Source organism: Mesorhizobium sp. M0618, assembly GCF_040320765.1.
GTDB lineage: Bacteria > Pseudomonadota > Alphaproteobacteria > Rhizobiales > Rhizobiaceae > Mesorhizobium.
On sequence record NZ_JAMYQH010000024.1, the window covers coordinates 1 to 54,489 of the forward strand.

The 54,489-nt window shown below is 63.7% G+C and carries 58 protein-coding genes; 26 read left to right on the forward strand and 32 right to left on the reverse strand.

Going from position 1 to position 54,489, the window contains the following annotated elements; genetic code table 11:
* The first annotated feature begins 359 nt into the window (after positions 1–359).
* From NKJ04_RS23175 to NKJ04_RS23190, 4 genes are all read left to right on the forward strand, one after another.
* Entirely contained in the window at positions 360–743 is a 384-nt protein-coding gene (locus NKJ04_RS23175; RefSeq protein WP_023810902.1) for a RidA family protein, read from the forward strand.
* An 11-nt stretch (positions 744–754) separates the two neighbouring features.
* Entirely contained in the window at positions 755–1,105 is a 351-nt protein-coding gene (locus NKJ04_RS23180) for a VOC family protein (RefSeq protein ID WP_023810903.1), read from the forward strand.
* Between the two features lie 332 nt (positions 1,106–1,437).
* Positions 1,438–2,541, forward strand: coding sequence for a 3-isopropylmalate dehydrogenase (gene leuB, locus NKJ04_RS23185; protein ID WP_352677481.1), 1,104 nt, complete (start codon positions 1,438–1,440; stop codon positions 2,539–2,541).
* 4 nt (positions 2,542–2,545) lie between these two features.
* Positions 2,546–3,028 carry a GNAT family N-acetyltransferase gene (locus tag NKJ04_RS23190; RefSeq protein WP_352677482.1) on the forward strand — a complete coding sequence of 161 codons (483 nt, stop codon included), beginning with the start codon at positions 2,546–2,548 and terminating at the stop codon, positions 3,026–3,028.
* Here the strand turns inward: NKJ04_RS23190 and NKJ04_RS23195 are convergent.
* A complete protein-coding gene (locus tag NKJ04_RS23195; protein WP_352677483.1) occupies positions 3,018–3,731 on the reverse strand; it encodes a DUF805 domain-containing protein in 714 nt (237 codons plus the stop codon). The genes NKJ04_RS23190 and NKJ04_RS23195 overlap by 11 nt on opposite strands.
* Before the next feature lie 181 nt (positions 3,732–3,912).
* Here NKJ04_RS23195 and NKJ04_RS23200 point away from each other — a divergent pair, with 181 nt between their 5' ends.
* Positions 3,913–5,283, forward strand: a complete 1,371-nt coding sequence (locus NKJ04_RS23200) for a glycosyltransferase (protein ID WP_352677484.1) — start codon at positions 3,913–3,915, stop codon at positions 5,281–5,283.
* A gap of 98 nt (positions 5,284–5,381) precedes the next feature.
* Here the strand turns inward: NKJ04_RS23200 and NKJ04_RS23205 are convergent, their stop codons facing one another.
* Positions 5,382–7,256, reverse strand: coding sequence for a DEAD/DEAH box helicase (locus NKJ04_RS23205; protein WP_352677485.1), 1,875 nt, complete (start codon positions 7,254–7,256; stop codon positions 5,382–5,384).
* Positions 7,257–7,713: 457 nt separating this feature from the next.
* On the opposite strand from NKJ04_RS23205, the gene NKJ04_RS23210 reads away from it, so the two are divergent.
* The gene (locus tag NKJ04_RS23210) at positions 7,714–8,748 is read left to right on the forward strand and encodes an aspartate-semialdehyde dehydrogenase (RefSeq protein ID WP_352677486.1); all 1,035 of its coding nucleotides are present in this window, start codon (positions 7,714–7,716) and stop codon (positions 8,746–8,748) included.
* Between the two features lie 174 nt (positions 8,749–8,922).
* Here the strand turns inward: NKJ04_RS23210 and NKJ04_RS23215 are convergent, their stop codons facing one another.
* Positions 8,923–9,330 (reverse strand): ACT domain-containing protein, encoded by a 408-nt coding sequence (locus NKJ04_RS23215; RefSeq protein ID WP_352677487.1) that lies wholly within the window; start codon positions 9,328–9,330, stop codon positions 8,923–8,925.
* Positions 9,331–9,487: 157 nt separating this feature from the next.
* Here NKJ04_RS23215 and NKJ04_RS23220 point away from each other — a divergent pair, with 157 nt between their 5' ends.
* The 3 genes from NKJ04_RS23220 to NKJ04_RS23230 all read left to right on the forward strand — a co-directional run bounded on the left by NKJ04_RS23220 (position 9,488) and on the right by NKJ04_RS23230 (position 11,335).
* Positions 9,488–10,417 carry a bestrophin family protein gene (locus tag NKJ04_RS23220; protein WP_245273215.1) on the forward strand — a complete coding sequence of 310 codons (930 nt, stop codon included), beginning with the start codon at positions 9,488–9,490 and terminating at the stop codon, positions 10,415–10,417.
* A 109-nt stretch (positions 10,418–10,526) separates the two neighbouring features.
* Positions 10,527–10,937: a DoxX family protein gene (locus NKJ04_RS23225; protein WP_352555599.1), complete on the forward strand. Its 411-nt coding sequence runs from the start codon at positions 10,527–10,529 to the stop codon at positions 10,935–10,937.
* 134 nt (positions 10,938–11,071) lie between these two features.
* Positions 11,072–11,335, forward strand: a complete 264-nt coding sequence (locus NKJ04_RS23230; protein ID WP_023811331.1) for a YMGG-like glycine zipper-containing protein — start codon at positions 11,072–11,074, stop codon at positions 11,333–11,335.
* Between the two features lie 81 nt (positions 11,336–11,416).
* Here NKJ04_RS23230 and rpsP read toward each other — a convergent pair whose 3' ends face one another.
* The 7 genes from rpsP to NKJ04_RS23265 all read right to left on the reverse strand — a co-directional run bounded on the left by rpsP (position 11,417) and on the right by NKJ04_RS23265 (position 18,390).
* Positions 11,417–11,818: a 30S ribosomal protein S16 gene (rpsP, locus tag NKJ04_RS23235; protein WP_023811330.1), complete on the reverse strand. Its 402-nt coding sequence runs from the start codon at positions 11,816–11,818 to the stop codon at positions 11,417–11,419.
* 51 nt (positions 11,819–11,869) lie between these two features.
* Entirely contained in the window at positions 11,870–12,196 is a 327-nt protein-coding gene (locus tag NKJ04_RS23240) for a chorismate mutase (RefSeq protein ID WP_023811329.1), read from the reverse strand.
* A gap of 7 nt (positions 12,197–12,203) precedes the next feature.
* Complete coding sequence (gene ffh, locus NKJ04_RS23245; protein WP_352677488.1) at positions 12,204–13,823, reverse strand: signal recognition particle protein; 1,620 nt, start codon at positions 13,821–13,823, stop codon at positions 12,204–12,206.
* Between the two features lie 354 nt (positions 13,824–14,177).
* Entirely contained in the window at positions 14,178–15,041 is an 864-nt protein-coding gene (locus tag NKJ04_RS23250) for a CPBP family intramembrane glutamic endopeptidase (protein WP_352677489.1), read from the reverse strand.
* A 160-nt stretch (positions 15,042–15,201) separates the two neighbouring features.
* On the reverse strand, positions 15,202–15,801 hold the full coding sequence (locus NKJ04_RS23255) for a DUF1236 domain-containing protein (RefSeq protein ID WP_023811326.1): 600 nt from the start codon (positions 15,799–15,801) through the stop codon (positions 15,202–15,204).
* Between the two features lie 63 nt (positions 15,802–15,864).
* Positions 15,865–16,962, reverse strand: a complete 1,098-nt coding sequence (locus NKJ04_RS23260) for a zinc-binding metallopeptidase family protein (protein WP_352677490.1) — start codon at positions 16,960–16,962, stop codon at positions 15,865–15,867.
* 177 nt (positions 16,963–17,139) lie between these two features.
* Positions 17,140–18,390 (reverse strand): flavin monoamine oxidase family protein, encoded by a 1,251-nt coding sequence (locus NKJ04_RS23265; protein ID WP_352677491.1) that lies wholly within the window; start codon positions 18,388–18,390, stop codon positions 17,140–17,142.
* A gap of 141 nt (positions 18,391–18,531) precedes the next feature.
* On the opposite strand from NKJ04_RS23265, the gene NKJ04_RS23270 reads away from it, so the two are divergent.
* Positions 18,532–19,329, forward strand: coding sequence for a lytic murein transglycosylase (locus NKJ04_RS23270; RefSeq protein WP_128304286.1), 798 nt, complete (start codon positions 18,532–18,534; stop codon positions 19,327–19,329).
* Positions 19,330–19,495: 166 nt separating this feature from the next.
* Here the strand turns inward: NKJ04_RS23270 and NKJ04_RS23275 are convergent, their stop codons facing one another.
* A complete protein-coding gene (locus NKJ04_RS23275; protein WP_352677492.1) occupies positions 19,496–19,921 on the reverse strand; it encodes a hypothetical protein in 426 nt (141 codons plus the stop codon).
* 5 nt (positions 19,922–19,926) lie between these two features.
* Positions 19,927–21,150, reverse strand: coding sequence for an argininosuccinate synthase (locus NKJ04_RS23280; RefSeq protein ID WP_352677493.1), 1,224 nt, complete (start codon positions 21,148–21,150; stop codon positions 19,927–19,929).
* A 287-nt stretch (positions 21,151–21,437) separates the two neighbouring features.
* On the opposite strand from NKJ04_RS23280, the gene NKJ04_RS23285 reads away from it, so the two are divergent.
* Both NKJ04_RS23285 and NKJ04_RS23290 read left to right on the forward strand, forming a co-directional pair.
* Entirely contained in the window at positions 21,438–23,513 is a 2,076-nt protein-coding gene (locus tag NKJ04_RS23285) for a putative bifunctional diguanylate cyclase/phosphodiesterase (RefSeq protein WP_352677494.1), read from the forward strand.
* Between the two features lie 126 nt (positions 23,514–23,639).
* On the forward strand, positions 23,640–24,281 hold the full coding sequence (locus tag NKJ04_RS23290) for a LysE family translocator (RefSeq protein WP_352677495.1): 642 nt from the start codon (positions 23,640–23,642) through the stop codon (positions 24,279–24,281).
* A gap of 6 nt (positions 24,282–24,287) precedes the next feature.
* Here the strand turns inward: NKJ04_RS23290 and NKJ04_RS23295 are convergent, their stop codons facing one another.
* The 6 genes from NKJ04_RS23295 to NKJ04_RS23320 form a co-directional block, all read right to left on the reverse strand.
* The gene (locus NKJ04_RS23295; RefSeq protein ID WP_352677496.1) at positions 24,288–24,767 is read right to left on the reverse strand and encodes a hypothetical protein; all 480 of its coding nucleotides are present in this window, start codon (positions 24,765–24,767) and stop codon (positions 24,288–24,290) included.
* Complete coding sequence (locus NKJ04_RS23300) at positions 24,767–25,216, reverse strand: hypothetical protein (RefSeq protein ID WP_023811318.1); 450 nt, start codon at positions 25,214–25,216, stop codon at positions 24,767–24,769. The genes NKJ04_RS23295 and NKJ04_RS23300 overlap by 1 nt, the downstream gene beginning before the upstream one ends.
* Entirely contained in the window at positions 25,213–26,448 is a 1,236-nt protein-coding gene (gene rlmN / locus NKJ04_RS23305; protein WP_352677497.1) for a dual-specificity RNA methyltransferase RlmN, read from the reverse strand. The genes NKJ04_RS23300 and rlmN overlap by 4 nt, the downstream gene beginning before the upstream one ends.
* 193 nt (positions 26,449–26,641) lie before the next feature.
* Positions 26,642–27,145 (reverse strand): invasion associated locus B family protein, encoded by a 504-nt coding sequence (locus NKJ04_RS23310; protein WP_127296348.1) that lies wholly within the window; start codon positions 27,143–27,145, stop codon positions 26,642–26,644.
* 270 nt (positions 27,146–27,415) lie between these two features.
* Positions 27,416–27,778, reverse strand: a complete 363-nt coding sequence (locus tag NKJ04_RS23315) for a YkvA family protein (RefSeq protein WP_352677498.1) — start codon at positions 27,776–27,778, stop codon at positions 27,416–27,418.
* 123 nt (positions 27,779–27,901) lie between these two features.
* Entirely contained in the window at positions 27,902–28,198 is a 297-nt protein-coding gene (locus NKJ04_RS23320) for a 4a-hydroxytetrahydrobiopterin dehydratase (protein WP_023811314.1), read from the reverse strand.
* 50 nt (positions 28,199–28,248) lie between these two features.
* On the opposite strand from NKJ04_RS23320, the gene NKJ04_RS23325 reads away from it, so the two are divergent.
* The gene (locus tag NKJ04_RS23325; RefSeq protein WP_352677499.1) at positions 28,249–28,767 is read left to right on the forward strand and encodes a low molecular weight protein-tyrosine-phosphatase; all 519 of its coding nucleotides are present in this window, start codon (positions 28,249–28,251) and stop codon (positions 28,765–28,767) included.
* Here the strand turns inward: NKJ04_RS23325 and thpR are convergent.
* Positions 28,671–29,267: an RNA 2',3'-cyclic phosphodiesterase gene (gene thpR / locus NKJ04_RS23330; RefSeq protein ID WP_352677500.1), complete on the reverse strand. Its 597-nt coding sequence runs from the start codon at positions 29,265–29,267 to the stop codon at positions 28,671–28,673. The two genes, NKJ04_RS23325 and thpR, sit on opposite strands and share 97 nt — an antisense overlap.
* Before the next feature lie 125 nt (positions 29,268–29,392).
* A complete protein-coding gene (locus NKJ04_RS23335; protein WP_128304279.1) occupies positions 29,393–30,037 on the reverse strand; it encodes an arylesterase in 645 nt (214 codons plus the stop codon).
* Between the two features lie 84 nt (positions 30,038–30,121).
* Between NKJ04_RS23335 and NKJ04_RS23340 the strand changes: the two genes are divergently transcribed.
* From NKJ04_RS23340 to NKJ04_RS23355, 4 genes are all read left to right on the forward strand, one after another.
* Positions 30,122–30,817, forward strand: coding sequence for an ABC transporter ATP-binding protein (locus tag NKJ04_RS23340; RefSeq protein WP_352677501.1), 696 nt, complete (start codon positions 30,122–30,124; stop codon positions 30,815–30,817).
* Positions 30,817–33,366 (forward strand): ABC transporter permease, encoded by a 2,550-nt coding sequence (locus NKJ04_RS23345; protein WP_023811309.1) that lies wholly within the window; start codon positions 30,817–30,819, stop codon positions 33,364–33,366. Before NKJ04_RS23340 ends, NKJ04_RS23345 begins: the two co-directional genes overlap by 1 nt.
* Before the next feature lie 227 nt (positions 33,367–33,593).
* Complete coding sequence (locus NKJ04_RS23350; protein WP_352677502.1) at positions 33,594–34,373, forward strand: Bax inhibitor-1/YccA family protein; 780 nt, start codon at positions 33,594–33,596, stop codon at positions 34,371–34,373.
* A gap of 110 nt (positions 34,374–34,483) precedes the next feature.
* Complete coding sequence (locus tag NKJ04_RS23355; RefSeq protein WP_352677503.1) at positions 34,484–35,056, forward strand: GNAT family N-acetyltransferase; 573 nt, start codon at positions 34,484–34,486, stop codon at positions 35,054–35,056.
* Between the two features lie 82 nt (positions 35,057–35,138).
* Here the strand turns inward: NKJ04_RS23355 and NKJ04_RS23360 are convergent, their stop codons facing one another.
* Entirely contained in the window at positions 35,139–35,525 is a 387-nt protein-coding gene (locus NKJ04_RS23360) for a DUF2794 domain-containing protein (RefSeq protein ID WP_023811306.1), read from the reverse strand.
* Positions 35,526–36,127: 602 nt separating this feature from the next.
* Complete coding sequence (locus NKJ04_RS23365; RefSeq protein WP_352442578.1) at positions 36,128–36,928, reverse strand: DUF1223 domain-containing protein; 801 nt, start codon at positions 36,926–36,928, stop codon at positions 36,128–36,130.
* A gap of 172 nt (positions 36,929–37,100) precedes the next feature.
* Here NKJ04_RS23365 and NKJ04_RS23370 point away from each other — a divergent pair, with 172 nt between their 5' ends.
* Positions 37,101–37,772, forward strand: a complete 672-nt coding sequence (locus NKJ04_RS23370) for a ceramidase domain-containing protein (RefSeq protein ID WP_128304276.1) — start codon at positions 37,101–37,103, stop codon at positions 37,770–37,772.
* A 79-nt stretch (positions 37,773–37,851) separates the two neighbouring features.
* Here NKJ04_RS23370 and acnA read toward each other — a convergent pair whose 3' ends face one another.
* Positions 37,852–40,542 carry an aconitate hydratase AcnA gene (gene acnA, locus NKJ04_RS23375; RefSeq protein WP_127273510.1) on the reverse strand — a complete coding sequence of 897 codons (2,691 nt, stop codon included), beginning with the start codon at positions 40,540–40,542 and terminating at the stop codon, positions 37,852–37,854.
* Positions 40,543–40,822: 280 nt separating this feature from the next.
* Here acnA and ccmA point away from each other — a divergent pair, with 280 nt between their 5' ends.
* The 4 genes from ccmA to NKJ04_RS23395 all read left to right on the forward strand — a co-directional run bounded on the left by ccmA (position 40,823) and on the right by NKJ04_RS23395 (position 42,988).
* Positions 40,823–41,428, forward strand: coding sequence for a heme ABC exporter ATP-binding protein CcmA (ccmA, locus tag NKJ04_RS23380; protein ID WP_352555580.1), 606 nt, complete (start codon positions 40,823–40,825; stop codon positions 41,426–41,428).
* Between the two features lie 25 nt (positions 41,429–41,453).
* Positions 41,454–42,119 (forward strand): heme exporter protein CcmB, encoded by a 666-nt coding sequence (gene ccmB, locus NKJ04_RS23385; RefSeq protein WP_352442575.1) that lies wholly within the window; start codon positions 41,454–41,456, stop codon positions 42,117–42,119.
* 123 nt (positions 42,120–42,242) lie between these two features.
* Entirely contained in the window at positions 42,243–42,410 is a 168-nt protein-coding gene (ccmD, locus tag NKJ04_RS23390) for a heme exporter protein CcmD (RefSeq protein ID WP_352555578.1), read from the forward strand.
* On the forward strand, positions 42,407–42,988 hold the full coding sequence (locus tag NKJ04_RS23395) for a DsbE family thiol:disulfide interchange protein (RefSeq protein ID WP_023811300.1): 582 nt from the start codon (positions 42,407–42,409) through the stop codon (positions 42,986–42,988). Before ccmD ends, NKJ04_RS23395 begins: the two co-directional genes overlap by 4 nt.
* A 103-nt stretch (positions 42,989–43,091) precedes the next feature.
* Here NKJ04_RS23395 and NKJ04_RS23400 read toward each other — a convergent pair whose 3' ends face one another.
* A complete protein-coding gene (locus tag NKJ04_RS23400; protein WP_013528833.1) occupies positions 43,092–43,259 on the reverse strand; it encodes a hypothetical protein in 168 nt (55 codons plus the stop codon).
* Between the two features lie 261 nt (positions 43,260–43,520).
* Between NKJ04_RS23400 and NKJ04_RS23405 the strand changes: the two genes are divergently transcribed.
* Positions 43,521–44,441, forward strand: coding sequence for an SMP-30/gluconolactonase/LRE family protein (locus NKJ04_RS23405; RefSeq protein WP_352677504.1), 921 nt, complete (start codon positions 43,521–43,523; stop codon positions 44,439–44,441).
* Between the two features lie 73 nt (positions 44,442–44,514).
* Positions 44,515–44,721 (forward strand): tautomerase family protein, encoded by a 207-nt coding sequence (locus NKJ04_RS23410; RefSeq protein WP_352677505.1) that lies wholly within the window; start codon positions 44,515–44,517, stop codon positions 44,719–44,721.
* A 276-nt stretch (positions 44,722–44,997) separates the two neighbouring features.
* Here NKJ04_RS23410 and NKJ04_RS23415 read toward each other — a convergent pair whose 3' ends face one another.
* The 8 genes from NKJ04_RS23415 to NKJ04_RS23450 all read right to left on the reverse strand — a co-directional run bounded on the left by NKJ04_RS23415 (position 44,998) and on the right by NKJ04_RS23450 (position 52,398).
* A complete protein-coding gene (locus NKJ04_RS23415) occupies positions 44,998–45,528 on the reverse strand; it encodes an NADPH-dependent FMN reductase (protein WP_352677506.1) in 531 nt (176 codons plus the stop codon).
* Positions 45,529–45,564: 36 nt separating this feature from the next.
* On the reverse strand, positions 45,565–46,185 hold the full coding sequence (locus NKJ04_RS23420; RefSeq protein ID WP_023811295.1) for a pyridoxamine 5'-phosphate oxidase family protein: 621 nt from the start codon (positions 46,183–46,185) through the stop codon (positions 45,565–45,567).
* A gap of 95 nt (positions 46,186–46,280) precedes the next feature.
* Entirely contained in the window at positions 46,281–46,955 is a 675-nt protein-coding gene (locus NKJ04_RS23425; RefSeq protein ID WP_027037447.1) for a septation protein A, read from the reverse strand.
* Between the two features lie 61 nt (positions 46,956–47,016).
* Positions 47,017–48,828, reverse strand: a complete 1,812-nt coding sequence (gene ftsY, locus NKJ04_RS23430; RefSeq protein WP_023811293.1) for a signal recognition particle-docking protein FtsY — start codon at positions 48,826–48,828, stop codon at positions 47,017–47,019.
* Between the two features lie 12 nt (positions 48,829–48,840).
* Positions 48,841–50,154, reverse strand: a complete 1,314-nt coding sequence (mtaB, locus tag NKJ04_RS23435) for a tRNA (N(6)-L-threonylcarbamoyladenosine(37)-C(2))-methylthiotransferase MtaB (protein WP_352677507.1) — start codon at positions 50,152–50,154, stop codon at positions 48,841–48,843.
* Positions 50,154–51,038 (reverse strand): diaminopimelate epimerase, encoded by an 885-nt coding sequence (gene dapF, locus NKJ04_RS23440; protein ID WP_352677508.1) that lies wholly within the window; start codon positions 51,036–51,038, stop codon positions 50,154–50,156. The genes mtaB and dapF overlap by 1 nt, the downstream gene beginning before the upstream one ends.
* 95 nt (positions 51,039–51,133) lie before the next feature.
* Positions 51,134–51,295 (reverse strand): DUF1328 family protein, encoded by a 162-nt coding sequence (locus NKJ04_RS23445; protein ID WP_013528842.1) that lies wholly within the window; start codon positions 51,293–51,295, stop codon positions 51,134–51,136.
* Between the two features lie 83 nt (positions 51,296–51,378).
* Positions 51,379–52,398, reverse strand: a complete 1,020-nt coding sequence (locus tag NKJ04_RS23450) for an MBL fold metallo-hydrolase (RefSeq protein ID WP_352677509.1) — start codon at positions 52,396–52,398, stop codon at positions 51,379–51,381.
* A gap of 260 nt (positions 52,399–52,658) precedes the next feature.
* Between NKJ04_RS23450 and NKJ04_RS23455 the strand changes: the two genes are divergently transcribed.
* On the forward strand, positions 52,659–53,198 hold the full coding sequence (locus NKJ04_RS23455; RefSeq protein WP_352677510.1) for a protease inhibitor Inh/omp19 family protein: 540 nt from the start codon (positions 52,659–52,661) through the stop codon (positions 53,196–53,198).
* 53 nt (positions 53,199–53,251) lie between these two features.
* Positions 53,252–54,451, forward strand: a complete 1,200-nt coding sequence (gene zapE, locus NKJ04_RS23460; protein WP_352677511.1) for a cell division protein ZapE — start codon at positions 53,252–53,254, stop codon at positions 54,449–54,451.
* Positions 54,452–54,489 lie beyond the last annotated feature (38 nt).

Sequence of the window (54,489 nt, forward strand, 5' to 3'; positions counted from 1 at the left end):
ACAAACTCCAACTTCCCATCCATCACGCTGGTGTTCCCAAATGGCATCGCGAACCTCCCGGCGCAAAGCACGCCAAACTGTTCGCGATGTCCTCGCACACCTGTTCGCGATGTCTCCGGTCCAAACAGGGGGGAGATCGGCAGCTTGGCCGCTCTGCCTATCTCTGCACCGTTTGTAACTGGCGAAAGCATTGGAGACATCCGATCTCCCTCCTTGCGGGGGAGATGGCCGGCAGGCCAGAGGGGGGTGCTGTCCCGCCGACATAAAAATGCCTTTGCAGCGCCAGTCGCTCTGCGTTGACCCATGGTCAGATCTGCCCTTTCCCTGCAAAATGGCCCACCACAACTCACGAGAACCCCATGCGACAACTGATCTCCACCGGTTCGCCCTTCGAAAAGACCGCCGGCTATTCGCGCGCGGTGGTGCAGGGCGATTGGTGTTTCGTGTCGGGAACGACCGGCTACGATTATGCGACGATGACGATGCCCGATACGGTCGAGGCACAGACGCGCAATTGCCTGGCGACGATCGGCAAGGCGCTTCGTGACGGCGGCTTCGAGATGACCGATGTGGTGCGGGCGCATTACTACATCACCGACCAGGCCTTCGTGGACATCGTCTTCCCGATCCTCGGCGAGACGTTCGGCGACATCAGGCCGGCGGCGACGATGATCGTCTGCCAGCTCAACAGACCGGAAATGAAGATCGAGATCGAAGTGACGGCGCTGCGGCGCACGGCATGAAAGGCAGGCCGATGAAAGTCCGGCGTATCGTTGCCAACATCGAGACATCTAATATCGCGGCGGCGAAGCGCTTCTATCAGGACGTGCTCGGCCTCGACGTGCTGATGGACCTTGGCTGGATCGCGACCTACGGTTCCGATCAAGAGATGCAGGTGCAGGTCAGCTTCATGGCGCAAGGCGGCTCCGGTACGCCGGTGCCGGATCTGTCGATCGAGGTCGACGATGTCGATGCGGCGCTCGACGCCATGAAGGCCGCCGGCTTCGCCATCGAATACGGACCGGCCGACGAGCCCTGGAGCGTGCGGCGCTTCTATGTGCGCGATCCGTTCGGCCGGCTGGTCAACATTCTCTCGCACAGGTGATGGTTTAGCTCGGGTTCCTCGCCCCCACGTGAGTGGGGGAGAGGTGGCTCGGCGAAGCCGAGACGGAGAGGGGGACTGGCGCTACGGTAGCCAGACCAGCGATTGCCGCGGGCTAAGCCAGCGCCCTACGAAAGCCCCCTCTCCGGCCGCTTCGCGGCCACCTCTCCCCCGCCTTCGGCGGGGGCGAGGAACCCAGGTTCTGAGAAGCCTGGCGCGGCGGCATGCGGCATAGCTGCGCCTGTTCTGCGCCGCAGTGTTTTTCCTCCCCTTGCATGCAACTCACTTGGCGTTTAGCAAAGCGCCGGTTCAAATTCTTTCTGGGACGGTTCTCCATGGCAACGAAGCATCTTTTCCTGCTCCCCGGTGACGGCATCGGTCCCGAGGCCATGGCCGAGGTCAAGAAACTGATCGCGGTCATGAACGACAAGCTCGGCAGCGGTTTTGCCACCGATGAGGGGCTGGTCGGCGGCTGCGCCTATGACGCGCATGGCGCGGCGATCTCCGATGCCGACATGGAAAAGGCGATGGCGGCCGACGCGGTGCTGTTCGGCGCCGTCGGCGGTCCGAAATGGGATGCGGTGCCCTACGAGGTGCGCCCTGAGGCCGGCCTGCTGCGGCTGCGCAAGGACATGGAGCTGTTTGCCAACCTGCGCCCGGCCATCTGCTACCCGGCGCTGGCGGCGTCCTCCTCGCTCAAGCAGGAGGTGGTCGAAGGCCTCGACATATTGATCGTGCGCGAGCTGACCGGCGGCGTCTATTTCGGCGAGCCGAAGCAGATCATCGATCTCGGCAACGGCCAGAAGCGCGGCATCGACACGCAGGTCTACGACACGTTCGAGATCGAGCGCATTTCGGGCGTCGCTTTCGAACTGGCACGCACGCGCAAGAACCACGTCACCTCGATGGAAAAGCGCAATGTGATGAAGTCGGGCGTGTTGTGGAACGAGGTCGTCACCCAGACCCACAAGGCACGCTATTCCGACGTCAAGCTCGACCACATGCTGGCCGATGCCGGCGGCATGCAGCTGGTGCGCTGGCCAAAACAGTTCGACGTCATTGTCACCGACAATCTGTTCGGCGACATGCTGTCCGACATCGCCGCCATGCTGACCGGCTCGATCGGCATGCTGCCGTCGGCCTCGCTCGGCGCGCCTGATGTGAAGACCAAGAAGCGCAAGGCGCTCTACGAACCGGTGCACGGCTCGGCGCCCGACATTGCCGGCAAGGGCATCGCCAACCCGATCGCCATGATCGCTTCCTTCGCCATGTGCCTGCGCTATTCCTTCGGCATGGTCGATGAAGCCGACCGCGTCGAAGGCGCGATCGCCGCCGTGCTCGACGCGGGCCTGCGGACGAAAGACATCATGTCCGATGGCATGACCGAGGTCGGTACGGTTCAGATGGGCGACGCGATCATCGCCAAATTCCTGGGCTGATATCGTGACGGTCGACGTCCGCTGGCCGACGATCGAGGACGCGACGGCGCTCGCGGCCATATTGTGCGAGATGGCGGTTCACTACCGGCAGCCACCTCTCAATGCCGGCCGGGCCGTGTCTACCGCACGAAAATGGCTTGGCGAGGAAAGCCCGGCCTATCCGCATTTCGCGCTCGCCTTCGTCGAGGGCGAGGTCAGCGGCCTGGCGTCGGTGGCGATCGCGCATCCCGGCATCGATCTTGAGCGGCTGCTGTTCCTCAAGGATTTGTTCGTGCGCGACAAAGCCCGCAACGCCGGCGTCGGCCGAGCAATGATCGGCTTTCTCGCCGATCATTGCCTGCGCGAAGGCATCGGCCGCGTCGACCTGACCACCGAGGACTGGAACGAAGGCGCGCTGCGCTTCTACGACCGGCTTGGCGCCGAACGCCACGGCCAGAAGGTCTTTCTCAGACTTTCGGGCGATGCGCTGAAGGCGGCTAGACCCTGACACCCGCCGGCACCGGCCCCCACTGGTTTTCCCGGGCCTGCGTCGGGATCAGTGCGAAGACCAGGATGATCAGGCTGCCGATCGTCGGGATCAGCACCACCAGATAAAGCCAGCCCGACAGGCCGATGTCATGAATGCGGCGAACGGTCATGCCGAGGCTGGGCAGCAATGTCGCCAGAACGAAGGTGCCGCAAAGGCCAACAGTTACCGCCGCCGATACGCTGCTGTCGAAATTGCCCATTTCGTTGTCGGCGAAAAGGCCGATGCCGCCGATGACAAGCAGCGAGACCATCCAGAACAGGAAAAAACCCCAATATTCCTTGCGACGGGCGCGACCGGCGAAATTGAAATAGTTCTGCGTCAAGCCACGCCAGAAATAGCCCCAGAGATCACTGGGCTCGGCTATCTCGGAAGACCGACCGAAATGCTGCGCAGGAGACGGCGCCGCTGCAGGCGGAACGCTGGCCTGGGCCGGTGCGGCCTTGATGCTGGGGTCTGCGGCCGCCGGAGGGGCGGTCGGAGCAGCGATCGAAAAGACGTCGCGCGCCTGGCCGCCACCCGGCTGGAACTCGACGGCCGTGCCGTTGGGCATGGCGGTCTGCCGGCGCAGGTTCTCGCGGGTGAAGGTGTAACGGTTGCCGTCGGCCCCGGATATGAAGCCAAAGCCCTGGTCCTCGTCGTAGTGAAGAACTTCGCCCCGCATTTGCCACCCCCCGCTCGCCACGTCCCAGCCGAAGGTGGCACAGGCCTGCGCCGATGGGCAAGCCAGCATGGCTACCCTCTTCGCGGCAAATGAAGCATAAGGCATCGAGTGCAACCGCCTTCGACAGAAGCAGAACATGACAGTCGAGAGTCCTGACAGTAAAACCGTGATTGAAGATGGAGTGGAAAGAAGACCTCCCAGGCTGGCCATCGACGCCACCGGCCTGACGTTCTGGCCGTCCGGCCAGGGACTTGTCGGCATCCCGCGGGTGGAAAGCTTTCTCGTCAGCGCGGCCCTGGCCGATCCCGACCCTTGCGTGGAGGTGGTGGCGTTCCGACCGTGGGAAGGCCGGTTTCGCCCCCTCGCTCCTTTCGAGCAGGACCATGTCGCGACGGGCGAGATTTCACCCTGGCGCCTCAAACGATGGCCTGGGAGACGCACGGCGATGTCGCAGGCCCTCGAAGCGGTGAGGCAGCAGCCATGGGGCAAGCGCGACGCCGACCGCCATCTTGCAAAGACGGTGACCCATGGCCGCAAAGGGATTGCCTATCAGGCGACCAGGCTGCTGATCCGGGCCTATCGGCTGTACCAGCGGGCGCGGACCCGGTCGGCCCCGCGTCAGGTTCCAAGCCAACCGGACGAGACTGAACGCGGCTTTGTCCTGATCAGCCATCACATTCTGACCGGGGACGACCGAGCCGCCGTCTCCGGGCGCGCCGGTGGCCTTGCGTTTCTTTGCCACGACCTCATCCCGACACTGCGCCCCGACATGGTTGGTATGAGCCCTGGCGAGGCTCGCTACGGGTCATATCTCGAGCACCTCGTGCGTTCCGGCGCGCCGGCATTTTGTGCCTCCGACGAAGTTGGTGCGACGCTGACCGATCATATGCAACAGGCAGGCGTCACGCAGCCGGTGGTATATCGGTTTCCGATGCCGTCCATCCTGTACGAAACGGCTTCGCGCATGGGCGAGACTTCGCGCATCGAGGCCGACGAGCCGTTCGTGCTCTATTGCTCGACCATCGAAGTGCGCAAGAACCACATCCTGCTGGCACGGATATGGCAGCAGGCGCTCGACGAGGGCGTCACGCTGCCGCGGCTCGTCTGCGCCGGGCGCTGGGGCTGGATGATCGATCCGCTGCGCGCCTATCTCAAGGCCCATCCGAGATTGCTTGAGCGGGTTACGTTCACCGGAGCGATCAGCGATGAGGAGCTCATCCGATATTATCGCAGCGCTTCCTTTGGCGTCTTTCCCTCGCATATCGAGGGCTGGGGCTACGGCGCCTCGGAATGTCTCGATTTCGGCGTTCCCGTCATCGTCTCGACAGCGCCGGCGTTGATCGAGGCGAGCGGCGGGCTGATGCCGGTGGTCGATTCCAATGACCAGGCCGGCTGGTACGCTGCAATCCGCAGGATGGCGGAAGACCCGGACTGGCGCTCGTCGCTGACGGAACGCATCGCAAAGCAGCATCGCCCGACGGCGGCATCGGCCAGCTGGGCTGCCATCAAGGCTGGCCTGCAGGCAAGCGCGTCGCTCCGGCCGAAGTCCTAGAGCAATTCTAGGAAAAGTGTGAAGCGGTTTTCCGTCTAGAATTGCGTCAAAACAAAGAGTTAGAGCAGATCGCCGTTTCCGTGAAACGGTGAAATGCTCTAGGTGGGCCGCTTCTTCGCCTTCTTGTGCTTGGGCGCGCCGGTGGTGTCGAATTTCGGCTTGCCCGGCTTCTTCGCCCATGGCTTTGCCTCATGCGCGGTGGCCGGGCGCTGATCGACTGCTGCTGGTGCACGTTTTTCGAATTTGCGCTTCGGCGCGTTGGGGTCGAACGGCGCCTTGCCGCGATGCGGCTTCTTGTCGGGGCTTGGCGGCTGGTAGCCGGCGCGCGACAGATCGGGCGTGCCCTCGAGCCGCTTCACCAGGATGTTGCCTTGCAGCTTGCGATCGGGACCGATCGCGGCCAGGAAGCGGTCGGCCCAGTCGGCTGATATCTGCACGTAGGTCTCTTCCGGCTGCATCTTGATGGCGCCGATCTCGCGCTTCGAGATGCTGCCGGTGCGGCACAGCATCGGGATGAGCCAGCGCGGCTCGGCATTTTGCCGGCGCCCGATCGACAGCGAGAACCAGACGCTGTCACCGAAATCGTCGCGGCGGCTGGGCGCCTCGTCGCGGCGCGCGAAACCTTCGCCTGCCGGTCTTTCACGCGACGGCGTGAAGGGCGCGATCTCCATGAGGTCCTCGGGCGCCGAGCGGCTGGCGCGGCACTGGCGCACGAAGGCGGCAGCCACTTGCTCGGCGCCATGTCTTGCGAGCAGCGCGTCGATGAAACCGCGCTCGTCTTCCTTCACCGGCTCGTCGAAAACCGGATCGGCCAGGATGCGCTCGTCGTCGCGCCGCATCACGTCGTCGGCGGAGGGCGGGCTCGCCCATGTCGCCTTGAGGCCGGCGTTCTGCAGCAGCCGCTCGGTGCGCTTGCGGGCGCTGTTGGGCACGATCAGCGCGCTGACGCCCTTGCGCCCGGCGCGGCCGGTGCGGCCGCTGCGGTGCAGCAGCGTTTCGGGGTTGGTCGGCAAATCGGCATGGATGACCAGTTCGAGATTGGGCAGGTCGATGCCGCGCGCCGCGACATCGGTGGCGATGCAGACTTTTGCGCGGCCGTCGCGCATTGCCTGCAGCGCATGGCTGCGCTCGTTCTGGCTGAGCTCGCCGGAGAGGGCGACGACGGAGAAGTTGCGGTTGTTGAAGCGCGCGGTCAGATGATTAACGGCGGCACGCGTGTTGCAGAACACCAGCGCGTTCTTGGCTTCGTAATAGCGCAGAACGTTGATGATGGCATTTTCCCGGTCGGGCTGGGCGACGCTCAGCGCCCGGTATTCGATGTCGAGATGCTGCTTCTCCTCGCCGGCGGCCGAGATGCGCACCGCATCGCGCTGATAGCCCTGCGCGAGCGTGGCGATCGAGCGCGGCACCGTGGCCGAGAACATCAGCGTCCGGCGTTCGGCAGGAGCGGCGTCGAGGATGAATTCGAGGTCTTCGCGAAAGCCCAGATCGAGCATCTCGTCGGCCTCGTCGAGCACCACCGCCTTCAGCGCCGACATGTCGAGCGAGCGCCGGGTGATGTGGTCGCGCAGCCGGCCGGGCGTGCCGACGACGATATGGGCGCCGCGCTCCAGCACACGCCGCTCCGAGCGCATGTCCATGCCGCCGACGCAGGACGCTACCGTGGCGCCGGTCAGCTCATAGAGCCATTCCAGCTCGCGCGTCACCTGCAGCGCCAGTTCGCGCGTTGGCGCCACCGCCAGCGCCAGCGGTGCCGCGGCGTGGCCAAAGCGCTCCGCGCCGTCGAGCAGGGTCGGCGCCAAAGCGAGGCCGAAGGCCACCGTCTTGCCGGAGCCGGTCTGCGCCGAAACCAGCGCATCGGCCTCGCCGAGTTCCGGCGCCACAACCGCCTTCTGGACGGGCGTCAGCTCGGAATAGCCGCGTTTTTCCAGCGCCCTTGCCAGCGCGGGAACGAGTGCATCGAAGTTGGACATCTTACTCTTTCGGAATTCGGATTCTTATATGCCCAGCAATGGGCCTGTCTTCGGCGGGCGTCGGGACGCTCCATGAGCCGGATGGTCATGCCGTTCGTACTTCGTGCCGCCGCGATTGTACAGGGCAACAGGACGCTCATCGCAATTGACTCTTGACGCAAACCGCGTAAAAGCCCGCTTTGAACGGGATCGTTTTTTCGATGCGCGGCCTTTTGATGGCTCTTCTTGCATTCGATGCCCCCAGCCTCAATGCACATCATTGGGCCGGGCGCGTCGGCGCGTCCCCTCGTTCCAGCAAAACCCCATTCTTGGCCAAAAAAACTACCAAAACCACCACCAAAACGGTGTGATTCCCTTGGCCTAACCACCCTCTCCCGGGTTCGGCCCGGGGGACGGAACCCGCACCGGCCAGCGGGTTTCTCCAAAAACCAAGCGGAGAGGGACAGGAGATTTTTCGATGAGTTTCAAGGTAGCGATCGTCGGTGCCACGGGCAATGTGGGCCGGGAAATGCTCAACATACTGGAAGAGCGCGGCTTTCCGGTAAGCGAAGTCGTGGCGCTGGCGTCGCGGCGCAGCCAGGGCACGGAAGTGTCGTTCGGCGACCGCACGCTGAAGGTGAAGACGCTCGACCAGTATGATTTTTCCGACACCGACATCTGCATCATGTCGGCTGGCGGCAGCGTCTCCAAGGAATGGTCGCCGAAGATCGGCAAGCAGGGCTGCGTCGTCATCGATAATTCGTCGGCCTTCCGCTACGATCAGGACGTGCCGTTGATCGTGCCGGAAGTGAACCCGGACGCGATCTCGCTGTTCACGCGCAAGAACATCATCGCCAATCCGAATTGCTCGACGGCGCAGCTGGTAGTGGCATTGAAGCCACTGCATGACTTCGCCACCATCAAGCGTGTCGTCGTCGCCACGTACCAGTCGGTGTCGGGCGCCGGCAAGGAAGGTATGGACGAACTCTTTACCCAGACCCGCGCGGTCTTCGTCGCCGATGGCGTCGAGGTCAAGAAGTTCACCAAGCGCATCGCCTTCAACGTCATCCCGCACATCGACGTCTTCCTTGATGACGGCTCCACCAAGGAAGAGTGGAAGATGGTCGCCGAGACCAAGAAGATGCTCGACCCCAGGATCAAGCTGACGGCGACCTGCGTGCGCGTGCCGGTGTTCATCGGCCATTCGGAAGCGGTCAACATCGAGTTCGAAAAGCCGATCACCGCCGACGAGGCGCGCGATATCCTGCGCGAGGCGCCGGGCTGCCAGGTCTTGGACAAGCGCGAGGACGGCGGCTACATCACGCCGCTGGAATCGGCCGGCGAAGACGCCACCTTCATCTCGCGCATCCGCGAGGATTCGACCATCGACAACGGCCTGTCGATGTGGATCGTCTCTGACAATCTGCGCAAGGGCGCGGCGCTCAACGCAGTGCAGATCGCCGAGCTGCTGGTCGAGCGCGGCCTGATCCAGCCGAAGAAGAAGGCGGCTTAGTTTTCGCTCACGGGCCGTATCGCCGCTGCCGCGGCGGGCCCTCCGCGGGGGCGCCGGACGACCGGCGGCCCGCAGTCGCGGGCTCGGCCTTCGGCCGGGTGCTGAAGGTTAGCGAAGGCATTGATGGATGCCGATCTCCCCACGAGGGGGAGATCGGCAGCTCTGGCCGATGCGCTACGCTCTGTTCTCCCTGGCCAGCTGGTTCAACAGCCCCAGCGCCTCCTCCGCCCGGTCGACCGGCACGAACAGATGGTCGTGGTAGAAGGCCGAAACCGGGTTCACGCCCATGCCGGCGGCGGCGAGGCGCGTGGTGATGGCGGCGAGAAAGCCGACGGCTTCCAGCGACGAATGGATGTTGAGCGTGACCATCCGGCAGCGGAATGACGCGGTCAGTGCCGCAGCGATGGCCTTCTCCTCGTCTACGATCAGCGTCATGCCCCCGCGCTCACGAAACACCATCACCGGCTCGAGGCCTTCCGGCTGAACGACGCCAGGCGCCAGCGTGGCGAAGATATAGGTGCATGCCAGCAGCTCCGGCGTCATCGATGCCAGCAGTGTCTTCAGATCGGTCTCGCCGGTCATTTTTCTCTTCTCTCGACTGAAGTGGTGGGCCGCAGCCCGCAACTCCTCAATATCCACGCCCGTCGGGTGCCGATAGCCTGCAAGGACGACATGGCGGTGTCGCTGGCGGCTGGGCTTGCAGAGCTGTCGCATCGCACAATAAAGGAGGTGAGGGCCGATGGCGGTCCGTGAAAGGCCTTCGATGATCGTTCGCCCGCGCCCCACATTCCTGCAGCTGTTCTTCATCATGCGCGGTTCGGTCGTGCCACGCATCCTGCCGCAGATATTGGGCTTCGCGCTTTATTCCGCGATCATCCTGGCCGTGGCGCGCCGGTTCCAGCTTGATTTCAGCGTCTTCAACATCACGCCTTTCGGCCTGGTCGGCGTGACATTGTCGATCTATCTCTCGTTCCGCAACAACGCCGCCTACGACCGTTGGTGGGAGGCGCGCAAGCTGTGGGGCGCGCTGGTCTTCGAAATGCGCAACCTGGCACGCGCCACCACCAGCCTCATCCCGGACCAGACCGAACAGCGCGCCTTGCTGATGGAAGCGCTCGCCTTCTGTCATTTCCTGCGCGGGCAGTTGCGCAAGATCGACAGCATGAAGGATGCCCGCGCCTTCATCGACGCCGAGGCGGACAAGGCAGCAGCCTTTTCCAATCCGGCGGATGAGATGGTCAGGCGCATGGGCCGGCGTGCCAATGCGCAGCGCCGGGCGGGCGACGTCGACTCGATCGGCTTTCGTATCCTCGATGAGAGGCTCGCGTCGATCGCGGCCATCCAGGCCGGCTGCGAGCGGATCGCCGGTACGCCGTTACCTTTCGCCTACACGCTGCTGGTGCATCGCACGGCCTATATCGTCTGCCTGCTGCTGCCGATCGGCCTGATCTCGACCACCGGTTGGGCGACGCCGCTGTTCACGGCGCTGATCGCCTACACCTTCTTCGGCCTCGACGCGCTTTCGGAAGAGCTCGAGGATCCGTTCGGCACCGAGGCCAACGACCTCGCCCTCGACGGTCTCTGCCGCGTCTGCGAGATCTCGGTATTCGAGGCGCTGGGCGAAACGCCGCCGAAGATGATCCCGGCGGAAAAGTTCTATTTTTCGTAGGCGAAGGCGCGCGGGTTTAAAAGAATCCGCCCCGCTGTCGGATCGCGGCCCCATGCCACGTCCTTGGGTCGACCCCTGCGAAAGGGCTCGACCATCAGGAGGGACCACCATGAGCATTTCCGAAACCGCGCCCGTCTCGCCGGGCGCTTTGTGGACCGGCCGCGTGCTCAGCGGCGTCATCGTGCTGTTCATGATCTTCGACGGCGTCATCAAGCTGCCGCCGCTCGATGTCGTCACCCAGACGATGGTGCCGCTCGGCTGGCCGGCCGATGCCAATGTCGCGCGCATGCTTGGCGTCATCGGCCTGATCTCGACCGCGCTCTACGCCTTGCCGCGCACCGCGGTGCTCGGCGCCATCCTGCTCACCGCCTATATGGGCGGCGCCATCGCCACCAATGTCCGCGTCGACAACCCGCTGTTCTCGCACATTCTGTTCGGCGTCTATCTCGGCATTATTCTGTGGGGTGGCCTGTATCTGCGCGATGCCAGGGTCCGCGCGCTGATCCCGTTCAGCCGATAGATCCGCTCGAAGCATCGCTTTCAACTCGAAGCCTGGAACCCTTTGCCGGGCAATGTCTTAGGGATCGAATCGCCGAGTTGCGAGTTAGAGATTCGCTTGGCGGCGGAGGCGGCTCCTATCGGAGAGGAACGACGATGAAGAAAACGATGCTTTTGATGGCGCTTCTGGTGCCGCTCGCCGCTTGTTCGCAAACGGAAAAAGGCGCGGCCGTTGGCGGCCTCGGTGGCGCTGCCGTCGGTGCGGCGGTCGCTGGCGATCCGGTTGAAGGCGCCGTCGTCGGTGGTGCTGTCGGCGCCGTTGCCGGTGCGCTGATCGGCCGGGCAAGCGAGAGCGGCGAATGCCGCTATCGCGATCGGCGGGGCCGCGTCTACATCGACCGCTGCCCGAGCGGTTATTGATCGGCAGCTCTTACAGACAGAACCGAACAGCAAAACGGCGGGCCTTGGCCCGCCGTTTTCCTGGATGCGATAGGGCAATACTTATTCGGCGGTGGCGGCTTCCGCCTCGGCCGGTGCTGCTGCGGCGGCCGCAGCCGCGGCAGCAGCGTCTTCCTGCGCCTTCTTCAAGAGCGAAGCACGTTCCTGCGCCTTCTTGCCCGGCTCGGCCTTCTTCGGGTTGGAACGGGCGTCGCGCTTGACGAGGCCGGCCTCGTCGAGGAAACGCAGCACGCGGTCGGTCGGCTGGGCGCCATGCGCCAGCCAATGCTTGACGCGGTCGGCGTCGACCTTGACGCGTTCGCCGTCCTTGGGCAGCAGCGGGTTCCACGAGCCGATCGACTCGATGAACCGGCCGTCACGCGGCGAACGGGCGTCGGCAATGACGACGTGGTAGTAAGGACGCTTCTTCGAGCCCGCACGGGCCAGTCGGATCTTCAAGGGCATTTATTTTCTCCTAAAAAGGCTGATTTGGTTGATCGGTTGGTGGCTGGTTTCTCAGCCGGCTTTCATCACGCCGTTGGAAGCGGCGATCTGTTCGTGGTGGCGGATCACTTCGCGGACGACGAAGTTGAGGAATTTTTCCGCGAAATCCGGGTCGAGATGGGCATCCTTCGCCAGCTGGCGAAGCCGGGCGATCTGCTGCTGCTCGCGTGCCGGGTCGGCCGGGGGCAGGCCATGCGTCGCCTTCAGCACACCGACCGCCTTGGTGCAGCGGAAGCGCTCGGCCAGCATGTGGATGAGGGCCGCGTCGATGTTGTCGATCGAGGCGCGGTAATCGGCCAGGAGAGCGCGAGCGTCGGCCATGTCCTTCTCTTCGTTCATGGCGTCCTCACTTCTTCTTGCCAAGGCCGGGCAGGCCGCCGCCCATTCCGGGCAGGCCGGGGAGCTTCATGCCGCCGGGCAGTCCGGGTAGGCCGCCGCCGGGAAGGCCTTTCATGCCGCCGCCGAGGCCGGCTGCTTGCGCCTGCTTCTGCAAGGCTTCGAGCTGCTTGGGATCCATCTTCGACAGGTCCGGCATGCCGCCGCCCATCATGCCGCCACCCATCATGCCGCCACCCATGCCCCCGGGGCCGCCCGGCATCATGCCGCCGAGGCCCATCTTGGACGCGAGGCCGCCCATCATGCCGCGCATCAGGCCGCCGCCTTTGCCCTTGCCGCCCATCGCCTTCATCATGTCGGCCATGCCGCGATGCATCTTGAGCAGCTTGTTGATTTCGGCCGCGTCGGTGCCGGAACCGGCGGCGATGCGCTTCTTGCGCGAATGCTTGAGCAAATCGGGATTGGCGCGCTCGGCCTTGGTCATCGACGAGATGATGGCGAGCTGGCGGCCGAACATCTTGTCGTCGAGACCGGCGGCGGCCATCTGGTCCTTCATCTTGCCCATGCCGGGCATCATGCCCATGATGCCGCCCATGCCGCCCATCTTCGACATCTGCTGAAGCTGGCCGGCGAGATCGTTCAGGTCGAACTTGCCCGACTGCATCTTCTTGGCCATCGCCGCCGCCTGCTCGGCGTCGATGTTCTCGGCGGCCTTTTCGACGAGCGAGACAATGTCGCCCATGCCGAGGATGCGGTCGGCGATGCGCTTGGGGTGGAATTCCTCCAGCCCGTCCATCTTTTCGCCAGTGCCGATCAGCTTGATCGGCTTGCCGGTGACGGCGCGCATGGAGAGTGCAGCACCACCGCGGCCGTCGCCGTCCATGCGGGTCAGGACGAGGCCGGTGATGCCGACGCGCTCGTCGAAGCTCTTGGCCAGGTTGACGGCGTCCTGGCCGGTCAGCGAATCGGCGACCAGCAGGATTTCGTGCGGGCTCGACACCTTCTTGATGTCGGCCATCTCGACCATCAGCGGCTCGTCGATATGGGTGCGGCCGGCGGTGTCGAGGATGACGATGTCGTGGCCGCCGAGCTTGGCCGCCTGCACGGCGCGGCGGGCGATGTCGACCGGGGACTGGCCGTCGATGATCGGCAGCGTGGCGACCTTGACCTGTTCGCCGAGCTGACGAAGCTGCTCCTGCGCGGCGGGGCGCCGCGTGTCGAGCGAGGCCATCAGGACCTTCTTGTTCTGACGCTCGGAAAGACGCTTGGCGATCTTGGCCGAAGTGGTCGTCTTGCCCGAACCCTGCAGGCCGACCATCATGATGACGACCGGCGCCGGGGCATTGAGATCGATGGCGACGCCCTCGGCGCCGAGCATCTCGACCAGTTCGTCATGGACGATCTTGACGACCATCTGGCCGGGCTTGATCGATTTGACCACGGCAGCGCCGACGGCCTTCTCGCGCACCTTGTCGGTGAAGGAGCGCACCACTTCCAGCGCCACGTCTGCTTCGAGCAGCGCCCGGCGCACCTCGCGCAGCGCCGCCGAGACATCAGCCTCCGACAGGGCTCCGCGGCCGGTGAGGCCGTTCAGGATCGAACCAAGACGTTCCTGTAGCGATTCAAACATTCGTTTTCCTTTTCCCCGGCATCCGGATGATGCCCGAGAGGTAATGCGTTCGCGCCCAGTGTCCAACCAAAAGCCAAAACCAAAAAGCACCCGGGGGCGCTCAGCGCTGCCGGGTGTTGGCCTCCAGGATCGATTTACAGCACTTCACCTCAAAGAGGCTTCGGCGTCCTGGTCGGCTTGCTCGGAGGGATACTCGTCGCGGAATTCGGGGCGTGTAGACAGGAAATCGGCCGCGGAGTCAAGACAAAGACCGGATTGCGTCGTTCCCGGCCTGCAATCAGGCCGTGCTCGCCCGGTCCGGAAGCTCGGCGGCAACCCTGAGCGGCGAACGCGGATGTAGAAGCAGCACGATGGTCAGCAGGCTGCAGGCGATGCGATGAGAACCGCATCCGACGTCGCCCAGCCCGGTCCTTCGAGCGGCCTGGCATTGAACAGGGCGAAGGAATTGTAGCTTTCCTGATGCGAGATCAAGAGAAACCCGGTCAGGTTGTTGCCGAGATGAGCACCCAAGGCGGCGCCGAGATTGCCGGTTGCGTAGACGACAAGTGTCAGCAGCAGCGCGAAAGCGGCGATCGACGCCAGCACGCAAGCATTGATGGCTGGTGACGAACTCGCACTCCAATGCAGCGAGGTGAACAGCAGGGCCGGCAGCAGGGCCCAGACGAACGGGCTCGTGAACCGGCTGGCGAGACCGCGCAGCAGGTAGCCGCGAAACAGCAGCTCTTCCGAAGAGGTCTGCACCAAGGTAAGCGCGGCGATCGGGATCGCAAACAGCAGCCAGGATGACAGGCTGATCGGGCCACGCGTGATCTGCGGCTGCAGCAGATAGAGCAGGATTTCGGATATGAACGACGTGATCAGCACCGCGATCAACCCTTTGAGGAAGCCGGGCCATGAAACTCGTCGGCTGTTGCCGAGCAGCGCCGACAGCTTCTCGCCATGCACCCAGCGCATCGCGACCCACAGGCCGATCCAGATGCCGGCAAACGAGACGAGCGCGGTGAGGATGCCGAGGGGCGAAGCGAGGAAGCCCTGAATGCCGGATGATGGGGTCGCCTGCCAGGCGATGAAGGCATAGGTGCCGCCGACCAGCACGGCCACGGTGGTTGCTGCCCAAAAAAGGACCACGATCCCCGTTCCGAGCAACAGGCGCGGTAAGGTCGTCCTGGCGTTCGGCGAATGCCTGTAACGCTCGAAGGCGGCCGGATCGATGGTCACGCGGGCTCCTTTGCCAAAGTCATCGCCTATTGACTAACCGATGGCCTGGAAAATCGGAATGGTTTTCCGCAAAGGACTAAGCCAGAGCAAAAGTCGGCGCAGGAGAGCGCCGCCTGCTGGCGGCCGCTGCTGTCGCAGCGGCCGCTTGCGCCGATTGTCGTCAGCGAACGACGTACATGATGCGCCGGGTCTGCGGATCGATCAGCGCCCGCTGGCCGTTCACATAGACATAGCGGTAATTGTAGTCCGGAATCTCGCGTAGCTCGACGGTGTCGGGCAGGGTCGCGCCGGTCACCACTTCGCCTTCGAGATAGATGGGATCGAGGCGATGCGTGTCGACATAGGTGCGGACTTCAGCCGGGGGCGAAGGGAAGTCATCTACGACCGGATCGCTGGCGATGATCGCGCCGGTATAATCGGTCGAGTAGTTGCCGATGTCCTCCGGCGGCGAGACGACAGCAACGCTGGAGCGCCGTTCCGTCAGCACCACCCGGCTGCCGCCTATATCGGCCGTCACATAGTCGGAATAGACCCAGCCCTGGCCGCCGGCCTCGGCTATGGTGCACCATTTGCTGTTTTCGATGCAGCCATTGAGCGTTGCCGACTGACCGGCGGCGAGCACGCCGATCACAGGGTATTGCGGGCCGGGCCCGGCGCGCACGTTAAGATCGGTGACGGCTGAGACGGCGGTATCGGCAAACGCGGCGCCCGACATCACGGTCAGCATTCCGGCTACCGCAGGAAACAATAGGGATTTCATGGTTTCTCTCCGTTTTCATGGTCCCTCGCCAGCGAAAACGGGGCAGCAGCTCATGCGTTCCCGCTAAAGCGCCTGCGCCAACTCACGATTTGTTCCGTGTTCTTTCGGCAAATCGGTCAGAAGTTCGTGAACGAATTCCAATTTCCGCGCCGTGACGTCCGAAATGACGAAGGGGTAGAGGTCGGGCAGGCCCATGCAGCGGTTGATCGAATTGGAGGCCTCCGACAGCACCAGCCAGCGGGCAAGGATCTTTTCGAAAGGCTCCGGCGCGGTCGCCGGCTCCGAGGGTGCTGCCTGCAATTCGCCGCCGGTGTCGCCGCGCGGCAAGTCGTTGGCCTCCACCGTCTCCAGCCGGCCGAGCGGAAAGTTCAGTGCGTGCACCATTTCCAGCGTGTCGGTGATGTGCAGGTGATGAGCCCAGGTCTCGGCCCAGTCCTCCCAAGGATGCGAGGTCGCATAGGCCGAGATGTGGCCCTGCTGCCAGTCGGGCGGCGCACCATCGGCATAATAGGCCTTCAGCGCCTGTTCGTAATCGGCGCGGTCGTCGCCGAACAGTGCGCGGAAAGCTTCGAGCCTGTGCGGATCGTCGCGGATGAGGCGGTCCCAGTAATAGTGCCCGAGCTCATGGCGGAAATGGCCGAGCAAGGTGCGGTAGTTCTCGCCCATCTCGACGCGCCGCTTCTCGCGCTCGGCCGAATCCGCCTCGGCGACATTGAGCGTGATCAAACCATTGTCGTGGCCGGTGAGGATCCGCTCGCCACCAGGGCCGCCGCCGATCGGATCGGCGAGGAAGTCGAAGGCCAGGCCGACCTCGTGGGCAGGAGTCTGCTTGGGGACTACCGGCAGCCCGAAGGCCAGCAGCGAGTAGATGGCGCGCTTCTTCGCCGCTTCGACACGGATCCAGCGGCGGCGGTTGCCGTCGACGGAGAGATCCGGGATCAGCTGGTTCAGCACGCAGGCGCGGCAAAAAGCGTGACCCGGTTCCGCCATCCAGTTGCAGGCGCATTCGTCGGCGTTGGTGCACTGGAAGACGCCGTCGACGCCCGCCAGCGCAAAGCGCGCGTGCTCGGGATCGTAGAGCACCGGGTTCCCGCAGTTCAGGCACTTGGCGTTCTCGAAATAGATGCGATGGCCGCAATGGGGGCAGTCGAAGAGTTTCATGTCGGTCTCAATTCACCGGAGGTGACATAGATGTTCACGGCGGCCCGTGCCCAACGCGAACAGCCGCGCGGCGTTCCGCATTTTGTCGAACTTGTTGGAACATAATCTCTGCAGAACGAGGTTTCGCAAAGCGAAGACCAGGTTCCACCTGTCGTTGGTTCCGTCCTTCGGTTCGGATCATGTCCTCGCCGCAAGCTGGGTGACAACCTGTCTTGCCACCGCTTCGCCTGACAGCCGTGCGCCGCCACAGGTCTGCATCAGCGGACCGGCCAGATGCTCGCCGGCGAAGAAGATCTTGTCGGCCACCGGCTGCATGAGTGCGGCGCGCGCCAGTGAACGGCCGGGGCGAGCGGCGGCATAGGCACCGCGCACGAAGCGCTCGCCGCCCCAATTGGTCATCATGGCGCGTCCGACATGCTTGCGCGTATCGCCGCCGAAGATGCCGCACAGCCGGTCGACGACGAAGTCGATGCCGGCCGCCTCGCCGGCCGCCGACATTTCCCAGGCGAAATCGCCGCCGACGAAGCCGACCATCAGGTCGAGGTCGAACGGGAAGCACAGGAAATAGATGTCGTGCCTGGCCATCCGTTCGATCAGCAGGTCGTCGAAGGGCTGCAGCCCGAGCCTGGTGCCCGATATTTCGACCGGCAATTTGGTCAGCATGCCCATCGGCAGGTCGAAGAAGGCGCCGAAATGCGTGTCGGGCAAGGCCGGCGAGAACGCGATCTCCTCGAAGGCGAGCACCGCCGGCGAAGCGGTGACGATCACCGCCTTGGCGCGGACGGTGCCGCGATCGGTGACGCAGGCGACGCCCGGCACGTCCCACAGGATCTCGCGCACCGGCGTCGAAAGTTCGACCGGCACGCCGGCGCCGAAACGCGCCACCAGCGCGCCAAGGCCCTCCTTGCTGAAGTAGTTCGGGTCGAGATCGGCAGCGGCCTGGAAGTCGAGGATCGAGATTTCGTCCTCGTCGGCACCGAAATCCATCGGCCCGGCGAAGGTGGCGGCGGCGCGCGGTGCATGGCCTTTTGCCAACAGCGCCGAAAGACGATCGTCATCTCCGTCCTTCACTTCATGCTTGGCCAGCAGTTCGAACAGCTTTGCGTCGGCGGCCTTCATGTCGGCTTCTTCCGCTTCGCTCGCCTTGCGCTCGCGGTAGTAGAGATGATCGACGTTCATGTCGTGATGATGCAACGTCCAGCCTGCCGCCTGGGCTTCGGGAAAATAGGGATTGCGGTCGGCCGCATGCAGCCAGGCGCAGCCGATGTCGAAAGGCACGCCGAAATGCTGGTCGCTGGTCCAGGCTCGCCCGCCGATTCGGTCTATCGCTTCGAGCAGCGTGAAGGAAAGCGCCGCCGCCTGCAAGCTCCTGGCGGCGGCAAGACCCGCCGAGCCGGCACCGATGATGACGACATCAACGTCTTGCATGCAGCCCCCCTGCCACAATAATCACTTGATCCTAGGCAAATTCCACGGCATTCGCCAGCATTGCAGCGGTGACAGTGACAAGTGCGCGTTTCGCTGGCAAGTTCGCAATTGGGACGTGATTCAGGCAACCAGGAGATCAACATGGCAATTCTTGCCAAGGGAAAGATGTTTGCAGCGGCCGTGGTGGCGGTGCTTGCGCTGGCGACGGGCGCACAGGCGGCAGCCAGCTGCGGCAAGACCGGCGCCGGCTTCGACGCCTGGAAGCAGGACTTTGCCGCGCAGGCCAGGTCGGAAGGTGTAGGCGCCAAGGGGCTGGCCGCTCTGGCCGGGGCAAACTACGCGACAAAGACGATCTCAGTCGACCGCGGCATTCACAAGGCCTTCAGCGGCTCGGTGGACGATTTCATGCGGCGTCGTGGTGGCGCAGCGATTATTTCCAAGGGCCGGTCGCTGAAAAAGTCGAATGCGGCGCTGTTCTCCAAGATCGAAGCGAATTACGGCGTGTCGCCGGGCGTGTTGCTCGCCATCTGGGGTATGGAAACCGGCTTCGGTTCGGCCATGGGCAACCAGAACACCGTCTCTGCCATTTTGACGCTTGCCTATGATTGCCGCCGGCCGGGGTTCTTCTACCCGCATGCCATCGCAGCCCTGAAGCTGGTTGATCGCGGGGCGTTGACAGCCTCGTCGGTCGGGGCCGCGCATGGCGAGATCGGACACACGCAGTTCCTGCCCGGAAACGTCCTGAAATATGGCGTCGGTGGCGGAAACCTGCGCGACAAGAGCACGGCGCTGGCTTCCACCGCCAACTTCCTCAAGGGGCATGGCTGGCGGGCGGGCGCGAGCGCGAGTGCGAATATGGGCGCGATTGCCGGCTGGAATTCCGCGAGCGTCTATCAGCAGGCCATCGCCCGCATTGCCACGGCGATCGACGGCGATTGACGGATCATGCTCCGGGCAGAAGGCCCCGGCTATTTTTGACTTGATCGGAAACCCGGCGCGAATGTCGGGTTTCATTTGATTTCGAGCGTGTAGGAGCAACCGGCCAGGGTCTTGCCGGGGTGGGACTCGACGGTCGAGACGTTGAGCTTGACGTCCGTGGAGAAGGTCAATCCTTCCGACTCTTCGGTGCTTTGGACAACGACCTTCTCGCCAAGGAATTTTTGCGGCGTGGAAAAACGGCCATGACGTTGAGTTCTTCGGCAAGCTCCGGCGCGGCAACGCCGTCGAGCACGGCCATCGGCCCCGCTGCGGTAAACACGATCGATCCCGTCTCGCGGTTGAACACGCGGATTTTGGCCGGCAGTTCGTATTGGCTGAGAAACGGATTGCCCGAGGCAACCTCCTTCCAGCCAAGCGTTTCAACGGCACCCGATGCGCTGGACAGCCACAGGGCAAAGTCGTTGTAGGCCGGAACGTCCGCCCTGCACTCGATCAGCGCGGGAAGGTCGAGAGAAGCGGGGTCGAACTCCTGGCCGGCGGCCGGCGTCGCCAGAACAACCAGCGGCGCCAGGCAGCGACCGAACCCGCGCATCCGCGCTACTTGGTGCGGTTGCGCGCGGCCAGCGTCCTGAGCCGCAGCGCATTGAGACGGATGAAGCCGGCGGCGTCCTTCTGGTCGTAGGCGCCGCGGTCGTCCTCGAAGGTGACCAGCGCATCCGAATAGAGCGTCTTCTTCGACTTGCGGCCGGTGACCATGACATTGCCCTTGTAGAGCTTGAGGCGCACCGTGCCTTCGACGTCTTCCTGGCTCTTGTCGATCATCGCCTGCAGCATCAGCCGTTCGGGCGCGAACCAGAAGCCGTTGTAGATCAGCTCGGCATAGCGCGGCATGAACTCGTCCTTGAGGTGGGCGGCACCTCGGTCGAGCGTGATCGATTCGATGGCGCGATGGGCTGATATCAGGATGGTGCCGCCTGGTGTTTCGTAGACGCCGCGCGATTTCATGCCGACGAAGCGGTTCTCGACCAGGTCGAGCCGGCCGATGCCATTGTCGCGGCCAAGATCGTTGAGTGCCGCCAGCATGGTCGCCGGCGACAGTTTCTTGCCGTTCAGCGCGATCGGATCGCCCTTCAGGAACTCGATCTCGATCTCGGTGACGGTATCAGGCGCGTCCATCGGCGAAACGGTGCGCTGGTGGACGAATTCGGGCGGCTCCACCCACGGGTCTTCCAGCACCTTGCCCTCGGAGGACGAATGCAAAAGGTTGGCGTCGACCGAAAACGGTGCGTCGCCCTTCTTGTCCTTCGGCACCGGGATCTGGTGCTGCTCGGCGAAATTCATCAGGTCGGTACGCGATTTGAACGACCAGTCGCGCCACGGCGCGATGACCTTGATGTCGGGGTTCAGTGCGTAAGCTGAAAGCTCGAAGCGAACCTGATCGTTGCCCTTGCCGGTGGCGCCATGCGCGATCGCGTCGGCGCCGGTTTCCCGGGCTATATCGACCAGATGCTTGGAGATCAGCGGCCGCGCGATCGAGGTGCCGAGCAGATAGGTCCCTTCATAGACGGTGTTGGCGCGAAACATCGGGAAGACGAAGTCGGACACGAATTCCTCGCGCACGTCGACGACGCGGATGTCCTTGATGCCCATCATCTCGGCCTTGCGACGGGCCGGCTCGAGTTCGCCGCCCTGGCCAAGATCGGCGGTGAAAGTCACGACTTCGGCGCCGAGTTCAGTCTGCAGCCATTTCAGGATGATGGATGTGTCGAGACCGCCGGAATAGGCGAGCACGACCTTCTTGACGTCTTTGGCCTTGGACATTTCTACTCCGTCGATGGCGGACGCCCCAGCCTGGGCGTCACGGATTGTCGCAGCGCCTTTTAGCAGGAACGGCAGAGCGAGCAAGCACACGTGCATGCATGGCTTCTGGTCCAGTCCATGGCGAGGGGTGGGCAGGGAAAACAACCTGCTGCAATCAAGGGCTGCATTTGCTGGAGGGATTTAATCAAGTTTTCACGCTCCGTCGCTAATATGACGACAAGCTGTGTAGGCGAAGTGCCGAGACGGCCTTGCCTCGTCGCGGGCACCCTCGGGCTGGGCCATTCCTGATGCGCGTTATATCATGTATCGCCACGGAGCATAATCTGTGGCTCGTCCTGCTGGCGGCGCTGATGTGCGTCACCGGCTGCTGGGTGACGATCGGCCTCTTCGACCGTGCCAGGAAAACCGCCGGCGTGCAGATGCGGGGCTGGCTGTTCCTGACCGCAGTCGCGGCCGGTTCCTCGATCTGGTGCACGCATTTTATCGCCATGCTGGCCTATGAGCCCGGCGCGCCGATCACCTTCGATCCGGTCTTGACCATGGTGTCCCTGGTCATCGCCATTGCCGGCACCGGGCTGGGTTTCACCCTCGCATCCGGCAAGAGCCGGCGCCTGGCCCCGGAATGGGGCGGCGTCGTCGTCGGCCTGGCGATCTCGGCCATGCACTACACCGGCATGATGGCCTATCACGTTGCCGGCATCGTCGAATGGGACGGCTCCTATGTCGTGGCCTCACTGGTCATCTCGGCGGTGTTCTCCGCCCTGGCCGTCGGCCATGCCGTGCGCCGGCCATACCGCTGGTCGCACTATCTCGCCATCGGGCTGCTGGTGCTGGCGATCGTCGGCCTGCATTTCACGGCTATGGCCGCGGTGGCGGTGACGCCGCTGTCCTTCATCAGCACAGGCACCAATCCCGATATTCTGGTGGCAATGGCGGTCGCCGTCGCCGTGGTCGGCCTGATCGTCGCGGCTACCGGCTTCGCCAGCTATCTGATCGACGAGCGTGGTCGTTTGGAGAGCTTCGAGCGGCTTCAGCATCTCGCCCTCAACGACGCCCTTACCGGCCTTCCCAACCGGGTCTCCTTCAACGACCGCCTTGACCATGAAATCGACCGGGCATGCGAGGGCGAGGACACAATGACGGCGGTCATCGTCATCGATCTCGACCGCTTCAAGGAGATCAACGACCTCAGGGGGCATGCGGCCGGCGACCAGGCACTCAAGATCGTCGCCCGCAGGCTGTCGAAACTCATCGGCGAGGGCGAATTCGTCGCCCGGCTCGGCGGTGACGAGTTCGCCGCGATCAAGCGCTTCAAGGATCAGAAGGACCTTCTCGGACTGGTCTCGCGACTGGAGAAATCCCTGTTCGAGCCGTTGCGGCTCGACGATTTCGAAATCGCCGCCGGCGCCAGCATCGGCGTCGCCGTCTATCCGCGCGACGGGGCCGACCGCGAGCGGCTGGTCAGCAATGCCGATCTTGCCATGTACCGAGCGAAGAACGACGTCACGCGAGCCGTCTGCTTCTACGAATCCGCCATGGACGAGACGGCGCGGGCGCGCCGTGCCTTGGCCACCGACCTTCGCCAGGCGATCGACCGCGGCGAGCTTTCGCTTCACTATCAGGTGCAGACCTCGGTCCCGACCGGCGCCACCTGCGGCTACGAGGCGCTGCTGCGCTGGACCCATCCGGTGCACGGCATGATCCCGCCCGCCGAATTCATCCCGATTGCCGAGGAGAACGGCTCGATCATGGCGATCGGCGAATGGGTGCTGCGGACCGCGTGCCGTCAGGCTGCCTCATGGGACAATGGCCACAAGATCGCGGTCAATCTGTCGCCGGTACAGTTCGCCCATGCCGATCTCGCCAAGCTCGTCCATCAGATCCTGATCGAGACCGGGCTGTCGCCGAAACGGCTGGAGCTGGAGCTCACCGAATCGACGATCGTCGCCGACAAGGTGCGCACGCTGCATGTGTTGCGCCAGATCAAGGCGCTGGGGGTGACGATCGCGATCGACGATTTCGGCACCGGCTATTCATCGCTCGATACGCTGCGCTCGTTTCCCTTCGACAAGATCAAACTCGACCGCTCGTTCATGGCTGACGTCGAGCGAAGCCCGCAGGCCAAGGCCATCATCCGGGCGGTGCTGACGCTGGGCCGCAGCCTCGACATTCCGGTGCTTGCCGAAGGCGTCGAGACGCATGTCCAGCTCACCATCCTGCAGGTCGAAGGCTGCAACGAGGCGCAAGGCTATTTCCTCGGCCGGCCCAAGCCGATCGACCAGATCACCGGGGACGCCGATGTCCGCAACGATCAACTCGTCGCGGAGGAGCCGGCGAGGATGCGGCTGAGCAGGCAGGCATAGGACGCCGCGGCCGGCCGTCCAGCGAATGCCGTGCGGACGCCTGCTGGATCGAGATCGGGTCGCTGCTGTGTCTGGTATCGTCATGGCGCATCCTGTATAGGCCTCGCAATCCCTTGGGGGCCGCTCATGTCGTTCATTCCAGACACCACCACGCTGATCCAGTTCGCCATGGCCACGGTCATCCTGGCGATCACGCCGGGGCCGGACATGACCCTGTTCGTCTCGCGCACGCTGAGCCAGGGCCGTGCCACCGGCTTTGCCTCGATGGCCGGCGCGCTGTGCGGCACGCTGATCCACACCACACTGGTGGTTGTCGGTGTCTCGGCGCTGATCGTCGCCTCGCCGATGGCTTTCTTCGTGCTGAAGATCTTCGGCGCCGGCTATCTCGTCTTCCTGGCCTGGCAGGCAATCACCAGGGGCTCGGCCTTTTCGCCGGAGAAGAAGACAGGCCCCGAGATTTCCCTGTTGCGCAGCTGGGCCGCGGGTCTTGGCGCCAATCTGCTCAACCCGAAGATCATCCTGTTCTTCATGACCTTCCTGCCGCAGTTCGTCTCCGCGCATGATCCGAACGCACCGGGAAAGCTGTTTTTCCTTGGGCTGATGTTCATTGTGCTGTCGGTCCCGGTGACGGTGCCGATGGTGCTGGCGGCGGAAAAGTTTTCGGCGGCGATGAAGGCCAGCCCGCGCGTCACACGGGCGGTCGACTATCTCTTTGCCGGCGTGTTCTCCGCCTTCGCCCTCAAGATCCTGACGGCGCAGGCGAAGTAGGCGCCGTCATCCTGTCCGGCCATCCTCTTTTGATCCTGGTTCGCCTTGCCACCAGCTTGCGGCCCAGCGCCCGGCGCTGAGCCAGTAAAAGATACCACCGACCATGCCGCTGCCGATCACGGCCATGATGGCGCTGGTGTCCCTGACGACGAAGGCGGTGTCACCGCTGCGGTCGGGAAGCCCGAGGAAAACACCGGCAACCACCGCGCCTGCCAGCGCATAGAACAGCCAGTCGCGCCGGCCCAGGATTTCGGCAAGCAGGATGACGACAGAGGCCGGCATCAGGGCGAAATAGGCGACGAACAGAGCGGCGAAGGGAATTGAGAAATACAGGGAAGCCGTCGCCGTCGGATGCGCATGCTCCGGCGTGTAGCCGAGCGATGCCAGCAACAGGATGTTGAGGAAGGCGCTCGCCGCCAGCGAGGCGACGGCATAGCCGAACAGGATGACGGTGAAACGGACGAGGTAGCCGACGAGACGCGCCATCAATCTCGGCCCAGATTCTGTCGCGTGCCGGACCTGCGTCCAGCCAGAAGCCAGTAGACCGAACCGGCGGCGATGCCGGCGGTGGCGAGAAAACCCAGAAAGCCCGGATTGAAGACAAAGCTGCTGGCCGAGCGCGGCATGGATACGCCAAAGGCGATGGACGTGATCGCACCGGTGGCGGCGAAGTAGAACCATCCCCGAAGTGAAAACCGTTCGGCGACAAAGAGCGCCGGGCCGACGATCAACAGCGCGCCGATCGTTACGGTCAAGACGGCGAGCGGGAACGAGCCCAGCCAGTCGAAAGCGAAAATGATGGACCAGTTGCCGTCTTCGATGCCTTCCAGGAGAGCGATCAGCAGCACCGGCACCAGGATCGAGGTCAGCACCGCGGCGACATAGCCGACCGCCATGATGGCGAAGCGTTTTAGCCAGGCGAAGGGGCGGCTCACGCCTCGCCGTGCCCCGCTATCATCATCGCTTCCAGCGCCAGCCGGTCGACCTTGCGCATGCGCTCGGAGTCGGATTTGAGCTGGCCGCAGGCGGCGAGAATGTCGCGGCCGCGCGGCGTGCGGATCGGCGAGGCATAGCCGGCATTGTTGATGTAATCGGCGAATTTCTCGATCGTCTCCCAGTCCGAGCACTGGTAATTGGTGCCCGGCCACGGGTTGAACGGGATCAGGTTGATCTTGGCCGGAATGCCCTTGAGCAGCTTGATCAGGCCCTTGGCGTCCTCGATGGAATCGTTGACGTCCTTCAGCATCACATATTCGAAGGTGATGCGCTTGGCGTTCGACAAGCCGGGATAGGCGCGGCAGGCGGCGATCAGCTCGTTGAGCGGATACTTCTTGTTGATCGGCACAAGCAAGTCGCGCAGATCGTCATTGGTGGCGTGCAGCGAGATCGCCAGCATGACGCCGATCTCCTCGCCGGTGCGGAAGATTTCCGGCACGACGCCGGAGGTCGACAGCGTGATGCGCCGCTTCGACAGGGACAGGCCGTCACCGTCGGAAGCGATCAGCAGCGCCTTCTTCACCGCTTCGAAATTGTAAAGCGGTTCGCCCATGCCCATCATGACGACGTTGGACACTTTGCGGCCCTCGGCCGGCACGATGGCGCCGTCGGGCGTGTCGCGGTCGGGAAAATCGCCGAGCCGGTCGCGGGCGGTGAGCAGCTGGGCGAGGATCTCCTCAGCCGTTAGATTGCGCACCAGCTTCTGCGTGCCGGTGTGGCAAAACGAGCAGGTCAGCGTGCAGCCCACCTGTGACGAGATGCACAGCGTGCCGCGACCCTCTTCGGGAATGTAGACAGTCTCGATCTCGACCGGCCGGCCGGCGCCGTGCGGCGGAAAGCGGAACAGCCACTTTCGCGTGCCGTCGGCGGAAATCTGCTCTTCGACGATCTCGGGCCTGGCGACGGTGAAATGCTTGTCCAGCTCGGCGCGCAGATCCTTGGAGATGTTGAACATGCCGGCAAAATCGGAGAGGCCGCGCACATACATCCAGTGCCACAGCTGCTGGGCGCGCATTTTCGCCTGGCGCTCGGGCACAGTGCCTGATGCAACCAGAGCCTCGGCGAGTTCGACCCGCGTCAGGCCGATCAGCGACGGCTTTTCGGGCTGTGCCGCGCGGGCGCGCAACGCGTCGCGGGCGCCGTCAGTGGTGAGATCGAATGAAAGGGTCATGGTCTACGCCAATATAAGCGGTTTGCGGCCGATTTCACGCATCGTGCCGGAAAGGAAGCGCGGCGCATAGCACAGGTTGAGGGCAGAGTCATGCGGAGTGCGATGATGCACCCTCGCCAGAGATCCACCAACAGACCCAAAAACGAAAGGCCGGGCTTTGCGGCCCGGCCTTTCACTCAAAACAAAGCCTAGCCTATTTGCACTTGGCAATCGACGTCAGCGCCGCCGAAATGCCCTTCAGCGAGAAGACGTAGCTGGTCGGGTTGCCGCGGCCGGACTTCGCCGTCACCTTCATGTCGGTGCCGGTCTTCATGGCGGCGATCAGCACCGGCTCCTCGGCGGCATTCTCGACCCAGGCCGATTTGCCGCGGGTGAACATCGAAAACGTCTTCTTATCGATGGTCACGGTGGCCTTGGAGCCGTCCTGGAAGTTGTAGCCGGCAATGAATTGCGGCTCGTAGGACACTTGCTGGCCGGGCCGCTGGCTGACGAAGAAGAACATGTCGCCATGGTCGAGCGTCGGCGGCTGCTTGTCGGTCGGCACGGTCAGGACATAGCAGACCTTGCCGCCCGATGCCTGGTAGCTGTAGGTGCCCCAGGCATTGTGCTGGCCGATCTTGGTCGCAGACTGCGCCAGTGCCGGCGCTGCCACGGCCACCAGGGCCAGACTCGAAACTATAGCAATCAATCCGCGCATCGCTTTTCCCGTATTCCAAATGGTGCGGAGGCAGGCCGGCTTGGCGTCCTGCCCGTCGCTTCATTTTGATTTAATCTGGGTTACCAAACGGTGAATTTCCGAAGAGAAAAGGACCCTCACCCCGAGGAAACCGCCGCCATTCCCGCGCCGCCGCCTTGTGAGCGGCTGGCGCGACATCCCTTTGGCGACTTGGAGGCCACGAAAGCGGCAAGAGTTTGACTTTTTACGCTGTCGCAGAAAGCCGGCTTCAACGGCGTTCCGTGCGCGAGTTCAGCCGTTGTCGGCCATGGCGTCCCTGGCGGCCTGCCGGTGCGCAGTGGTGATGTGGGCACTGACGGCGGTGATCGCGGCGGTGAGCACGGCGATGTCGTCGGTGAAGCCAAGCCCGAAGACGAAGTCGGGGATGACATCCACCGGCAGCACGAAATAGCCGAGCGCGGCGAGCAGAATGCCTTTGGCGCGCAGCGGCGTGTTCTTGTCCATGGCGCAGTAATAGGCGGCCACCACCTCTTCCATGAAGGGGATCTGCCGCGCGGCCTTCTTGGCTGTGCGCCAGAATTTCTCGCGCACTTCGCTCTCGTCCGCCAGCTTGCCGCCAAAGCCGAAGAAATTAAAACCGGATTGTCGCGCCATCAGTCTCTCCTTGCAGAGCCCGTGCGCATCCCGGCGCATGCCCGCGGGGCAAAATGTGGTGAAACCCGACCCCCGCTACAAGATGCCGGTGCCGATTTGGGCCCGCCGAGGCGATACCAGGCCTCAGGCGCCGGCAAAACGGTTCATTTTCTTGGCCAGATCGATATCGAGCGCGGTGACGCCGCCGGCGTCGTGAGTGTTCAGCGTCACGTCGACTGTCTTGTAGACATTCGACCAGTCGGGATGATGGTCCATCGTCTCGGCGGCAAGCGCGACGCGGGTCATGAAGGCGAAAGCCTCGGAGAAATTCGCGAAGGTGAATGTGCGCTTGATGGAGGCGCCGTCTTCCGCCAGCGCCCAGCCGTCGAGACCGGTCAATGCGGCTTCAGCGGCTTGCCTGCCCAGTTTCTCTCTCGCCATGTCCATATCCTGTGCTATTCGAAAACGACCCTCACCATAGCGACGGATCGATGAGCGCGAAGCCCATAAACTCCATTCTCTTCGTCTGCCTCGGCAACATCTGCCGGTCGCCGCTGGCGGAAGGTGTCTTCCGCGCCGTTTGGGCCGAGCGCGGATCGGCCCGGGATATCCTGCTCGATTCAGCGGGAACCAGTGACTGGGAGGCCGGCTCTGCCCCCGATCGACGCGCGATCGCGATCGCGGTGCGGCACGGCGTAGACATTTCCGGACAGAGGGCGCGCAAGGTCACGCCGCAGGACCTCCACCGTTTCGACCTGATCCTCGGCATGGACCGGTCGAATGTCGCCGACCTGAAGGCGCTGGCGCCGGCGGCCGTGCAGGACCGCATCCATCTGTTCCTGGAGTTCGCGCAGGGAAAGGCACGCGACGTGCCGGATCCTTATCATGACGAGGCAGAAGCCTTCGCTTCCGCCTATCGCATGATCCGCGAGGCGTCGGAGGCGCTGGCGACAAGGCTGGAGGTGTGGGCGTCCGTGCCTGACAGCGGCCAGGCTTCCTCGACGATATAGGGTCCGCCGCCGACCGAATCGCGCGACGACATCAGCACGAAACGGCCGATGCGGAACGGCAGCGTCGAGAAATTGCCGCGCGCCGACAGATATTGGGCGACGTCCAGCGGAGTCGAATTGCGTAAGCGCGCCAGCGTCACATGCGGCATGAACTTGCGCGGATCGGCCGGGATGCCGAGCCGCTGGCAGATGCGGTCGATCTCGCCCTGAAGGGCAGCCAGACCGGGCGAGGCGGAAGCACCCGCCCACACCGCATGCGGCTTCTTCTGCCCGAAAGCGCCGACGCCGGACAGCGCCAGCGAGAAGGAAGGGCGGTGGACGCGGTCGAGCGCGTTGGCGATCTCGTCGGCGACATGGCCGGGGACATCGCCGATGAAGCGCAGCGTCAGATGGTAGTTTTCGACATCGATCCAGCGGGCTCCCGGCAAGCCGCCCCGCAGCAGGGACAGCGAAAGGGCAGCGTCACGCGGAATTTCGAGGGCGGTGAAAAGACGCGGCATGAAGAGCCTCCCTTCCTCGAATCGAACTGTCACCTATAGCGAATCATCGATAGTCAAACGGAGCAAGAGGTTTGTTGGCCACAGTCCCTGTTAAAAGCTTGCCGGGCGGAAACAGTTCCAATCCGCTAGGAATCGCCCGGCACTGCCGCGATCACCTTCTCTACCGTCGGCAGGATGCGTTCGACCATCTGGTCGACGCCTTTTGCGCTCGGATGCAGGCCGTCCTCGAGTTGCATGCCGGGCTGGCCGGCGACGCCGTCGAGAAAGAACGGGTAGAGCACGACTTCGTATTTCTTCGCCAGGTCCGGAAAAATGGCGTCGAACGCATTCTGGTAGTCGGGACCGAGATTGGGTGCGGCACGCATGCCGGCCAGAAGCACGGCAATCTTGCGCTGCTTCAGCTTGCTCAGCATCTCGTCGAGGTTCTTCCTGGTGATGTCGGGCGAAACGCCGCGCAGCATGTCGTTGGCGCCGAGTTCGAGGATGACAAGCTGCGTGCCGTCCGGCACCGACCAGTCGAGCCGAGCCAGGCCGCCGCTCGTCGTGTCGCCGGAGACGCCGGCATTGGCGACGATCACATCCTGGCCCCTGGCGCCAAGCGCGGCCTGCAGCCTGTCGGTAAAGCCCTGGTCCGGGCCAAGACCGAAGCCCGCCATCAGGCTGTCACCGAAGCCGACGATCTTGAACGGCTCGGCGCTCGCCGACGACATGGCGCCGCTGATGGCGAGGAAAACCATCAAGCCTGCGGCAATACTGCGTTTGAAAGACATGCGGCAGGCCCCATATGAGCTAGGAATTCTTCAGTCGACGGCTTCCGGCAAGCAGAGCCTTTCCAGATATAGGACGATTTCATTTTGACAGAAGCCGTCATCGCGCTGAAAGATGTATCCCTGACCCTTGGCGAGGGCGCTTCATCGGTCCATGTGCTGAAGGGTGTCAGCCTTGATGTGGCGATGGGCGAGGCGACCGGCATCGTAGGGCCTTCGGGTTCCGGCAAGTCGACATTGCTGATGGTCCTGGCAGGCCTGGAAAGGGTCGATTCGGGTACGGTCCGAATCGCCGGTGAGCTGCTCAACGGCAAAAGCGAGGACCAGATTGCTTCGTTTCGTGGCCGAAACATTGGCATCGTGTTCCAGTCCTTTCATCTCATTCCCAACATGACGGCGCTGGAAAATGTCGCGGTGCCGCTGGAACTGGCCGGCCATGCCGATCCGTTTTCGGTGGCGGCGCGCGAGCTGGCGGCGGTTGGCCTCAGCGACCGCGTCACCCACTATCCCGGCGAATTGTCGGGCGGCGAGCAACAGCGCGTGGCGATCGCCCGCGCATTGGCGCCGTCGCCGCGCATCCTGATCGCCGACGAGCCGACCGGCAATCTCGACCAGGCGACCGGGCGGCAGGTCGCCGACCTCTTGTTTGCCAAGGCGGCCGAGCGCGGCATGACGCTGGTGCTGGTGACCCATGATCCGGCGCTCGCGGCGCGCTGTTCGCGCCAGGTTTCGATGCGCTCGGGCCGGATCGAGGCACCGGCCCCCGTCAAGGTGACGGCCTGATGCCGCTGTCCCGGACGTTGAGGCTCGCGGTCCGCTTCTCACTGCGCGAGATGCGCGGCGGCCTGTCCGGCTTCCTGATCTTCCTCGCCTGCATCGCGCTCGGCGTCGCGGCCATCGGCGGCGTCAACTCGGTGGCGCGTTCGATCACCGCCGGTGTCGCCAATCAGGGCCAGACGCTGCTCGGCGGCGATCTTCGCTTCCAGATCAACCAGCGTGACGCCAGCCGGGCGGAGCGCAGCTTCCTTGACGGGCTCGGCACGGTTTCCCGGACCGCCAGCATGCGTTCGATGGCGCGTCTGGCCGACGGATCCGACCAGGCGCTGGTCGAGGCCAAGGCGGTCGACCATGCCTATCCGCTCTATGGCACGCTGGAGACCGAGCCGGCACTGTCGAAACAGGAACTGTTCGGCGAAGAGTTCGGCGTCTTCGGTGCGGCGGCACCCGATCTTCTGTTCGAGCGGTTGCACGTCAAGATCGGCGACCGGCTGAAGCTCGGCACCGCCACTTTCGAACTGCGCGCCAGGCTGGTCGCCGAACCGGACGCCGTGTCCGACGGTTTCGGCTTCGCCCCAAGGCTGATGATCTCGACCGACGGACTGGCGGCCACTGGACTGATCCAGCCGGGCAGCCTGGTCGAGAATGCCTACAAGATCCGGCTGCCGGCAGACGCCGACGAGGTGCGGCTGAAAGCCGTCCAGGACAAGGCCGCCACGGATTTCCCCGAAGCAGGCTGGTCGATCCGCACACGCAGCAACGCGGCGCCCGCGCTGTCGTCCAACATTGAACGTTTCTCGCAGTTCCTGACCCTGGTCGGGCTGACGGCGCTGGTGGTCGGCGGCGTGGGCGTCGCCAATGCGGTACGCGCCTATCTCGACGGCAAGCGCGGCGTCATCGCCACCTTCAAGAGCCTGGGCGCTTCGGGCGGCTTCGTCTTTGCCGTCTATCTCGTGCAGATCCTGATCATAGCCGGATTGGGTATCGTGCTCGGCCTTGTGCTCGGCGCACTGATGCCGTTCGCGGCGAGTGCGGCCTTGCAATCCGTCATTCCGGTGCCTGCCGAAGGCGGCTTCTATCCCGGCGCGCTCGGTATGGCGGCGCTGTTCGGCCTGCTGGTGACGTTGGCTTTCGCGCTGCTGCCGCTCGGCCGCGCCCGCGACGTGCCGGCAACCGCGCTGTTTCGCGAAATGGGGCTGGAAGGCCGCGGCTTGCCGCGCCCCGCTTATGTCGCGGCCGCCATAGGCATCGCGCTGTTGCTTGCGGCGCTGGCCATTCTGTTCTCGGGCGACCAGCGCATAGCCTCGATTTTTGTCGGCGCTACCGTCTTCGCCTTCCTGGTGCTGCGCGTGGTCGGCGCACTGGTGCAATGGGCGGCCAGGAAAAGCCCGCGCGTGCGCTTCGTGGCGCTCAGGCTCGCCATCGGCAACATTCATCGGCCAGGCGCCCTGACGCCATCGGTGGTGCTGTCCCTGGGGCTTGGCCTGACGCTGCTGGTGACGCTGGCGCTGATCGATGGCAATCTCAGGCGGCAGATCTCCGGCAGCCTGCCGGAACGGGCGCCGAACTTCTTCTTCGTTGACATCCAGAGCGCCGATGTCGCGTCTTTCTCGGCGCTGATCGGCAAGGAGGCCCCGCAGGGCGTGCTGGCCAAGGTGCCGATGCTGCGCGGCCGGGTGATGGCGCTGAACGGTGTCGATGTCGACAAGGTGAAAGTGCCGGCGGAAGGCGCCTGGGTGCTGAGGGGGGACCGCGGCCTGACCTATGACACCAGGCAACCGGAGAACGCGACGTTGACCGAGGGCAGTTGGTGGCCCGAAAATTACAGCGGCGAACCGCTGGTTTCGTTTTCGGCGCAAGAAGGCAAGGAGATCGGGCTGAAGCTCGGCGACACCATCACCGTCAATGTGCTGGGCCGCAATGTCACCGCCAGGATCGCCAATTTCCGCCAGGTCGAATGGGAGACGATGGGCATCAATTTCGTCATGGTCTTCTCGCCCAACACATTCGCAGGCGCCCCGCATGGCTGGATGGCGACGCTGACCGAAAAGAGTGCCTCGACGGCCGACGACGCCCGCATCCTCAACGCCGTCACCCGCGCCTTCCCCGCGGTGACGACGGTGCGGGTCAAGGACGCGCTCGATGTCGTCAACCGGTTGGTCGGGCAACTCGGCACGGCGATCCGGGCCGCCGCTGGCGTGGCGCTGATCGCCTCGGTGCTGGTGCTGGCCGGCGCGCTTGCAGCCGGCAACCGGGCGCGCATCCATGATGCGGTGGTGTTGAAGACGCTGGGTGCGACACGCACGACGCTGATATCGGCCTTCTCGCTCGAATATATGCTGATCGGGCTGGCCACCGCCATCTTCGCGCTGGCAGCGGGCAGTGCTGCCGCCTGGTTCGTCGTCGCGCGCATCATGACATTGCCGTCGCATTTCATGCCGGAGGTGGCGGTGGCAACCATTCTGTTTTCGCTGGTGGTCACGGTCGGCATTGGTCTCGCCGGCACCTGGCGGGTGCTCGGCCACAAGGCAGCACCGGTGCTGCGCAACCTGTGACGACAGGCCCGGAAAAGGCATCCTGGATTAAATCTTGGTAAGAAAGCCGTCCGGAAAGCCGAGGAATCGGCACTTGGTTGCCTCACGAACCGTTACATCCGGTTACGGTCTTGTTCTTGACGCGAATAACCATCATATTTCGCCACAGGCATGCTGGAGCCCTGCCAGCGGCGCCTGGGTCCGGAAGGACCTGACACCGGACGGGGCAGAAGCAATAGAGGACTACAATGGCTGATCCCATTCGCAACTACCAGACGCGCGCCGTGCCCGGCGTCAGCGTCGGTGCCGACATCGATCAGGGCCTGCGCGCCTACATGATCAAGGTTTACAATCTGATGGGGCTTGGCCTCCTCATCACTGGTCTTGCCGCTGTCGGCACGATCATGCTGGCCACCACCACCGATCCGGCTTCGGCTGTCGCGACGCTGCCAAGCGGCGAGATGCTGACCTCGTTCGGCTACGCGATCTTCGGTTCGCCGCTGCGCTGGGTGGTGATGCTGGCGCCGCTGGCCGCCGTGTTCTTCCTGTCGTTCAGGATTCAGTCGATGAGCGTCGCTGCCGCGCAGACCACGTTCTGGGTCTATGCCGGTCTCGTCGGCCTGTCGCTGTCGTCGATCTTCCTGGTCTACACCACGGCAAGCATCTCGCAGACCTTCTTCGCCACCGCCGCCGCTTTCGGCGCGCTGTCGCTGTTCGGCTACACCACCAAGCGCGACTTGACGGCAATGGGCTCGTTCCTGATCATGGGCATGTTCGGCATCATCATCGCGTCGGTGATCAACATCTTCCTGCAGTCGTCGGCGCTGTCTTTCGCCGTGTCGGCGATCGGCGTGCTGGTCTTCGCCGGCCTCACCGCCTATGACACGCAGAAGATCAAGGAGATGTATTTCGAGGGCGATGCTACCGATGTCGCCGGCCGCAAGGCGATCATGGGCGCACTGACGCTCTATCTCGACTTCATCAACCTGTTCATGTTCCTGCTGCAGTTCATGGGCGACCGCCGCTAGTTCAGCAGCGCTTGGACCATCGAGTTCCAGAAGGGCGGCCCAACGGCCGCCCTTTTCTTTTGTCTTGGCCTTTGCTGTTATTGCGAGCAGGGAAACGGCATGCATAAACAATGAGCAATATTGCGATCCGGCCCGCTACGGTGGCCGACCTCGACAGCGTCACGGACATCTATGCCGACGCGGTGACCCAAGGCACGGCGAGCTATGAACTGGAGCCGCCGAGCCGCGCGGAGATGGGTGTTCGATTCGACAGCCTGATGGCCGGCGGCTTTCCTTACCTGGTGGCGGAGAAGGACGGCACCATTCTCGGCTACGCCTATGCCGGCGCCTTCCGGCCACGCCCGGCCTATCGCTTCATCGTCGAGGATTCGGTCTATGTCGCGCCCGAGGCCAAGGGCCAGGGCGTCGGGCTCAAGCTGATGCAAAGCCTGATCGAGGCAGTGACGACGGCGGGCTTTCGCCAGATCATCGCGGTGATCGGCGATGGCCGTCCCGACAGTGCCTCGGTGCGGCTGCACGAAAAGCTCGGCTTTCGCTATTCGGGACGCCTCGAAGGTTCCGGCTACAAGCATGGGCGCTGGCTGGACACGGTGTTCATGCAGCTGTCGCTGAATGGCGGTGCCTCGGCGCCGCCCGATCCGAGCTCGCTGCCGGAGCGGAAGTTCCGCCTTAGAGGGGACTGAAGCGAGGAATTGGGGAATTGAAGAACTGAAGAAGAAGGCAGTTACATCAGGCGTCGAGTGCCCTTTTCTTCAATTCCGTAGCTCAAGCCTCTACAACCTTGAGCTTGCTGTCGAACACACCAAGCACGCGGCCAAGTTCCTGGCCGCGCTTCAGGATGCGGCCGCCGGCGGCGATGACGGCGAAGGCGCCCTGCTTGCGGGCCAGTTTCGGATCCTTGACGATCTGGAACAGCGGCACTTCACTGGTGCGGCGGAATACGGAAAACACGGCGCGGTCCGCAAGATGGTCGATGGCGTAGTCGCGCCATTCATTGGCGGCGACCATGCGTCCGTAGAGCCTGAGGATCTGGTCCAACTCGCGGCGGTCGAACCGTACCGGCTGATCGAGACGTTCGCGTCGCGCCTCGTGCAGCGGGATCAATATCGCGGATGCGTCCCCATCCCCCGTCCCGCCGCTGTCATCCGTCATGCCTCGATCCTTCAAAATGAATCTTTGCCAACCAAAGTTGGCGTGTTCGCGACTGAATTGCAAGGCCCGGCGAACCGAGCCCCGCGCCGCGCCGTTTTCGTCACGTCCAGTCACTTTTATGAAACGCCGTGTTGGAATTGGTGATGTTCCGCCACATTTCTGCCTTTTTTTATCCGCGCTCATGCCCCAATGTCCGACGAATTTACCGGTGTTGCCTGAGACGGTTCGGTCCGGCACCGGCTCGTAAACCCCAAGCCCCCCGCCCACGGGTCTGCGTCGGATCGAACCAACCTCGGCTCTTCCTCGGAAGAACCGGGTGCGACGATCCCAAAACCTAAATGACCGACGTCAGGAGCAAGCTGACGTCGGTTTTTTATTGGGTGGTGAGTCGAGTGCGGTTTCACCGAGCGTGCGTCCCCCTCACCCGGATTGCCAACCGAATTGCGAAGGGGCAATTCGGGACAATCCGACCTCTCCCCGAGGGGGAGGAGATCGCGGCGGCGCTTTACCTCTTCTCCCCTCGGGAGAAGGTGGCCGCGAAGCGGCCGGATGAGGGGCCTCCCATCCACAGTCTTAGCGAAGATGGGGGGCGCCGGCGTCCGTTACGGCTTGTGGATGAACGCGGCGCCGAGAATGGGACCGGGCATGCCGTCCTTGCCGACCGACTGCAGCAGCACGGCGCAGCCGCCCTTTTTGGCAATCTCGCTCATCGGCAGCTCGTAGCGCTGTGCCTTGCCATGCCACATGCCAGCGGTCTGAATCCCGGTGACGGCGTTCCAGTAGGTCATCTTGCGGCCGGTATTCTCGCCCTCGCCGACCTTGACCGTCTGCGGCGGGTCGAAATAGACGATGACGACATGGGCGTCGCTGGGGCCATTGCCGGCATCACCGGCGTCGATCGTCACACGGTCGCTGGTGCGGCTGACCTTGACGGCGACGCGCATGCCTTCGCCGTTCTTGGCCATGCGGGCGAGCGCGCCATCGACCTCGCCGCGGCTGGCGCCGTTGACGTGGACACGGCCGTTGATGACGGCCTGCGGCGTATAGACGGAGCGGCTGCCGAAGGCGCGCATGTAGTCGTATTGCCGCTCGGTGTTCTCCTTGCGGCCCAGCGTGTCCTGCCAGCCGAGATAGTCCCAATAGTCGACGTGATAGGCGAGCGCGACGATATCTTCCTTGGCGGCAAGTTCGGAGAACAGCGTATCGGCCGGCGGGCAGGAACTGCAGCCCTGGCTGGTGAACAGTTCGACCACGCCCAATGGCCTTTCGATCTGAGGCCTGTCGATCTGGACCCGGTCGGCATGGGCGCGATCGGATTCGCCGGCATGCCCGGCGCCGGCAGACGCCGAGAAGGCCAGCGCAAGAGCTGCCAGCCACAATGATTTTCGCGAGGCCATGGCCATTCCGATTCCCGCCGGTGGTGCCGGCTTTATCTTGATTGCTAAAATATGTGGCAGAACCGGAAGTCAACGGGAAGTCACGTTGCAGTGAAATTTTGCCATTGCAGCCGACCGCAACCCCGCAATAGGAAGGATCTGCGCTTCAGGATAGAAACCGATTCGGGCGGCAATCACGATGTGGCAAACGTTTTTGGCGCCGGTCGACCTCTATTGCGAGCGGACCGGCCCGGAATTCTGGTCCGAACCCGTCAACGCCCTGACCAATCTCGCCTTCATCGCCGCCGGCCTGTGGGGCGTGCGCGAGGTGCGAAGGCTGGGCACCGGCGCCTTCGCCGAGGTGCTGGCTTGGTGGGTGGTGGCGATCGGCATCGGTTCGACGATCTTCCACACCTTTGCCACCAAGGGCACGGTCTGGGCCGACGTGCTGCCGATCGCCGGCTTCACGCTGGCCTACACGCTGTTCAATTTACGCCGCTTCCTCGGCATGCGATGGGGCAAGGCCATTGCCATCTTCATTGCCTTCTATGTGCTTGCCGGGGCGATAACCCTTGCCGTGCCGGACTGGCTGCGCCAGGCGTCGAACGGTACGACGGGCTATCTGCCGCCGTTCCTGGCGCTCGCCTTCTTCGGTGTCTGGGTGACGGTGAGCGGCAATCGCGCCGGCTGGTATAATCTGGCGGGCTCGGCGATCTTCGTCGTGTCCGTCATCTGCCGGATGATCGACCCGGTGGTCTGCGGCAGCTTTCCGCTCGGAACGCACTTCCTCTGGCACATCCTCAACGGCGTGATGCTCAGCGTGCTTTTGGCGGCAGCGGCGCGGTTTGGGAAGCCGAAGGTAGGGGAATAGGGGAATAGGGGAATAGGGGAATAGGGGAATAGGGATTCCCTTCCCTACTCCCTTACTGCCCTACTCCCTTACTCCCGTACTAAGCAGCAAGATCGCGCAGCACGTATTGCAGGATGCCGCCGTTCTTGAAGTAATCGAGCTCATCCAGCGTATCGATGCGGCAGATGATCGGCACATTCTTCACCGTGCCGTCGCCATAGGTGACCTTGGCGATCATCGTCTGGCGCGGTTTGATGGTGCTCAAGCCGTCGATCTCGACCAGCTCGTCTCCCTTGAGGTTGAGCGATGCCCATGAGGTGCCTTCCTCGAAGACGAAGGGGATAACGCCCATGCCGACCAGGTTCGAGCGATGGATGCGCTCGAAGGACTGGGCGATGACCGCGCGGACACCGAGGAGATTGGTACCCTTGGCAGCCCAGTCGCGCGACGAGCCGTTGCCGTATTCGACGCCGGCGAAGACAACCAGCGGCACGCCTTCCCTTTTGTACTCCATCGCCGCGTCGTAGATCGATTCCTCTTCCTTCGACGGGTAGTGGATGGTGTAGCCACCCTCGCGGCCGTTCTCGCCCAGCATGTGGTTGCGGATGCGGATGTTGGCGAAGGTGCCGCGCATCATCACCTCGTGATTGCCGCGCCTTGTGCCGTACTGGTTGAAGTCGGCGACGCCGACACCGTGATCGGTGAGGTATTTGCCGGCCGGTGAAGCCGCCTTGATCGAACCCGCCGGCGAAATGTGGTCGGTGGTGATCTTGTCGCCGAACAGGCCAAGCACGCGGGCGCCCTTGATGTCGCCGATCTTGCCGAAACCTGATGTCATGCCAGCGAAATAGGGCGGGTTCTGCACATAGGTCGAGTTGTCGTCCCAGGCATAGGTCTGGCCTTCCGGCGCCTTGACGTTCTGCCAGTACTCGTCGCCCTTGAAGACGTCGGCATATTTGCGGGCGAACAGCTCGCGGGTGACGTTCTTCTCGATGAACTCCTGGATCTCGGCCGAGCTCGGCCAGATATCCTTGAGGTAGACCGGCTCGCCGTTCTTGTCCTCGCCGAGCGGCTCGGTGGTCAGGTCCTTTGTGACGGTGCCGGCCAGCGCGTGCGCGACGACCAGCGGCGGCGAGGCCAGATAGTTCGCCTGCACGTCGGGCGAGACGCGGCCTTCGAAGTTGCGGTTGCCGGACAAGACCGCGGCAGCGATCAGGCCCTTGTCGTTGATGGTCTTCGAGATCGGCGCCGGCAGCGGGCCGGAATTGCCGATGCAGGTGGTGCAGCCGAAGCCGACCAGGTTGAAGCCGATCTGATCGAGTTCCTTCTGCAGGCCGGATTTCTCCAGATACTCGGCGACCACCTGGCTGCCCGGCGCCAGCGAGGTCTTCACCCATGGCTTCTGCTTCAAACCGAGGCGGTTGGCGTTGCGGGCCAGGAGGCCGGCGCCGATCAGCACACTCGGGTTCGAGGTGTTGGTGCACGAAGTGATGGCGGCGATGACGACGTCGCCATGACCGAGATCATGGTCGGTGCCTTCGACTGCGTAGCGTTTGGAGATTTCGGCGGCCTTCTTGTATTCGGTCTCCATCGCCTTGGCGAAACCTTCCGGAATGCCTTCCAGGGCGACGCGGCCCTCGGGCCGCTTGGGTCCGGCCATCGACGGCACGACGGAGCCAAGTTCCAGCTCGAGCAGATCGGTGAACACCGGATCGGTCGAGCCGGTCTCACGCCACATTCCTTGAGCCTTGGCATAAGCCTCGACCAGCGCGATGCGGTCCTCGCTGCGGCCGGACATTGTGAGGTAGCGGATGGTTTCCGAGTCGACCGGGAAGAAGCCGCAGGTGGCGCCATATTCGGGCGCCATGTTGCCGATGGTGGCGCGGTCGGCCAGCGTCATGTTGGAGAGGCCCGGCCCGAAGAACTCGACGAACTTGCCGACGACGCCCTTCTTACGCAGCATCTGGGTGACGGTGAGCACGAGGTCGGTGGCGGTGACGCCTTCTTTGAGCTTGCCGGTGAGGCGGAAGCCGATCACCTCAGGCAAAAGCATGGAGACAGGTTGGCCGAGCATGGCCGCCTCGGCCTCGATGCCGCCGACGCCCCAGCCGAGCACGCCAAGGCCGTTGATCATGGTGGTGTGCGAATCGGTGCCGACGCAGGTGTCGGGATAGGCTGTCGTTTCGCCGTCCTCGGTGTTGGTCCACACCACCTGGCCGAGATATTCGAGGTTGACCTGATGGCAGATACCGGTGCCGGGCGGCACGACGCGGAAGTTGCGGAACGCCTGTTGGCCCCATTTGAGGAATTTGTAGCGCTCCTCGTTGCGCTCATATTCCAGCTCGACATTGCGGGCGAAGGCCATCGGCGTGCCGAATTCGTCGACGATGACGGAATGGTCGATGACGAGGTCGACCGGCACCAGCGGGTTGATCTTCTGCGGATCGCCGCCGAGCGAAGCCATGGCGTCGCGCATCGCGGCAAGGTCGACCACGGCCGGAACGCCGGTGAAATCCTGCATCAGCACGCGGGCCGGGCGATAGGCGATCTCGACACCGGCGGTGCCCTTGTCGGTCAGCCAGCCGGCCACCGCCTGGATCGATTCCTTGGTGACGGAGCGGCCGTCTTCGTTGCGCAGCAGGTTTTCCAGCAGCACCTTCATCGAATAGGGCAGCTGCGAGATGCCGGTGAGACCGTTCTTCTCGGCCTCGATGAGGTCGAAATAGGCATACTCCGCGCCGCCTGCGGTCAGCGTGCGGCGGCAATTGAAACTGTCGAGGGATTTTGACACGTGCGATCCTTGTCTGTTCAGCCTGAAAGGGAACGGACGCCGATGGCATGCAATCACGCGCAAAGGTGCGGGTACGGCCATTTCCGCTGTCCGTTCCCAAGCAACCCGAGCCGTTCAAGGCGGCGCGTGCGCTGGTTCGGCGCTAATTCTGTTCCCGTGCCGACCGCTGGCACGGATGCACCGCATATAGAGAATTTTCTGGAATAGTTCTAGACAGTTGGAAAGCAAATTTGTGCGATGCGGCAGCGGCCGCGACACATGGTTTCAGGGCAGGCGAGGAATGCGGCTGATCGCCGAAAATCTGTGCGGCGAGCGAGGCGGCGAGGCGGTGTTTTCCGGCATCGATTTTGCCTTGGAGGAGTGTCGGGCGCTCATCGTCACGGGGCCGAACGGATCGGGCAAGTCGACCCTGCTGCGGGTCATCGCCGGGCTGCTGCCGGTGGCGCAAGGCAGCGTGAGGATCGAGGGTGGCGGCGAAGCGTTTCCGTCTGTTGCCTCGGCCTGTCACTACCTTGGCCACCAGAACGCAATGAAACCGGCGCTCAGCGTGGCGGAGAATTTGCGCTTCTGGCGCGACTTCAACGGCGACGGACAGCTCGGCGTCAAAGAGGCGCTGGAAACGGTCGGGCTCGGTGGCATCGGCCACCTGCCATTCGGCTATCTATCGACCGGGCAACGGCGCCGGGCGGCGATCGCGAAACTGCTGGTCAGCCACCGGCCATTGTGGTTGCTGGATGAGCCGACAGCAGGGCTGGACAAGGCGTCGGAGGCGCGGTTTGCGGGGTTGATGGCCAAGCATTGCACGGATGGCGGGATGATTGTCGCGGCGACGCATCTGCCGCTGGGGATCGAGGGGATGGAGTTGAGGATGGGGGAAACGGGTTGATGATGGCGCGCGAGCATCTCAAACTATGCTAGCTCTCTTCCTGCGCGACATCCGCCTCAACATCCGTGCGGGCGGCGGGGCGCTGACCGGGGTCATCTTCTTCCTCGCCGTCATCGCCACCATCCCGTTCGGAGTCGGGCCGGACCTGAAGCTGCTGGCCCGCATCGGACCGGCCATCCTGTGGATCGGCGCGCTGCTGTCCTGCCTGCTCGGGCTCGACCGGCTGTTCCAGGCCGATCGCGAGGACGGCTCGCTCGATCTCCTGGTGCTCGGCAATGATCGCCACATGCTGGCCTTGACGGTGCTGGTGAAATGCCTGGCGCATTGGGCGGGCAGCGTGCTGCCGCTGGTGGTCGCCGCGCCCCTGCTCGGGCTGTTCATGAACATGGAGCCGCTCGGCATCGGCGCCACGGCGCTGACGCTGCTGGTCGGCACGCCTGCCATCACCTTCATCGGCGCCGCCGGTGCGGCGGTGGCGGTGGCGCTGCCGCGTGGCGGGCTGCTGATCTCGGTTCTGGTGCTGCCACTGACCATTCCGGTGCTGATCTTCGGCGTTTCGGCAAGCTATGGGGCGACCGCCAATCCCGATCCGTTTCTGCAGCCCTTCCTCATTCTTGCCGCGCTAACCCTGTTCCTTGGCGTGCTGGGTCCGGTCTCGGCGGCGCTGGCGCTGCGCCATGGCACGGATTGACGCGGCGTATGACTGCGGCGCGGCGACCGATTGCGAAGCCGACGGAGCGAGGCTAAGGAAAAGCATGTCTAGACTGGGCGACATGATCGGTTTGGAAGGCCGCACTTCAGCGGGGCCCGTCGCATGAGCGCGCATGCACTCTACGTGACCGCCGCCTATGGCATCACGGCCGTGGTGCTGGCCGGATTGATCGGCTGGATCCTGCTCGACCAGCGGGCGCGCAGGCGTGAGCTTGCCGAACTGGAGGCGTCCGGCGTGAGGCGTCGCTCCGACAAGGTCGCAAAGCCATGAGCATCGAAACAGAAACGCCGCCCCCGCGCACTCGTCGCCTGTTCGTGCTGTTGCCGCTGCTGATCTTCCTCGGCCTAGCCGGACTGTTCCTGTCGCAGCTGCTGTCGGGACGCGATGTTTCGGAAGTGCCGTCGGCCCTGATCGGCCTGCCTGCGCCGCAAACCAGCCTGCCGGCGCTGGAGGGCTCAAACCTGCCGGGGCTCGATTCGAAAACCTTCGCCGGCAAGGTCACATTGGTCAACGTCTTCGCGTCGTGGTGCGCGCCATGCCGCGAAGAGCACCCGGTGCTTCTGGCGCTGTCGCAGGACAAGCGTTTCAGCATGGCGGCGCTGAACTACAAGGACCGGCCGGAAAACGCACGCCGGTTCCTCGGCGATCTCGGCAATCCGTTCCAGGCGATAGGGGTCGACGAAGCGGGCCGTGCGGCGATCGACTGGGGCGTCTACGGCGTGCCGGAGACCTTCGTCATCGGCAAGGACGGCAAGATCGCCTACAAGCATGTCGGCCCGCTGACGCCCGAGACGGCGAGAGATCTCTTGCTGCCACAGATAGACAAGGCGCTGGCGGCGTCGAACTGACGTCGCGACGCGCCTATACGCGTAGCTTCGTCATCCTTGGGTCTTCGCAACGCTACGCGTCGCTACGCCCAAGGATGGCGAACGTGATGAGGCGATCGAATACTCAGCCGTAGATCTGCTTGTGGATCTGGTAGAGCATTTCCGAGCGGTCGGCGCGCATGTCGGCCAGATCGCGGCTGGAAAAGCTGTCGATTTCGGCGACCAGGCGGTTGTAGTGCTTGCGCTTGGCAATGCTGTTGCGAGCGCGGGTCATGAGACTGTCGAGGATCATAGCAAGGTTCCTTTTTGGCGCCGCGTTTCGGCGGCCGTTTCTTCCTCCCTTGATCGATACGAAGCATGACATAGTAATTGTGCATTGCAAAAAGAAGATGTTGCAATGCACCATTGCGCTGAACGCATAGCCGGTTAATGCGGCGCTAACGTCATGCGCAGAGCCGGCAAGCGATCTTTTGCATCACACTGTGCGTACCCACATTGCCTTCTGTCCCTCCGGCTGTCTTGATCCGGTGTCATTGATGCCGGGAGGAAAAGCATGGCGGCTGCGGACCATTATGAAATTCTCGATCCGCGCTTCGCGCGCCTGTTCAACGGCAACGCGCAGGTCGAGAAGCTGTTCACCGGATGCCAGTGGGCGGAGGGGCCGGCCTGGTTCGCCGCCGGCCGCTATGTCGTCTGGTCCGACATCCCCAACAACCGCATGCTGCGCTATGACGAGACCGACGGCAATGTCAGCGTCTTCCGGCAGCCGTCCGGCAATTCGAACGGCAACAGCGTCGACCGGCAGGGCCGGCTGATCACCTGCGAGCATTCGGGCCGCCGCGTCAGCCGCACCGAGTTCGACGGCTCGGTCACTACGATCGCGGCCAAATGGAAGGGCAAGCGGCTGAATTCGCCAAACGACGCGGTGGTGAAATCCGACGGTTCTATCTGGTTCACCGATCCGAGCTACGGCATCGATACGGATTATGAGGGCGACAGGGCCGAGAGCGAAATCGGCGCCTGTCATGTCTACCGGGTCGATCCCGGCACCGGCGAGGTCGAAGCCGTCATCACCGACATGGTCCGGCCCAACGGCCTGGCTTTCTCGCTCGACGAGAGCAAGCTTTATGTCGTCGATACCGGCCGCACGCATGGCGCGCAGAATCCGGCGCATATGCGGGTGTTCAATGTCGGCAAGGGCGGCAAGAAGGTTTCGGGCGAAAAAGTCTTCGCCGACTGCACGGCCGGCCTGTTCGACGGCTTCAGGCTCGACGAGGACGGCCGCATCTGGACCAGTGCCGCCGACGGCATCCATTGCTACGATCCGGACGGCACGCTGATCGGCAAGGTCAAGGTGCCGGAAGTCACCGCCAATTGCGTGTTCGGCGGCAACAAGCTGAATTGCCTCTACATCGCCGGCACCACGTCGCTCTACATGGTGCGGCTCATGGTCAACGGCGCCAAGACATACTGAGACTGGAGCACTGGTGGCCGTTCGACGGTTTCATCGAAGCGGGTCGCGAGCACGAACATCCCGGGAGGAAAAAATGCCATTCGTCAACATCCGCATCGTCAAGGAAGTGATATCAGCCGATCCGGCGGGCAAGAAGGCGGACATCGCCAAAAAGGTCACGGCGGCCATCATGGACGCCACCGGGCTGAGCAATAACGATGTCTGGGTGGTTTTCGAGGAGGTCAATGCGCGTGATTGGTACGTTGGGAAGACTGATGTGGAGACGCTGCGAAAGGGTTGATTTCGAAGGCATGGCGAAGCCCCTTTCCTTCGTCATCCTAGGGCGAAGCAGTCGCGAAGCGACGTCGCGGAGACCCTAGGATCCATGCCGCGACTTTCGAGCAGGGCACAACGGTGCAATACTGTCTTTGGCGGTCCGTGTAGTATCCAACGTTAGGCTGACCTTCTTGGACCGATGCATTCTCGGCAAAGGTCGCGGCATGGATCCTAGGGTCTGCGCCGCGTCGCTTCGCTCCTTGCTTCGCCCTAGGATGACGAATGCGTGGTGGGTCGGCACTCAACGGGCGCGGATAAAGTCCGCGAAAGCATTCAGCGCATCGCGCATCGCTTGCCGGTTCGCCGGCTCCGCCAGGATGCTCTCGACCTCCGGCGGCTTCTTGCCGAGCAGGGCAATCTCCAGCACATCGTCGCAAAGCGCGAGCGACATGGTGCGCATGATCTCGGCCAGTGCGGCGCGGGCGAACAGCGAGCGCGGCGAGGCGTGCACCAGCATAGCCGGCTTGGCGACGGCGGCGTCGCGCGAGACCAGCCAGTCGAGCCCGTTCTTCAGCCCGCCCGGCACGCCATGGGCATATTCCGGACAGGAGACGATCACGCCGTCGGCTCGGGTGACGGCATCGATCAGTTCGGAGGCTTCGAGCGGCGTCCGCTCGCCCTCGTCGTCGGGATTGAAGATCGGCAGACAGCCAAGCCCGTCATAGACGCTGACGCGGCAGCCGGACGGTGCGTTGCGCGCCAGTGCTGCGATCAGGGCCGAATTGGTGGAAGCCGCGCGCAGGCTTCCGGAAATGGCAAGAATGTTCAGCAAGATGGACCAGTCAGGACGAATCGTGGGTCGAAAAACCTACCACATCGTCTTCTTGTATTCCTCGTCGAGCCAGCGGTCGGTCGCCTCGGCGGAATCGGCAACCGCCAATTGATCGCGCATGATCTGGCCGAGCGTCGGCAGCGTCGCGCGGTCGTACCAGGTTTCCGGCTTCCACAGGTCCGAGCGCATGAAGGCTTTTGCGCAGTGCATGTAGGCGGCCTTGACGCTGACCACGACGACGCTTTGCGGCTCCCTACCGTCGACGGCGAGCCGTTCGCGCAAATTTGCGTCGACGGTGATGCGGGCGTCGCCATTGACGCGCAGCGTCTCGTTCATGCCGGGAATGAGGAAGAGCAGCCCGACAGAGGGATTGAGGAGGATGTTCTCCAGCGTGTCGAGCCGGTTGTTGCCGGGCCGGTCGGGAATGGCGATGGTGGTGTCGTCGAGAACGGTGGCAAAGCCCGGCTTGTCGCCCTTCGGCGTCACGTCGGCGTTGCCGGCACCGTCGGACGAGCCGATCAGCACGAACGGGCTCTTGCCGATGAAGGAGCGGCAATGGCCGTCAAGTTTTTTCAGCTCCTTGCGGATAGAACCGTCGGTCGGCCGTGGCGTCTTGTAGATCGTCCTCAACTGGTCGCGCGTGGTGATGAATTCCATGTCCCTCTCCCCAGAACGGTTCATTGTTTCACGAACGCAGAACCGCTGTTTCCCTTTGTTTTGACGCTGCTCCGGACACTTTTCCTGGAGTTGTTCTATTTCCCGGCCTTCTCTTCTTTGCCGGCCTTGTCCTCGAGTGAATGACGCAGGATCAGCGGCATTTGGCTGAAGGTGAACAGAAGCGTGATCGGCATGATGCCCCAGACCTTGAAAGTAACCCAGGCGTCGGTGGAAAAATTGCGCCACACCACCTCATTGACGATGGCCAGGAACAGGAAGAACAGGCCCCAGCGGAAGGTCAGTTTCCGCCAGCCTTCGGCGTCGAGGCTGAAGGCCGAATCGAAGACATAGCCAAGCAGCGACTTGCCGAAGTAGAGCCCGCCGAGCAGCACGCCGCCGAACAGCGTGTTGACGATGGTCGGCTTCATCTTGATGAAGATGTCGTCCTGCAGATAGAGCGTCAGCGCGCCGAAGATGAAGACGACGACGCCCGACACCATCGGCATGATCGGCAAGGTGCGGGTGAGCAGCCACGAGGCGATCAGGGCGATTGCCGTGGCGGCCATGAACAGCCCGGTGGCGACGAAAATCGGCCCGCCGAACTCGGCCAGAACAGGGAATTTCTGCACCAGCCATCCGCCGCGCGCATTGGCGAAGAAGAACACCATCAACGGACCCAGCTCCAGCACCAGCTTGAGCAGCGGATTGACGCCTTCCTTCTTCTGCTTCTGCGGGTCCGACGGATCGCGTTCGAGAATGGGTGGGTTCATGGAATCTCTTTCTTGCGCATGATCTGATCCAAAAAGTCTGCAACTTTTTGGGTCATGCTTGTTAGGCCACTCCAGCGATCGCCCTGGCGAATTCGCTTGCCGAGAAAGGTTCGAGGTCGTCGACCTGTTCGCCGACGCCGATGAAATAGACCGGCAATTTGTGCTTTGCCGCGATCGCCACCAGAATACCGCCGCGCGCCGTGCCGTCCAGCTTGGTCATCACCAGGCCGTTGACGCCGGCGATATTGCGGAAGATCTCGACTTGGTTGAGCGCGTTCTGGCCGGTGGTGGCGTCGACTGTCTGCAGCACGGTGTGCGGTGCTTCCGGGTCGAGTTTGCCAAGCACGCGGACGATCTTTTCGAGCTCCGCCATCAGTTCGGTCTTGTTCTGCAGGCGGCCGGCGGTGTCGATGATCAGCACGTCGGAACCGGCCTCCTTGGCCTTCTCGAAGGCGTCATAGGCCAGTCCCGCGGCATCGGCGCCGATCTTTGAGGCGATCACAGGCGATTTCGTCCGCTCGCCCCAGATCTTCAGTTGCTCGATCGCGGCGGCGCGAAAGGTGTCGCCGGCGGCGAGCATCACCGACAGGCCACCATCGGTGAGCTTGGCGGCCAGCTTGCCGATAGTTGTGGTCTTGCCGGTGCCGTTGACACCGACCACCAGGATGACATGCGGCTTGTGTGAAAGGTCGAGCTCCAGCGGCATGGCGACATGGGCCAGCACTTTTTCCACCTCGGCCGCCATGATGGCGCGGACCTCGGTGTCGGAGACGTCCTTGCCGTAGCGGCTGGCGGCCAGCGCGTCGGTAACGCGCAAGGCCGTCTCCATGCCGAGATCGGCACGGATCAGCACATCCTCAAGGTCCTGCAAAGTCTCTTCGTCCAGCTTGCGCTTGGTGAAGACGCCGGCAATGTTGCCGGTGAGCTCCTTGGAGGAGCGGGCAAGCCCGTCCTTCATGCGCTGGAACCATGAGCGCCTCGGTGCCGGCTCCGGCGCCTTCTGTGGCTCGGCCTTCTGCTCGACCTTCTTGGTGACGGTCACCTTGCCGGGTGCGGCTTTTGGCTCCGGCGCGGGTTGTGGAAGAGACTGCGGCTCGGGCGCAATTTCCGCAATGACCGGCTGCGATTCGATCGGCGCCGGCTGGCGAATGGGAGGTGCGATTTCGGCAGGCGGGGCTTCGGGCGTCGGTGCTGAAACTTCTTCCTTCTCCCCGTCTTCAGACGGAGAGAAGGTGCCAGCAGGCGGATGAGGGGCGGCGCTGACCTCTGATAATGGCTGAGCAGGGGCCGGCCCCGGTGTCGGCACCTCGATCGGGGCTGGTGTCTCGGCCGGAACCTCGGCAGGCGTCGGCACTTCGACCGGTTCCGGTTCCGGCTGCTGTTCCGGGCGTGACGGGACGATCTCCGGCTCGGCCGGCGCGGGTGGCGGGACCTCCTGCGGCTGCGGTTCGGGAGCAGGCTCCGGAACGGCGGGAGGCGTTGGTATCTCCTCGGGCGCCGGCGGCTCGGCAGGCGTCTCGGGCGCGGGTTCTTCTTCCGGCTCGGGCTCCGGCAGGGGTTCCGGCTCGGAGGGAATAGTCGGCTCCGGTGCTGGCGGAATGGCCGGTGCCGGCTCGGGCACCGGCTTCTCGACAGGCGCCGATTCCGGCGCGGGGATCACTTCCGGCTCGACCGTCGTCGGCGTCGGCGCAGTTTCCGCCTCGCGCTCCAGCTCGTCACGCTTCAAGAACTCCGGAACGACCTGCTCGGCCGCCGGCTTCAGCGCCTCGAGCGCTTCCCATTTGATCGGCGGCAGCGGGGCGGTCTCGTCGACCCGCTCCTCGACCACCTCTTTCTTGCCGAACGAAAATATCTTCTTGAAAAAACCAGCCATGCTTTGCGTTTCTCAGGCGGCGCGGGCGGCATGCGGCGCCGCGATCAGCCGGATACCATCGTGGCCTGAGATACCGGCCTCGACGATCTCACCCGGTGCGCCCGTGCCGAGTGCGGCAAGCGTAAAACCCTCGGTGCGGCCAAGGCCGTCGCGCTCGATCAGGATCGACTGACGCGTACCGGTGAGCGACGACAGATGCCTGACATAGGCAGCTTCACCGGCGGCACGCAGCCGGGCGGCGCGCTGCTTGACCACCTCGCGGCGCAGCTGCGGCATGAGCGCGGCGGGCGTGCCTTCGCGTGGGCTGAAGGGGAAGACGTGGAGATGGGTCAGGCCACACTCCTCGACAATTTTCTCCGAGTTCTCGAACATTTCGTCGGTCTCGGTCGGGAAGCCGGCGATGATGTCGGCGCCAAAGACGATACCGGGGCGCAGCTTGCGCACATCCTCGCAGAAGCGGATCGACTGATCGCGTAGGTGCCTTCGCTTCATCCGCTTCAGGATCATGTCGTCGCCCGATTGCAGCGACAGATGCAAATGCGGCATCAACCTGGGCTCGGTGGCGATGGCATCGAGCAGATCGTCGTCGGCCTCGATCGAATCGATGGAGGACAGCCGCAGGCGCTTCACGTCCGGCACCTGTTTCAGGATTGTTTTCACCAGCCTGCCGAGCTTCGGCGCGCCCGGCAGATCGGCGCCGAATGATGTCATGTCGACGCCGGTCAGAACGATCTCGGCATAGCCGTTGCCGGCGAGCCGCTTGACCTGCTCGACCACGGCGCCCATCGGCACCGAGCGCGAATTGCCGCGGCCGTAGGGAATGATGCAGAAGGTGCAGCGGTGGTCGCAGCCATTCTGCACCTGGACGAAGGCGCGTGCCCGGCCCTCGATGGCGTCGACCATGTGGCCTGCGGTCTCACGCACCGAAAAGATATCGTTGACGCGCGCCTTCTCGGTGTCATTGACGCCGAAATCCGGCAGCGCGCGATAGGAGTTGGCCTTCAGCTTCTCCTCATTGCCAAGCACGAGATCGACCTCGTCCATGGCGGCGAATTTTTCAGGCTCGGTCTGCGCGGCGCAGCCGGTGACGATGATGCGCGCCTGCGGGTTGTCGCGGCGGGCCTTGCGGATCGCCTGTTTAGCCTGGCGCACTGCTTCGCCTGTCACGGCGCAGGTGTTGAAGATCACGGCACCACCTTCCAGCGCGCCCAGACCGGCACTTTCAGCCTCGCGCCGCATCACCTGCGATTCATAGGTGTTGAGCCGACAGCCGAAGGTGACGACATCGATGCCCTGGGACATCGGGCTCTTGGGCAGAGCGGACATCAGGCCGCGCTTTCGGTGTCGCGGGCCCATGTCCCGTTCGACGGGTCGAAGCTGCCGGAAAATTCCCATTCGGCGGCGCCGGTCAGCACCACATGGTCATCGTCGCGCCATTCGACATGCAGCGTACCGCCGCCTGGCGTCAACAGACCGACGCTGCGGCCGGTCCGGTTGGTACGGGCCGCAGCCACGATAGCGGCGCAGGCGGCCGAGCCGCAGGCCTTGGTCAGGCCGGCGCCGCGTTCCCAGGTGCGGATGACCATTGTTTCGGGCGAAGTAACCTGCGCGATGGTTATGTTGGCGCGCTCGGGGAACATCGGGTGGTTCTCGAGCAGCGGGCCGAAGCGATCGAGCTCATAGGACCAGACGTCATTGTCGACCCAAAAGATGGCGTGCGGATTGCCCATCGAGACGACCGAGGGTGAATGCAGCACCGGCGCGTCGATCGGGCCGATCTGCAGCTCGATCATGCGGGTGTCGCGGAATTCCTCGGCCAGCGGGATATCCTGCCAGCCGAAGCGCGGCGTGCCCATATCGACCGAGATCGAACCGTCGGCATGTTCGCGCGCATTGAGGATGCCTGCCACGGTTTCGAAGGTGAAGATCTTCTGGCCGGTCTCGGCGGCGAGCGCCTGGACGACGCAGCGCATGCCATTGCCGCAGGCCTGCGCACCGGTTCCGTCGGAGTTCAATATGTCGATGAAAAAAGCGGTGCCCGGCGTCCTGGCATCGTGGATCGCCATGATCTGGTCGAAGCTGGTCGCGGCATCGGCGTTCAGCGCAATCGCTGCCGCCCCCGTCACTCGATCGGCACGGCCGCGCATATCGGCAACGATGATCTCGTTGCCGATGCCGTTCATCTTGGCGAAAGGGGCAGTGCTGGCCATTGCTCCGGAAATTCCGTGTCCGTTTGGCGCTATATGGCGGAAACGGGCAGGAATTACCAGTGCGCAGCCGCTTGGTCACGGTGAAAGCGCCGGACTTACGTGACGGCGAAAATGCCCAGCACCACCAGCAGGAAGATGATCAGAACGATGCCGATAAGAATGCGCGCGCCGGTGGCGGCAGCACCTGCAAGCGCCGGCATGCCGAGCAGGCTCGCCGCCGCGGCGACGATCAGGAGGATGATGATCCATTTGAGCACGGCGATGCCTCGCAACCCGACAGATTTTTCAACCGCATGAAAACGCTGTTGCCGCGCTGGGGTTCCGTCGAAACCGATGCGGATCAGGGCGCTATGTGCTCCGGTACATCCCATACCTCGCCCGGCCGCAAGGCGCGAAAGCGCTCGAGGGGGATGCCTTGATCGTCAAGCGCCTCGGTCAATTTGCGCGCCGGCTCGTCGATCGGCTCGTCAGTGAGCTGGAAAGTTCCCCAATGACAGCCGGCGGCATGGGCGGCATTGCACAGCGTCATGCCTTGCACCGCTTCCCAGGGGTTCTGGTGCTGCGGCGCCATGAACCAGCGCGGCTCATAGGCGCCGATCGGCAGGATGGCGAAGCGGAAACCGCCATGTTTCTCGGCCATCCGCCGGTAGTTGATGCCATTGTGAAAGCCGGTATCGCCGGCGAAATAGAGCTTGCTGTCAGGTGTTTCGACGACGAAGCCGGCCCAAAGCGCCATGCGCCGGTCGCGGGCGCCACGCGCCGACCAGTGATGCACCGGCTCGACATGGACGGCGGCGCCATCGCCGATCTCGACCCTGTCGCCCCAGTCATGCGCCGACAGTCGCATGCCGGGCACGGCGGCTTCGATGATGGCGTCGTTGCCGAGCGGAGTGAGCACCAGCGGGTCGTGGCCGGCCTTCAGCCGCTTCAACGTGGCGAGGTCGAGATGGTCATAGTGGTTGTGGCTGACCAGCACGAGGTCGATCGGCGGCAGGTCGGCAAAGGCGATGCCTGGCGCATTGATGCGTTTTGGTCCGGCGAAGGAAAGCGGCGACGCGCGCAGCGACCACACCGGATCGGTAAGAATGTTCAGACCGGCCGTCTGGACCAGCAAGGTGGAATGACCAACCATGGTCACTTCCAGCGCGGCGCCCTCGACCCGAGCCGTCGGTTTCGCCTGCGGAAAGGGGCTTGCATCGCTCGCCGGCCATTTCGAGCGCTGGCCATTCAACTGCCATTTCAGCAGGTCTGCGAAACGGCCGGGTGGCTGGCCGTCGGGATTGAAGAACAATGCGCCGTCGAAATGGTCGCTGGGCGGGCCGCTGTAATAGCGATTGGCGGCAGTCTTTCTCGCGGCCAATTTGCGGCTCCAGCAGGGTTTCGTTTTCCAGACATAGGCGCTAAGGCGGTTCGCGCAAGCGTCCACCGACGAAGTGTTGACCGGAATTCCCAAGCGACGCGCGACAAGCGGTCAGCCGTCCCATTGCGATAAAATTGCAACACTTCTGGCTGCAACTGTATTTTAACCATATCGGGTTGAAATTTCGCCACCTTCTCCATCTTGGTGGGGGTGAGATTGTGCGGACGGCTTCCCCCCAGCCGGATCCGACGGAGGTTGGAATGACTTTTTCGAAAACCGGTCTGGTGGCCATATCGCTGGCGGCGCTCGTTGCGGGCGGCTGTTCGACCTCACGTTTTTCCTCGATGGATGACCAGCAGCCGGCACCGCTGGAGGCCGCGCCCGCCGGCAAGGTGACGGCGAACCAGTTGCCGCCGCCGGCATCGCCCGGCACCACCGACCCGTCGCAATTCCCGACCGCTCCCGCGAACACGCAGGTCGCCGCGCTGCCTTCGGACGGTTCGGCGCCGGCCGGCGCTTCGGACGTGACCGCCGCCAGCGTTGCCGGTGTCTGGAACGCCAGCGTTGCGGGCCAGAGCTGCAAGGTGGCGACACCGCAGACCAAATTCGGCGCCGGCTTCCGCGCCGGGCCGCTGCACTGCCCGGCACCGATGGACGGCATCAAGTCGTGGAACGTCGCCGGCAAACAGCTGACGCTTTATGATGAGAGCGGCGGTGCGCTGGCGCGGCTCTATTCCTCGGGCGGCTCGAAATTCGATGGCCAGACTTCCAACGGCCAGCCGATTTCGCTTACGAGATAGTTTTTGTTTTACGCAATTCCGGTTCCCGGAATTGCTCCAGAACGACGTGACCGATGCATCTGCGTGACGGCCTCCAGACCCATGCGACCGTCAGGCAGCGCTACGACCATCTGGTGGAAACCGGTACGATCGACCGCGATCCGGCGCAGGAACGCATCGTTGCGGCGCTCGACCGGCTGACCGATGAGATTTCGGCCAAGCGGCTGGCGCATAAGTCGAGCGCGCTGGGCTGGCTGTTCGCCCGCAAGCGCGAGACGCATGAGGCCGTCAAAGGCCTCTACATCCATGGCGGCGTCGGTCGCGGCAAGACCATGCTGATGGACATGTTCTTCGACTTGCTGCCGGTGCGGCGCAAGGGCCGCGTCCACTTCAACGACTTCATGGCCGACGTGCAGGACCGTATCCAGAAGCACCGGCAGGCGCGCAAAAATGGCGACGTCAGGGAAGACGATCCGATCCCGCCGGTGGCCAAGGCCCTTGCCGAGCAAGCCTGGGTGCTGTGCTTCGACGAGTTCTCGGTTACCGACATTGCCGACGCGATGGTCCTGTCCAGGTTGTTTTCGGCGCTGTTTGCCAGCGGCGTGGTGCTGGTCGCCACCTCGAATGTGGCGCCGGAAAACCTCTACCGCGACGGGCTGAACCGCCAGCTTTTCCTGCCCTTCATCGGCATACTGGAGCGGCACACACAGGTGCTGGCGCTCGATGCCGACAAGGACTACCGGCTGGAAAAGCTCGCCCGGACACCGGTCTATGTCACGCCGGCCGACGCGGCGGCGGACCAGCTACTCGACGAGGCCTGGCAAGCCATGACGCGGGGCGCGCCGACCGCCGAGACATCGATTGCCCTCAAAGGGCGGCAGGTGATCGTGCCGCGTGCGGCGGGCGATGCGGCGCGGTTCTCCTTCGCCGATTTCTGCGAGAAGCCGCTTGGCGCGCGTGATTTCCTGGCGATCGCCGGGCGCTTCTCAACCATTTTCATCGACCACGTCCCGGTGCTCGGCGAAGGTAAACGCAACGAGGCCAAGCGCTTCATCCTGCTGATCGACACGCTCTACGACCATCATGTGCGGCTGGTGGTGAGCGCCGAAGCGCAGCCGCCGCAGCTTTATGCAGCCAAGCGCGGCGTTGAAGTCTTCGAGTTCGAGCGCACCGCATCGCGGCTGATCGAGATGCAAAGCCGCGACTGGCTGGAGGATTGGGCGGAGCGGCAGAAAGGAAAGCCGGCGCCAGAGGGACAGCAGGCGCAGGCCTAGAAATCGGATCCGTAGCGTTCCTTCGCGCGCCTCTATCT

Excerpts from the sequence above, each read along its gene's own strand:
- dapF (WP_352677508.1), bottom strand. The coding sequence starts at position 51,038 with ATGGCCAGCACTGCCCCTTTCGCCAAGATGAACGGCATCGGCAACGAG.
- NKJ04_RS23295 (WP_352677496.1), bottom strand. The coding sequence starts at position 24,767 with ATGGCGCGTCTCGTCGGCTACCTCGTCCGTTTCACCGTCATCCTGTTC.
- NKJ04_RS23425 (WP_027037447.1), bottom strand. The coding sequence starts at position 46,955 with ATGAACCCACCCATTCTCGAACGCGATCCGTCGGACCCGCAGAAGCAG.
- mtaB (WP_352677507.1), bottom strand. The coding sequence starts at position 50,154 with ATGTCCGCTCTGCCCAAGAGCCCGATGTCCCAGGGCATCGATGTCGTC.
- zapE (WP_352677511.1), top strand. The coding sequence starts at position 53,252 with ATGCATCTGCGTGACGGCCTCCAGACCCATGCGACCGTCAGGCAGCGC.
- NKJ04_RS23395 (WP_023811300.1), top strand. The coding sequence starts at position 42,407 with ATGAGCATCGAAACAGAAACGCCGCCCCCGCGCACTCGTCGCCTGTTC.
- NKJ04_RS23350 (WP_352677502.1), top strand. The coding sequence starts at position 33,594 with ATGGCTGATCCCATTCGCAACTACCAGACGCGCGCCGTGCCCGGCGTC.
- rpsP (WP_023811330.1), bottom strand. The coding sequence starts at position 11,818 with ATGCCCTTGAAGATCCGACTGGCCCGTGCGGGCTCGAAGAAGCGTCCT.
- NKJ04_RS23240 (WP_023811329.1), bottom strand. The coding sequence starts at position 12,196 with ATGAACGAAGAGAAGGACATGGCCGACGCTCGCGCTCTCCTGGCCGAT.
- NKJ04_RS23210 (WP_352677486.1), top strand. The coding sequence starts at position 7,714 with ATGAGTTTCAAGGTAGCGATCGTCGGTGCCACGGGCAATGTGGGCCGG.
- ccmB (WP_352442575.1), top strand. The coding sequence starts at position 41,454 with ATGCTAGCTCTCTTCCTGCGCGACATCCGCCTCAACATCCGTGCGGGC.
- rlmN (WP_352677497.1), bottom strand. The coding sequence starts at position 26,448 with ATGACCCTTTCATTCGATCTCACCACTGACGGCGCCCGCGACGCGTTG.
- NKJ04_RS23195 (WP_352677483.1), bottom strand. The coding sequence starts at position 3,731 with ATGCGGGGCGAAGTTCTTCACTACGACGAGGACCAGGGCTTTGGCTTC.
- NKJ04_RS23420 (WP_023811295.1), bottom strand. The coding sequence starts at position 46,185 with ATGGAATTCATCACCACGCGCGACCAGTTGAGGACGATCTACAAGACG.
- thpR (WP_352677500.1), bottom strand. The coding sequence starts at position 29,267 with ATGCCGCGTCTTTTCACCGCCCTCGAAATTCCGCGTGACGCTGCCCTT.
- ccmA (WP_352555580.1), top strand. The coding sequence starts at position 40,823 with ATGCGGCTGATCGCCGAAAATCTGTGCGGCGAGCGAGGCGGCGAGGCG.
- NKJ04_RS23290 (WP_352677495.1), top strand. The coding sequence starts at position 23,640 with ATGTCGTTCATTCCAGACACCACCACGCTGATCCAGTTCGCCATGGCC.
- NKJ04_RS23310 (WP_127296348.1), bottom strand. The coding sequence starts at position 27,145 with ATGCGCGGATTGATTGCTATAGTTTCGAGTCTGGCCCTGGTGGCCGTG.
- NKJ04_RS23225 (WP_352555599.1), top strand. The coding sequence starts at position 10,527 with ATGAGCATTTCCGAAACCGCGCCCGTCTCGCCGGGCGCTTTGTGGACC.
- NKJ04_RS23230 (WP_023811331.1), top strand. The coding sequence starts at position 11,072 with ATGAAGAAAACGATGCTTTTGATGGCGCTTCTGGTGCCGCTCGCCGCT.
- NKJ04_RS23400 (WP_013528833.1), bottom strand. The coding sequence starts at position 43,259 with ATGATCCTCGACAGTCTCATGACCCGCGCTCGCAACAGCATTGCCAAG.
- NKJ04_RS23455 (WP_352677510.1), top strand. The coding sequence starts at position 52,659 with ATGACTTTTTCGAAAACCGGTCTGGTGGCCATATCGCTGGCGGCGCTC.
- NKJ04_RS23255 (WP_023811326.1), bottom strand. The coding sequence starts at position 15,801 with ATGAAATCCCTATTGTTTCCTGCGGTAGCCGGAATGCTGACCGTGATG.
- NKJ04_RS23365 (WP_352442578.1), bottom strand. The coding sequence starts at position 36,928 with ATGGCCATGGCCTCGCGAAAATCATTGTGGCTGGCAGCTCTTGCGCTG.
- ccmD (WP_352555578.1), top strand. The coding sequence starts at position 42,243 with ATGAGCGCGCATGCACTCTACGTGACCGCCGCCTATGGCATCACGGCC.
- NKJ04_RS23260 (WP_352677490.1), bottom strand. The coding sequence starts at position 16,962 with ATGAAACTCTTCGACTGCCCCCATTGCGGCCATCGCATCTATTTCGAG.
- NKJ04_RS23215 (WP_352677487.1), bottom strand. The coding sequence starts at position 9,330 with ATGACCGGCGAGACCGATCTGAAGACACTGCTGGCATCGATGACGCCG.
- NKJ04_RS23285 (WP_352677494.1), top strand. The coding sequence starts at position 21,438 with ATGCGCGTTATATCATGTATCGCCACGGAGCATAATCTGTGGCTCGTC.
- NKJ04_RS23360 (WP_023811306.1), bottom strand. The coding sequence starts at position 35,525 with ATGACGGATGACAGCGGCGGGACGGGGGATGGGGACGCATCCGCGATA.
- NKJ04_RS23345 (WP_023811309.1), top strand. The coding sequence starts at position 30,817 with ATGCCGCTGTCCCGGACGTTGAGGCTCGCGGTCCGCTTCTCACTGCGC.
- NKJ04_RS23405 (WP_352677504.1), top strand. The coding sequence starts at position 43,521 with ATGGCGGCTGCGGACCATTATGAAATTCTCGATCCGCGCTTCGCGCGC.
- NKJ04_RS23180 (WP_023810903.1), top strand. The coding sequence starts at position 755 with ATGAAAGTCCGGCGTATCGTTGCCAACATCGAGACATCTAATATCGCG.
- ftsY (WP_023811293.1), bottom strand. The coding sequence starts at position 48,828 with ATGGCTGGTTTTTTCAAGAAGATATTTTCGTTCGGCAAGAAAGAGGTG.
- NKJ04_RS23355 (WP_352677503.1), top strand. The coding sequence starts at position 34,484 with ATGAGCAATATTGCGATCCGGCCCGCTACGGTGGCCGACCTCGACAGC.
- NKJ04_RS23265 (WP_352677491.1), bottom strand. The coding sequence starts at position 18,390 with ATGCAAGACGTTGATGTCGTCATCATCGGTGCCGGCTCGGCGGGTCTT.
- NKJ04_RS23275 (WP_352677492.1), bottom strand. The coding sequence starts at position 19,921 with ATGCGCGGGTTCGGTCGCTGCCTGGCGCCGCTGGTTGTTCTGGCGACG.
- ffh (WP_352677488.1), bottom strand. The coding sequence starts at position 13,823 with ATGTTTGAATCGCTACAGGAACGTCTTGGTTCGATCCTGAACGGCCTC.
- NKJ04_RS23370 (WP_128304276.1), top strand. The coding sequence starts at position 37,101 with ATGTGGCAAACGTTTTTGGCGCCGGTCGACCTCTATTGCGAGCGGACC.
- NKJ04_RS23335 (WP_128304279.1), bottom strand. The coding sequence starts at position 30,037 with ATGTCTTTCAAACGCAGTATTGCCGCAGGCTTGATGGTTTTCCTCGCC.
- NKJ04_RS23325 (WP_352677499.1), top strand. The coding sequence starts at position 28,249 with ATGAGCGCGAAGCCCATAAACTCCATTCTCTTCGTCTGCCTCGGCAAC.
- NKJ04_RS23220 (WP_245273215.1), top strand. The coding sequence starts at position 9,488 with ATGGCGGTCCGTGAAAGGCCTTCGATGATCGTTCGCCCGCGCCCCACA.
- NKJ04_RS23320 (WP_023811314.1), bottom strand. The coding sequence starts at position 28,198 with ATGGCGAGAGAGAAACTGGGCAGGCAAGCCGCTGAAGCCGCATTGACC.
- NKJ04_RS23205 (WP_352677485.1), bottom strand. The coding sequence starts at position 7,256 with ATGTCCAACTTCGATGCACTCGTTCCCGCGCTGGCAAGGGCGCTGGAA.
- NKJ04_RS23270 (WP_128304286.1), top strand. The coding sequence starts at position 18,532 with ATGGCAATTCTTGCCAAGGGAAAGATGTTTGCAGCGGCCGTGGTGGCG.
- NKJ04_RS23280 (WP_352677493.1), bottom strand. The coding sequence starts at position 21,150 with ATGTCCAAGGCCAAAGACGTCAAGAAGGTCGTGCTCGCCTATTCCGGC.
- NKJ04_RS23175 (WP_023810902.1), top strand. The coding sequence starts at position 360 with ATGCGACAACTGATCTCCACCGGTTCGCCCTTCGAAAAGACCGCCGGC.
- leuB (WP_352677481.1), top strand. The coding sequence starts at position 1,438 with ATGGCAACGAAGCATCTTTTCCTGCTCCCCGGTGACGGCATCGGTCCC.
- NKJ04_RS23315 (WP_352677498.1), bottom strand. The coding sequence starts at position 27,778 with ATGGCGCGACAATCCGGTTTTAATTTCTTCGGCTTTGGCGGCAAGCTG.
- NKJ04_RS23410 (WP_352677505.1), top strand. The coding sequence starts at position 44,515 with ATGCCATTCGTCAACATCCGCATCGTCAAGGAAGTGATATCAGCCGAT.